The organism is Blautia wexlerae (assembly GCF_013300825.1).
GTDB classification, from domain to species: domain Bacteria; phylum Bacillota; class Clostridia; order Lachnospirales; family Lachnospiraceae; genus Blautia_A; species Blautia_A wexlerae_B.
The window spans coordinates 57,672-110,567 of sequence record NZ_JAAIMY010000008.1 but is presented as its reverse complement, the minus strand read 5'-3'; the positions used below and the strand labels follow the sequence as shown (position 1 = coordinate 110,567).

Annotated in this window: 44 protein-coding genes (1 of these 44 cut by a window edge); 10 read left to right on the top strand and 34 right to left on the bottom strand. The window is 43.2% G+C overall.

All coding sequences use genetic code 11. The annotated features are described in order from the left end of the window. Positions 1 to 94: 94 nt before the first annotated feature. A complete protein-coding gene (locus tag G4417_RS06405) occupies positions 95 to 862 on the top strand; it encodes an ABC transporter ATP-binding protein (RefSeq protein ID WP_055053699.1) in 768 nt (255 codons plus the stop codon). Further along, positions 855 to 1,646 (top strand): ABC transporter permease, encoded by a 792-nt coding sequence (locus G4417_RS06400; RefSeq protein ID WP_020993690.1) that lies wholly within the window; start codon positions 855 to 857, stop codon positions 1,644 to 1,646. The genes G4417_RS06405 and G4417_RS06400 overlap by 8 nt, the downstream gene beginning before the upstream one ends. Before the next feature lie 245 nt (positions 1,647 to 1,891). Here the strand turns inward: G4417_RS06400 and G4417_RS06395 are convergent, their stop codons facing one another. Beyond that, positions 1,892 to 3,127, bottom strand: a complete 1,236-nt coding sequence (locus G4417_RS06395; protein WP_173683008.1) for an O-acetylhomoserine aminocarboxypropyltransferase/cysteine synthase family protein — start codon at positions 3,125 to 3,127, stop codon at positions 1,892 to 1,894. A 430-nt stretch (positions 3,128 to 3,557) separates the two neighbouring features. On the opposite strand from G4417_RS06395, the gene G4417_RS06390 reads away from it, so the two are divergent. Next, a complete protein-coding gene (locus tag G4417_RS06390) occupies positions 3,558 to 5,258 on the top strand; it encodes a hypothetical protein (RefSeq protein WP_173683007.1) in 1,701 nt (566 codons plus the stop codon). A 23-nt stretch (positions 5,259 to 5,281) separates the two neighbouring features. On the opposite strand, the gene G4417_RS06385 is transcribed toward G4417_RS06390, so the two are convergent. From G4417_RS06385 to G4417_RS06370, 4 genes are all read right to left on the bottom strand, one after another. Next, on the bottom strand, positions 5,282 to 6,619 hold the full coding sequence (locus G4417_RS06385; protein WP_173683006.1) for an MATE family efflux transporter: 1,338 nt from the start codon (positions 6,617 to 6,619) through the stop codon (positions 5,282 to 5,284). A gap of 152 nt (positions 6,620 to 6,771) precedes the next feature. Then, on the bottom strand, positions 6,772 to 7,512 hold the full coding sequence (locus G4417_RS06380; protein WP_173683005.1) for a hypothetical protein: 741 nt from the start codon (positions 7,510 to 7,512) through the stop codon (positions 6,772 to 6,774). 239 nt (positions 7,513 to 7,751) lie between these two features. Continuing rightward, positions 7,752 to 8,774 (bottom strand): acyltransferase, encoded by a 1,023-nt coding sequence (locus G4417_RS06375; protein WP_173683004.1) that lies wholly within the window; start codon positions 8,772 to 8,774, stop codon positions 7,752 to 7,754. 147 nt (positions 8,775 to 8,921) lie between these two features. Then, entirely contained in the window at positions 8,922 to 9,677 is a 756-nt protein-coding gene (locus G4417_RS06370) for a DUF3825 domain-containing protein (protein WP_020993689.1), read from the bottom strand. Positions 9,678 to 10,052: 375 nt separating this feature from the next. Between G4417_RS06370 and G4417_RS06365 the strand changes: the two genes are divergently transcribed. The 4 genes from G4417_RS06365 to rfbD all read left to right on the top strand — a co-directional run bounded on the left by G4417_RS06365 (position 10,053) and on the right by rfbD (position 14,501). Further along, on the top strand, positions 10,053 to 11,234 hold the full coding sequence (locus tag G4417_RS06365) for a MerR family transcriptional regulator (RefSeq protein WP_173683003.1): 1,182 nt from the start codon (positions 10,053 to 10,055) through the stop codon (positions 11,232 to 11,234). 220 nt (positions 11,235 to 11,454) lie between these two features. After that, entirely contained in the window at positions 11,455 to 12,351 is an 897-nt protein-coding gene (gene rfbA, locus G4417_RS06360) for a glucose-1-phosphate thymidylyltransferase RfbA (RefSeq protein WP_022380581.1), read from the top strand. 176 nt (positions 12,352 to 12,527) lie between these two features. Continuing rightward, a complete protein-coding gene (rfbB, locus tag G4417_RS06355; RefSeq protein ID WP_118341810.1) occupies positions 12,528 to 13,556 on the top strand; it encodes a dTDP-glucose 4,6-dehydratase in 1,029 nt (342 codons plus the stop codon). Between the two features lie 3 nt (positions 13,557 to 13,559). Beyond that, a complete protein-coding gene (gene rfbD, locus G4417_RS06350; protein WP_173683002.1) occupies positions 13,560 to 14,501 on the top strand; it encodes a dTDP-4-dehydrorhamnose reductase in 942 nt (313 codons plus the stop codon). A 60-nt stretch (positions 14,502 to 14,561) separates the two neighbouring features. Here rfbD and G4417_RS06345 read toward each other — a convergent pair whose 3' ends face one another. Together G4417_RS06345 and G4417_RS06340 are read right to left on the bottom strand one after the other, a co-directional pair. After that, on the bottom strand, positions 14,562 to 16,529 hold the full coding sequence (locus tag G4417_RS06345; protein ID WP_025577222.1) for a TRAP transporter permease: 1,968 nt from the start codon (positions 16,527 to 16,529) through the stop codon (positions 14,562 to 14,564). 5 nt (positions 16,530 to 16,534) lie between these two features. Then, positions 16,535 to 17,536 carry a TAXI family TRAP transporter solute-binding subunit gene (locus G4417_RS06340; RefSeq protein ID WP_008707541.1) on the bottom strand — a complete coding sequence of 334 codons (1,002 nt, stop codon included), beginning with the start codon at positions 17,534 to 17,536 and terminating at the stop codon, positions 16,535 to 16,537. A gap of 151 nt (positions 17,537 to 17,687) precedes the next feature. On the opposite strand from G4417_RS06340, the gene G4417_RS06335 reads away from it, so the two are divergent. Beyond that, on the top strand, positions 17,688 to 18,314 hold the full coding sequence (locus tag G4417_RS06335) for an AAA family ATPase (protein ID WP_008707544.1): 627 nt from the start codon (positions 17,688 to 17,690) through the stop codon (positions 18,312 to 18,314). Positions 18,315 to 18,420: 106 nt separating this feature from the next. On the opposite strand, the gene G4417_RS06330 is transcribed toward G4417_RS06335, so the two are convergent. The 16 genes from G4417_RS06330 to G4417_RS06255 form a co-directional block, all read right to left on the bottom strand. Continuing rightward, positions 18,421 to 19,191: a LamB/YcsF family protein gene (locus G4417_RS06330; RefSeq protein ID WP_144136583.1), complete on the bottom strand. Its 771-nt coding sequence runs from the start codon at positions 19,189 to 19,191 to the stop codon at positions 18,421 to 18,423. 86 nt (positions 19,192 to 19,277) lie between these two features. Then, positions 19,278 to 20,627 (bottom strand): acetyl-CoA carboxylase biotin carboxylase subunit, encoded by a 1,350-nt coding sequence (gene accC / locus G4417_RS06325; RefSeq protein ID WP_026649286.1) that lies wholly within the window; start codon positions 20,625 to 20,627, stop codon positions 19,278 to 19,280. 18 nt (positions 20,628 to 20,645) lie between these two features. After that, on the bottom strand, positions 20,646 to 21,083 hold the full coding sequence (gene accB, locus G4417_RS06320) for an acetyl-CoA carboxylase biotin carboxyl carrier protein (RefSeq protein WP_062807520.1): 438 nt from the start codon (positions 21,081 to 21,083) through the stop codon (positions 20,646 to 20,648). Positions 21,084 to 21,125: 42 nt separating this feature from the next. Continuing rightward, positions 21,126 to 22,133, bottom strand: coding sequence for a biotin-dependent carboxyltransferase family protein (locus tag G4417_RS06315; protein ID WP_026649284.1), 1,008 nt, complete (start codon positions 22,131 to 22,133; stop codon positions 21,126 to 21,128). Position 22,134: 1 nt separating this feature from the next. After that, the gene (gene pxpB / locus G4417_RS06310; protein WP_020993687.1) at positions 22,135 to 22,860 is read right to left on the bottom strand and encodes a 5-oxoprolinase subunit PxpB; all 726 of its coding nucleotides are present in this window, start codon (positions 22,858 to 22,860) and stop codon (positions 22,135 to 22,137) included. Positions 22,861 to 23,013: 153 nt separating this feature from the next. Continuing rightward, positions 23,014 to 24,216, bottom strand: coding sequence for an NRAMP family divalent metal transporter (locus tag G4417_RS06305; RefSeq protein ID WP_062807519.1), 1,203 nt, complete (start codon positions 24,214 to 24,216; stop codon positions 23,014 to 23,016). 249 nt (positions 24,217 to 24,465) lie between these two features. Next, positions 24,466 to 25,860, bottom strand: coding sequence for a glycine--tRNA ligase (locus tag G4417_RS06300; protein ID WP_022380971.1), 1,395 nt, complete (start codon positions 25,858 to 25,860; stop codon positions 24,466 to 24,468). 152 nt (positions 25,861 to 26,012) lie between these two features. Continuing rightward, on the bottom strand, positions 26,013 to 26,765 hold the full coding sequence (gene recO / locus G4417_RS06295) for a DNA repair protein RecO (RefSeq protein WP_025577211.1): 753 nt from the start codon (positions 26,763 to 26,765) through the stop codon (positions 26,013 to 26,015). 28 nt (positions 26,766 to 26,793) lie between these two features. Then, the gene (era, locus tag G4417_RS06290) at positions 26,794 to 27,702 is read right to left on the bottom strand and encodes a GTPase Era (protein ID WP_008707556.1); all 909 of its coding nucleotides are present in this window, start codon (positions 27,700 to 27,702) and stop codon (positions 26,794 to 26,796) included. 16 nt (positions 27,703 to 27,718) lie between these two features. Then, positions 27,719 to 30,643 (bottom strand): insulinase family protein, encoded by a 2,925-nt coding sequence (locus G4417_RS06285; RefSeq protein ID WP_173683001.1) that lies wholly within the window; start codon positions 30,641 to 30,643, stop codon positions 27,719 to 27,721. A 33-nt stretch (positions 30,644 to 30,676) separates the two neighbouring features. Next, on the bottom strand, positions 30,677 to 31,261 hold the full coding sequence (locus tag G4417_RS06280) for a DUF6553 family protein (protein WP_055053695.1): 585 nt from the start codon (positions 31,259 to 31,261) through the stop codon (positions 30,677 to 30,679). A gap of 83 nt (positions 31,262 to 31,344) precedes the next feature. Next, positions 31,345 to 32,460, bottom strand: coding sequence for a UDP-galactopyranose mutase (gene glf / locus G4417_RS06275; protein ID WP_025577203.1), 1,116 nt, complete (start codon positions 32,458 to 32,460; stop codon positions 31,345 to 31,347). A gap of 102 nt (positions 32,461 to 32,562) precedes the next feature. Beyond that, the gene (gene putP, locus G4417_RS06270) at positions 32,563 to 34,098 is read right to left on the bottom strand and encodes a sodium/proline symporter PutP (RefSeq protein WP_173683000.1); all 1,536 of its coding nucleotides are present in this window, start codon (positions 34,096 to 34,098) and stop codon (positions 32,563 to 32,565) included. Between the two features lie 296 nt (positions 34,099 to 34,394). After that, the gene (locus tag G4417_RS06265) at positions 34,395 to 35,006 is read right to left on the bottom strand and encodes a DUF5662 family protein (protein WP_227193976.1); all 612 of its coding nucleotides are present in this window, start codon (positions 35,004 to 35,006) and stop codon (positions 34,395 to 34,397) included. Further along, complete coding sequence (locus tag G4417_RS06260) at positions 34,984 to 36,915, bottom strand: Type II secretory pathway, pullulanase PulA and related glycosidase (protein WP_173682999.1); 1,932 nt, start codon at positions 36,913 to 36,915, stop codon at positions 34,984 to 34,986. Before G4417_RS06260 ends, G4417_RS06265 begins: the two co-directional genes overlap by 23 nt. A gap of 27 nt (positions 36,916 to 36,942) precedes the next feature. Beyond that, the gene (locus tag G4417_RS06255) at positions 36,943 to 37,698 is read right to left on the bottom strand and encodes an exodeoxyribonuclease III (RefSeq protein ID WP_173682998.1); all 756 of its coding nucleotides are present in this window, start codon (positions 37,696 to 37,698) and stop codon (positions 36,943 to 36,945) included. Between the two features lie 218 nt (positions 37,699 to 37,916). Between G4417_RS06255 and G4417_RS06250 the strand changes: the two genes are divergently transcribed. Further along, a complete protein-coding gene (locus G4417_RS06250; RefSeq protein ID WP_173682997.1) occupies positions 37,917 to 38,294 on the top strand; it encodes a DUF1292 domain-containing protein in 378 nt (125 codons plus the stop codon). A 166-nt stretch (positions 38,295 to 38,460) separates the two neighbouring features. Here the strand turns inward: G4417_RS06250 and G4417_RS06245 are convergent, their stop codons facing one another. Further along, positions 38,461 to 40,926 (bottom strand): beta-mannosidase, encoded by a 2,466-nt coding sequence (locus G4417_RS06245; RefSeq protein WP_173682996.1) that lies wholly within the window; start codon positions 40,924 to 40,926, stop codon positions 38,461 to 38,463. Between the two features lie 209 nt (positions 40,927 to 41,135). Between G4417_RS06245 and G4417_RS06240 the strand changes: the two genes are divergently transcribed. Next, the gene (locus G4417_RS06240) at positions 41,136 to 41,900 is read left to right on the top strand and encodes a DUF6062 family protein (protein ID WP_173682995.1); all 765 of its coding nucleotides are present in this window, start codon (positions 41,136 to 41,138) and stop codon (positions 41,898 to 41,900) included. A 66-nt stretch (positions 41,901 to 41,966) separates the two neighbouring features. Here the strand turns inward: G4417_RS06240 and fabV are convergent, their stop codons facing one another. The 10 genes from fabV to infB form a co-directional block, all read right to left on the bottom strand. After that, on the bottom strand, positions 41,967 to 43,151 hold the full coding sequence (fabV, locus tag G4417_RS06235) for an enoyl-ACP reductase FabV (protein ID WP_173682994.1): 1,185 nt from the start codon (positions 43,149 to 43,151) through the stop codon (positions 41,967 to 41,969). A gap of 291 nt (positions 43,152 to 43,442) precedes the next feature. Next, entirely contained in the window at positions 43,443 to 43,955 is a 513-nt protein-coding gene (locus tag G4417_RS06230; protein WP_008707572.1) for a deoxyuridine 5'-triphosphate nucleotidohydrolase, read from the bottom strand. Positions 43,956 to 44,103: 148 nt separating this feature from the next. After that, entirely contained in the window at positions 44,104 to 44,592 is a 489-nt protein-coding gene (gene nrdG, locus G4417_RS06225) for an anaerobic ribonucleoside-triphosphate reductase activating protein (protein WP_173682993.1), read from the bottom strand. A gap of 6 nt (positions 44,593 to 44,598) precedes the next feature. After that, positions 44,599 to 46,692: a polyribonucleotide nucleotidyltransferase gene (locus G4417_RS06220; RefSeq protein ID WP_173682992.1), complete on the bottom strand. Its 2,094-nt coding sequence runs from the start codon at positions 46,690 to 46,692 to the stop codon at positions 44,599 to 44,601. Positions 46,693 to 47,059: 367 nt separating this feature from the next. Then, entirely contained in the window at positions 47,060 to 47,326 is a 267-nt protein-coding gene (gene rpsO, locus G4417_RS06215) for a 30S ribosomal protein S15 (protein ID WP_008707580.1), read from the bottom strand. 175 nt (positions 47,327 to 47,501) lie between these two features. Beyond that, positions 47,502 to 48,401 carry a bifunctional riboflavin kinase/FAD synthetase gene (locus G4417_RS06210; protein WP_173683009.1) on the bottom strand — a complete coding sequence of 300 codons (900 nt, stop codon included), beginning with the start codon at positions 48,399 to 48,401 and terminating at the stop codon, positions 47,502 to 47,504. A gap of 8 nt (positions 48,402 to 48,409) precedes the next feature. Continuing rightward, positions 48,410 to 49,297 carry a tRNA pseudouridine(55) synthase TruB gene (truB, locus tag G4417_RS06205; RefSeq protein WP_334296872.1) on the bottom strand — a complete coding sequence of 296 codons (888 nt, stop codon included), beginning with the start codon at positions 49,295 to 49,297 and terminating at the stop codon, positions 48,410 to 48,412. Next, positions 49,294 to 50,256, bottom strand: coding sequence for a DHH family phosphoesterase (locus tag G4417_RS06200; protein ID WP_173682990.1), 963 nt, complete (start codon positions 50,254 to 50,256; stop codon positions 49,294 to 49,296). Before G4417_RS06200 ends, truB begins: the two co-directional genes overlap by 4 nt. 14 nt (positions 50,257 to 50,270) lie before the next feature. After that, on the bottom strand, positions 50,271 to 50,666 hold the full coding sequence (gene rbfA / locus G4417_RS06195) for a 30S ribosome-binding factor RbfA (RefSeq protein WP_008707585.1): 396 nt from the start codon (positions 50,664 to 50,666) through the stop codon (positions 50,271 to 50,273). A 168-nt stretch (positions 50,667 to 50,834) separates the two neighbouring features. Continuing rightward, positions 50,835 to 52,896, bottom strand: the 3' portion of a protein-coding gene (infB, locus tag G4417_RS06190) for a translation initiation factor IF-2 (RefSeq protein ID WP_173682989.1). 686 nt of this gene lie beyond the right edge of the window; the window shows 2,062 of its 2,748 coding nt (coding positions 687-2,748); its start codon lies off the right edge, out of view — the gene reads right to left on this strand; the stop codon is at positions 50,835 to 50,837.

Sequence of the window (52,896 nt, the reverse complement as noted above, 5' to 3'; positions counted from 1 at the left end):
TTTTGGCATATTCATGCCAAAACACCTCGCGGGATAGTGGTGTGTGAACAGTAACAAATATTCGTTACTATTCACCGAATATGGAGGTATCTGTATGAAACCACTGCTGGATATTACAGATGTCAGTCTCTCCTACCACAGTTTATCAGGGGAAACCCCCGCCCTTTCTCATATATCCTTTCAACTGATGCCAGGTGAATTTCTCGCCATCGTCGGGCCGTCAGGCTGTGGAAAATCCACGCTGCTGAATCTGATCTGTGGTCTGCTCCGGCCGGAACAGGGACAGATTCTTCTGGACGGCACGCCGGTAACTTCCGGTGACTGCCGTATCGGATATATGCTACAAAAGGATCATCTGCTGGAGTGGCGGACAATTTATAAAAATGTTCTTCTCGGACTAGAAATCCGCAGGGAACTCACTGCCGAAAAACTTGCTTATGTAAATCAGCTTCTCTCAGATTACGGTTTGGACAAATTCCGCTCTGCTCATCCGTCTGAATTGTCCGGAGGAATGCGCCAAAGAGCTGCACTGATCCGTACTCTGGCATTAAAGCCGGAACTTCTTCTGCTGGATGAACCGTTCTCTGCACTTGACTCTCAAACCAGACTCAGCGTAAGTGATGATATCGGCAGAATCCTGCGTCAGGAAAAAAAGACTGCGATCCTTGTCACCCATGATATTTCAGAAGCGATCAGCATGGCAGACCGGGTTATCATTCTTTCTCCAAGGCCTGCCATTATTCGTAAGATTGTGCCAATTTGTTTTGATCTGGAGAACCGTACTCCTATGGCTTCCAGAAATGCGCCTGAATTTAAATCTTATTTCAATCTTATCTGGAAGGAGCTGAATCATGATGTCTGAAATCTCATATCATCAGCAACAGTATATCCGACATCAGAAAAGAGAAAAGAAACTTGTTCTTTTTTTGCGGATATTTATTCTTCTTTTCTTTCTGGTGTTGTGGGAAATCTCCGCCAGGACCGGGCTGATCGATTCTTTTATCTTCAGCAGTCCGGTAATGATCTGGCACAGCTTCTGCAGTATGTGCAGAGACGGCTCTATTTTTCCCCATCTCTCTGTTACAATTACGGAAACACTGGTCAGTTTTCTGTTCGTTGTTGTTCTGGGTGCAGGGATGGCAGTTCTGCTGTGGACCTGTCCCAGACTTGCGAAGATCACAGAGCCTTATCTCGTAGTACTGAACAGCCTTCCGAAATCTGCTCTGGCACCTTTGCTTATTGTATGGCTTGGTGCCAACGAACGGACGATTATTGTCTGCGGTATGTCGGTTGCTATCTTTGGTTCGATTCTGAATCTGTATACAGGTTTTGGCGAAGCTGACCCGGAAAAACTGAAGCTGATTGAGACGCTGGGCGGTGGTAAGAAAGAAAAGCTTATGAAGATTATTCTTCCGTCTTCTGTGCCGTTACTGCTCAGTGTTATGAAAGTTAATATTGGTCTGTGTCTGGTTGGTGTTATCATAGGCGAATTTATCGGTGCCAGGAAAGGGCTTGGCTACCTGATCATCTATTCCAGCCAGACTTTTAAGCTTACCTGGGTGCTGATGTCCATTATCATTCTGTGTATCATCGCTATTATCCTGTACGGACTCCTCGGACTGATTGAAAAACGCGCCCGCAGATAGTTGTTAATTTTTAACCGCTATTTTTTATAACGAAACGGTTTCGGAAATAGCTTCAAGGTCTGAAAAAATTTTGCTGCAAAAAGAAACCCGGAAAATCATCGAGTTCCACTTAACTGGACACTCCTGAACTTCCGGGGCTTCTCTTGTCTCTGACTGTCTATCAGTTATTCTGTTTTTAAACCAGCGCCTCTGTCCGGTTACTATCATGTTCCGAACGAAGCGCCTGATAATGTGTATATCATGAATTATTCTTCTCCAAGGCTCTCCACTGCCTCTGTGAAATCCCGAATCAAATCTTTTATATCTTCGATACCCACACTGATGCGGATTGTATCGTCGTACACTCCTGCCTCTGCCATTGCTTCCGGCGTACTGTGGATATAAATCGTAGACGCCGGATGGATCACCAGAGTTCTCACATCACCGATATTGGTTGCAATCTTTACATATTTCAGATGATTGATCAGCTTATACGCCCGTTCTTTGGAACCTGCACGGATAGTCAGAATTGCTCCGCCCTTTCCACTAAGCTGTTTTTCTGCCAGTTCATGATATGGACTGGACTCCAGCAGTGGATAGTTGACAGATACACCTTCCAGCTTCTCCAGTGCCTGTGCAAGCCGGAACGCATTGTTACAGACCCGCTCCATACGAAGCCCCAGTGTCTCCATTCCGATAATATTCAGATAAGCGTTCATCGGAGCCAGACAGCCACCCATATTTCGCCAGATTCCGTTCCTCAGTTTCACAAGATAAGCAAACTTTCCGTATTTCTTATATTCCTTCATTCCCGGATAACGTTCCGGACTCCAGGAAAAGTTTCCGCTGTCAATGATAATTCCACTGATGGCATCTCCACTTCCATTTATATATTTAGAAGTAGAATGCACCACTACATCCGCACCGTACTGAATCGGATTAAGCAGATAAGGAGTCGAAGTTGTGCTGTCTACGATCAGCGGTACTCCTTTTCCATGAAGAAAATCTGCTGTTTCCCGGACATCCATTACATTCAGTGCGGGATTTCCTACTATTTCGCCAAACACTGCTCTGGTCTTATCTGTAAGAAGCGGCTCAATCAGTGCCTTCTCTACCCTCGGTATAAAATGTACTTTTATCCCGAATGCTTCCAGATCATGAAGCAAATCCAGCGTACCGCCGAACAATGCACTTCCTGCGATTACCTCATCCCCTGCCTGCAGGATATTAAGTAATGATAATGTAACCGCTGACATTCCGGAGGAACAGGCTACACCTCCAATCCCGCCTTCTAATTCATTTACTCTTCGCTCAAATGCATCTACTGTTGGATTCGCAATTCTGGTATATGCAAATCCCGGTGCCCGATTCTGAAATACTTTTTCCAGCTGTTCTGAAGATTCATATGCAAAAGCATTTGCCAGGCTGACAGGCGGCACTGTTGAACCATTCGCATAATTATCTACTGCTTTTCCGTGTAATAATTTAGTCTGAAATTCCATGAGTATATTCCCCTTGTAAAATATAATAATCTCCGGACTAACGGTATGTTTTCTGTGATATATCGTTTCCCTGTTTTAGTATATTCCATAGTGTTTCGATATGAATAGTAGTATATATTTTTTACATAAATCTGTCAACAAATTTTCTTATATCAATTATTTATATGCACATATAGTTTTTATCTATATTTTATTGTTTTTCTATAGAAATAATTTAGTCTAAAACCAACATCTTTTTCCATATTGTCGAAAAAACATAGCTTTTTCTATCTTTATCTGGTAAAATTGATATATAGCAATCCTCTAAAATAATGCATTTAAGAGAATTGCTATAGATTATTATTTCAGTCAGACGACATATCTGAAAATGAATGTCCTGAAATGTAATTCCACTACATAAGATTCATAACAGAACGGAAGGAGGCCCTTTATGAAAACAAGGAAAAAATGGTTAAGAAAAACAACCGCTATCTGTACTGCAGCACTTCTTGGTATTGTTGCAATTCCATCTACAGCATTTGCAGCAGACAGTTACGCTTCCATTGAAAAAGATGCATGGGCAAAAAAGGTCACAGAAATGGCATCTTCTTACGCTACATCTATAGAAGAAAGCCAGTCTCTGATGTCAGGAATGCAGAGTGACATGATTCTGAAATTTGAAGATTCCGGACGCTCACTTCTGGGGTTTGTCGCACCATTTGATGTCTCCTGGTTGGACAATGTCACACTTTCCAATGATATTTCTTTTACAGAAGGAAAAGAAGGTATTCTGATGAAGGTCCTTCTTAATGATAATGAAATCTGTACTCTGGAATATTATCTTGATCCGGACAGCCAGGATATTTATATGCGCATCCCCGAACTCTCTGATAACTATTTCAAGACCAATCTGAAAGAAGCCGCAGACCAGCAGACTGCCAATATTGAAAATGATCTTGAAGAATTAACCCCTGATGATTCAGATGCAGATATTCCGACAGACAATTTCGCTTCCGCTTACTCTGACAGTCTCAGCCTGACTGTTTCCATGATGTCTGATCTGTCAGCAGCAGCTCCAGAAGCTTCTGTAGTAGAAACACTTCTGGATAAATACGGATCTATGCTTTTTGACAATGTAACAGAAGGCGAAAGCAGTCAGGAAACTCTGACAGCAGGTGATATCAGTCAGGACTGTACAGTATATGAAGGCCAGATTTCAGCCGAAGACGCTGTAAAAACTGCAACTGCAATCCTGGAAGAAGCAAAATCAGACAGTGATATTGAGAACATCCTCGATACCTGGACAGAGAAACTCTCAAGTAACGAGGACCTGCATGAAAGCTTTACCAAAGCTGTAGAAAACGGTCTTGATTTTCTGAAAGATGCAGATACCAGTGATTCCGATGATTCTCATCTCAACACCAGAATCTGGGTTGATGAGACCGGCAGAATTGCAGGACGTAAAATTGAGTTTCAGGAAGGTGATAAAATAACTCCTGTTCTGAACTGGCAGATGACCAGGGACGGCTCAGACTTTGGCTATCTTCTCTCCATTGAAACAGATGATTCCGGCACACTCTCCCTGTCCGGATCCGGTCAGATTGATGGCGGTAAATTAAACGGAACCTATAAAATTTCTCAGGATGATACAGCCGCAGCTGTTATCGAAGTAAAGGACTACGACACCGAATCTGCAAAAGAAGGTTACTTAAACGGTAACTATACTATCACCTTCCCTGCTGATTCTTCAGAAGATACAGATTCTTCTCTTTCCATGCTCGAGAACTTTGCACTTGTATTAGATTTAAATTCAGCAAAAGATTCTGGTTCTGTTGCACTGTCCGTTGAAAGTGCAGGAAGCACTCTCGGAAGCTTCACTGTTACTTCCGGTGCAGGCGAATCTGTTGAAATTCCGGACCTTACGGCTCTGGGAGATGTTTATGACGTAACCAATGAAGATGATATGAGTGCCTACGCAGCTACACTCGACCTCACTACACTTATGGATAATCTGTCCAATGCAGGCGTTCCGGACGAAGTCATCACTTATGTTCTCAGCGGCGGAAGCAATTCCGATGCCGAAGACGTTACTGATGAAAATGCCGCAGAAGCAGAGTCTGATGCTGATGCTGCCGAAGCAGGCGCAGCCTAACTTAGCAGCTTTATCACTATCGTCTACTGTAGCAGACGGTTCCGGTAATACTTTATCCCGATACCTACTACCACTGCTGTTATAAATTCACAGATCCAGAACGCATTCCACACGGCATCTGCCCCGGCAAAATAGCACAGCAGGTATGCTGCCGGAATGATCACTATAATATATCTTAATAACGAAATCACCAGGGACTGAGCACCTTTGCTCAGTCCTTCTAATGCACCGGAAGCTGTAACAGAGATGGCAGATGGGATAAACCCGATACTGATAATCTGTAATGCTGAAGTGCCAAGTCTTACAGTTTCCGGGTTCTCAGTAAACATTCCCATCAATGTCTCTGATGCTGTAAAGCAGATGATCGTTCCTGCCAGCATTATCATACCATTCAGAAGCACAGAAATCCCAAAAAGCTTCTTTACCCTCTTTATTTCTCCTGCGCCGTAATTATATCCTATCAACGGGCGCATTCCCTGGACAATGCCGCTGGCAGGCAGATACAAAAAAGTCTGAAGCTTATAATAGATTCCCAGAACCACTACATAGCTTCCGGAAAAAGCCGATAATATCTGATTCAGGAAAGAGATCAGAACTGACGGCAGGGCAATATTCAGAATTGCGGGAATCCCTACCATATACAGCTTCCCGTCCAGATTCCTGTTAAATTCCAGATATTTCCTGCTGATCTCCACCGGAATACTACACTTCTTATATGCAATCAGATATACAATAACTGTAAATACCTGGCCAAGACCAGTTGCCAGTGCTGCACCTCTGATCCCCATTTCCGGAAAAATCCCCACTCCGAAAATCAGCAGCGGATCCAGGATAATATTGGAAATACAACCGATCATCAGGCTGATCATTGTCAGCTTCATTCTGCCCACAGCCTGGAAAATCTTTTCGAAAGACAGGCTGATCATGATCACTGTGGAAAATGCAAATGCAATGGCTGAATACTGCACACCAGATGAGATCACTTCCTGCTCTTTTGTAAACATACCGAGAAATACAGGCATAAACGGAATACAGATTACTGTAAAAATAATTCCATGAATAATATTAAAGAGCATACCATGGGTAGCTGCTATATTCGCATTTTTAATATTTTTTGCTCCCAGCTGAAAAGAAATCTGTGCATTGATTCCCACACCGAAACCAATGGCAACTGCATTAATAAAGTTCTGTACAGGAAATACCAGAGACAGAGCTGTCATCGCCTGCTCACTGATCTTTGCCACAAAAAAGCTGTCTACAATGTTGTACAGCGAATTCACCAGCATGGACAGTACCATAGGCATTGCCATAGATGCCAGAAGCGGCAGAATCGGTTTTTTCTTCATAAAAGTATTGTTCATTCTTTTTTTTCCTTTCTTTGTTTCATTGCAACAAAAAACGCCACACAATTATCTCTACATTGCTGTATGATAATCGTGCGGCGAAAAGAGTTCATGTTTGTCACAAGACTGAAAAATCCACACCAGTTTTGGTGTGATAAACATATCATAATTTATTTCCTGCTGTCAAGACTTTTTATCCATTTTACTGCGTTCTCCTGATTCGGTGCTGAATATGGCACTGCAATGCACACAGGATCGTAGATTACACCTAATTCCTGTTCAAGCTCACTGTCAGTAATGGAAATGTGCGTAGTATCTGTCTGCATTCCAAACTTCTCAAAAGCTTCCTCACCCATCAATTCCTTCAAATCTGCAAATGGCTCATTCTTCTTCAAAGTCTGATAAAGCTTCTCCGGCATAACCATAATATCAATGGAACCTGCCTGGATCTGTGCCATATAAGCCATCTGTGCATTATAATCAAATTCTGCCATTTCAGAGTCCGTAGTAAGATTCACGCCTATCTCTACTTTACTATAGGGATCATCTTTGTACCCAAGTGTTTCTTTGATTTTCTGCTCAGGAGTTTCCGTATCATTTGCCATTGAATTTACCACTGTCATGGACAGAACTGTTTTTATTTTGGACTGTTCATAGTAATCCTTTATTCCGAATATAAGAGCAATCACTGCGATTACTCCGAAAATAGCCGGTTTATAATACATCCAGATATATTCCAGCTTTTTCTTTGGTCCCATTCCCTTTAATTTTTCTTTCTCAATCAGACGTCTTTCCTTCTTTGACAAATCCGATTCATTCTTAATCTCCGGATTCAGCACGCTTTCATCGTACTCTTCTGCCTGTTCTGCTCTGTTCTTACTCTGGTTCTTGTCCTGATTTTTATCTGCCATTCTCTCTCCTTTGTATTTTCTGCATAATGATTTTCGGTAACTGTTCAGCAATCCGCCATTCTGCGAAGCACCTGACGGTTGCATTCATAAGATTTACTGATTACTATATCACATTTTCCATTATGTGAACAGTTATAATTCCCGCAGTTTCCGAAAATAGAGTTACTACATTATTATATTACCATTCATTCTATTCTCAGTAATGCAGACAAAATTCATTCCTGATTTTCATACCCTGACTATACATGATCATTCTGCAAAATATTTTGCTTTGCATACGCAGAGGCCGCAGATATGCCGGAAACTGTCACCACTGTCAGCATATATACTAAAACCGGACGCAGCCAAAAATAAATCTGACAGTTGCTGACTCCCAGACCTTCTGCACATTTTTTCAGAAGGTCTGACATCGCTGGATGAAGAAGATAGATCAGGAAAGCATATTTTCTTCCGGTTTCCACCAGTACAGAGGGAAAATTTATTTCCCTTCCATATAAAATAAGCCACAGAAACAGACAGATCACTGCAACACAATTTCCCGTGTAAATTTCTCCTGCTCCCCGGAAAGCATATTCCATCATGCTGAGTACCACACCGAAAATCATCCCTGCTTTCAATCCCCATTGCATCCATTGCTCCTGACGTTTGCATACTATCTTATCCTGATATTCACGGATCATCTGACCTGTAAGGAAAAAGCTCATTCCTGTAAACAGAAAGTTTCTGTATTCCATAGTGTGATAAAATCTGTCAAAAAAGACACAAAACTCCGCTCTCCATAAAAGTATTGCCAGCAATACAGGTGCCATACAATATGCAGCCTTACGCATTCTCCATTTTTCAAGCAGAAGAGCAAGCAGATAACAGTAAATTAATGCAGGAAGAAACCATAAATGTGCTCTTACCGGAGAAGTACTGTTGTACACGAAAAATTCCTTCAGATGCTCTGTACTCACAAGCCCTTTTATCCATGTCCATACTCTCTCCCCATTCCAGGCTTTCATAAAACATTCCCAGATAAAATAAAACACAACTGAAACTGCAAAAAGCTTTATGATATGCAGGATTTTAGACAATATTCTTTTTGAGGCATTGCAATTTTGATAATAACAGAAATACCCGGATACCATAAAGAAAAACGGCACCGCACATCTTGCCAGTACTTTTACAAGCTGCCCGACCTGTCCCGGAAAGCTTACATGGATGCATACCACCAGGCACGCAGCAATGGCCTTTACAGCATCCAGACTTTTATTTCGCATTTGATTTCTCACCCACCTTTTTCTGTTGTTTCATCTATAGCAGCAGAACAATCCGTAAATGTCTGACCTGACATCATTTCAGTCAGACAGATAAAATCATCCGCTTCGCTGCTATAATATATCAAAGCGAACCACACATGTCAAACCTCAGGCAGATACAGAAGTCATCAGCCAGCTTCGGTCCACCCTTGCAAGGAGCCTGGCATTATGATAGGCCATTCTGAGAGTCAGGCAGGTACGCCCCAGATATTTGCTTCCGTCCGATGTTTTCATACACGCCAGTGCAAGATCGGGTTTTCCCGGATGGCGGAGACAGATCGGGAGCAGCAGTTGGATTGAGTGATTATAATACTGTGGAATTGCCGTTCTATAATCTGCCTCAAGCATTCTTTTTGTCTGTTTCAGTGCGCCGTCAAACAGCTGCATTTTCATACTGCTGTCACGTACTTCCTTTGGAAGACGGGCAGCATTTTCCTCATCCCCAAAAATATGCTCGTACTGTGGAATTACCGGAAGTTTTGTATCAAACACAAGATCTGACGGATTTTCCACATAGCATGCCTTTTCCGGCAGACAGGTGATTCCTTCTTTTAACAAATAGTATTCTGTGTAAAAGCCATCCAGAAACCAAGGCTGCCTGTCCGGAACCAGATTGGGAATAAAATACGCATAAATCGGCTGATAATAGTAATTAAAGAGTCCTGTATTAAATATGGCATAATTCTTTTTCTCCCACACCTTCTGTTCTTCATAAAGGCGTTTAAATGTATGTTCCAGATATCCTTTCAGAATTCCGTTATCATCTGTATCCGAAAAGCTCCACTTCTCCGGCACCATCCTTGCCAGATTCTGAATCTGCCGATTGTAGTCTCCGCAGTAAGTAAAATCAAATAAATTAATCATCAGGCTCCTCCTGTCCCTGCACCTCTCATATTGTCATTACTGTTCTCTCTTAATATTTATTGTATTTTGGAAAAAATATGGCAGAACTGCCAGATTATGATTTGTATGAAAATCAGTTTTGATTGTTATTATTTAACATACCATAATTTCTGTCAAAAGACAAGGATTAGTATCCTTCAAAAAATGTCAAAAATTACCATATAAGACTTACAGTTCAGCCAGTATAATATTATCCATCCGGTAATACCTGATGCTTGTAGCCTGCCAGTCAGCTGTGTTATACTCTACACATATCAGCAATACGCAAATGCGGGCTGAACAACTGTTTCTATTCGCATTTGTGGGCAAGACTATTTTTCTTAAAGAAGGTTTTCCATGAAAAAAGACGGCTATTACTCTTCCGGAGAATTTGCACGTATGGCACATGTAACACTCCGCACTATCCGCTATTATGACAAACAGAATATCCTCAAACCCTCCTATGTAACAGAATCCGGTGCACGTTTTTATACAGATGAGGATTTTGCAAGACTTTCCCAGATCCTGCTTTTGAAATATCTGGGTTTCTCCCTGGATGACATCCGGGAAATGACCATTGACGACTCAGACTATCATTTTATGGAAAATTCCCTGAACATCCAGTTAAAGCTGGTACGTGACCGTATCGAGCAGATGCAGCTGGTTGAAAAGGCAATCCAGGATACCACAGACGCGATCCGCTCCCATCATGCCATAGACTGGAATCAGATGCTTGACCTGATCCATCTGACAGGCATGGAGAAAAGCATGAAAAATCAATACCAGAACGCCTCCAACATTTCCTCACGCATTAATCTGCACAGCCTGTATTCCCAGAATAAACAGGGATGGTTTCCATGGGTTTATGAGCAGTGTCAGATTCATCCGGGGATGCGTATCCTTGAACTTGGATGCGGCGACGGCGCTCTGTGGACACAGAATATTTCCAGTCTCCCCGGTGAAGTTTCCGTTACTCTTTCTGACCTTTCCTCCGGAATGCTTCGTGATGCCAGACGTGCTATCGGACGCAAAGACAGCCGTTTTTCCTTCGAGGCATTTGACTGTGCAAGAATTCCTCATGAAGACAGAAGCTTTGATCTGGTCATTGCAAACCATGTGCTTTTTTACTGTGAAGATATCCCTGCTGTATGCGGCGAGATTCAACGTGTGCTCACTCCGGGCGGAAAACTGATCTGCAGTACCTATGGAAAAAAACACATGCAGGAAGTCAGCAGGCTGGTCCGGGATTTCGACGACCGGATCGTCCTCTCCGCAGACAGACTCTATGAGCGTTTTGGCAGAGAAAACGGAGCTGATATCCTGGCACCGTATTTTTCCCGTATTTTCTGGGAAAGCTATAAGGACTCCCTTCTTGTCCCCGATGCAGAACCGCTGATTTCCTATATCCTCTCCTGCCATGGAAATCAGAATCAATATATTCTGGACAAATACAAAGATTTTCGGGGATTTGTATCACGAAAGACAAAGGATGGGTTCTTTATTACCAAGGATGCCGGCATTTTTCTTTGTGAAAAATAACCAAAATTTAACTTTTTTGTAAAAAGTACTTGAAGGTGACCTAAGGTCACCTTTTATAATACAATCATCAGAGTCAGGATGATATCGTAACTCAGACTGACAATCCAGAAACCCGTTGAATTAGTATCGCAGTCGCCTGATATTTTGCTTATCATTTACACAGATAACTGACAGAATATCGCTCCGGCCGCATACTGCCAAATAACAAAGGAGAATACACATGAAAGGTATTATTTTAGCAGGCGGTTCCGGCACACGCCTTTATCCGCTTACAATGGTAACATCCAAACAGCTTCTGCCAATCTATGATAAACCAATGATCTACTATCCCATGTCTGTACTGATGAACGCAGGAATCCGCGATATCCTGATCATCTCTACTCCGCAGGATACTCCTCGTTTTGAAGAACTTCTTGGTGACGGACATCAGTTCGGTGTCCATCTCACCTATGCAGTACAGCCAAGTCCGGACGGACTTGCTCAGGCATTTATCATCGGCGAAGAATTTATCGGTGATGATACTGTTGCCATGGTTCTCGGCGATAATATCTTCGCAGGACATGGACTGAAGAAAAGACTGAAAGCTGCTGTAAAGAACGCAGAATCCGGCGAGGGTGCAACTGTTTTCGGATACTATGTAGATGATCCGGAGAGATTCGGTATTGTAGAATTTGACCATGAAGGCAAGGCTATCTCAATTGAAGAGAAACCGGAGCACCCGAAGAGCAACTACTGTGTCACAGGTTTATACTTCTATGACAATCGCGTCGTAGAGTATGCAAAAAATCTGAAACCAAGCGCCAGAGGCGAACTTGAGATCACAGATCTGAACCGCATCTATCTGGAAAAAGGCGAATTAAACGTAGAGCTTCTCGGACAGGGATTCACATGGCTGGATACAGGTACACACGAGAGCCTTGTGGAAGCCACCAACTTTGTAAAAACAATGGAAAGCCACCAGCACCGCAAAATCGGTTGCCTGGAAGAGATTGCATATCTCAATGGTTGGATTACAAAGGAAGATGTGCTGAAGGTTTATGAAATACTGAAGAAAAATCAGTATGGTCAGTACTTAAAAGACGTTCTGGACGGTAAATATCTGGATGTATTGCACTAACCGAAGCTTTTAGACCTGTACAACCGAATTCGCAGTCAAGTGAGTGATATATCAAATTTTCAAACAGTTATTTGATATATCACCCACCATGCAGCAAGGCATATAATTTTATCTGCCTGACTCTATAACAGAATCTTACAGATATTCATATTATATATTTTTTAAGGAGAATCACTATGAACATTATTGTAACCGGCGGTGCCGGATTTATCGGAAGCAACTTTATTTTTCACATGTTAAAAAAATACCCGGATTACCGCATCATCTGTCTGGACTGTCTGACCTACGCAGGAAACCTTTCCACTCTTGCACCTGTCATGGACAACCCAAATTTCCGTTTCGTAAAAGAAAGCATCACAGACCGCGAAGCAGTTTACAAACTTTTTGAGGAAGAACACCCTGATATGGTTGTAAACTTCGCTGCAGAGAGTCACGTTGACCGCTCCATCGAAAACCCGGAAGTTTTCCTTACCACAAATATTATCGGTACTGCTGTTCTCATGGATGCATGCCGCAAATACGGTATCAAGCGTTATCATCAGGTATCTACTGATGAAGTTTACGGAGATCTTCCATTAGACAGACCTGACTTGTTCTTCACAGAGGAAACTCCTATCCATACAAGCAGCCCTTACAGCTCTTCTAAGGCTTCTGCAGACCTTCTGGTGCTGGCTTACCACAGAACCTACGGACTGCCTGTAACCATCAGCCGCTGCTCCAACAATTACGGACCATATCATTTCCCGGAGAAACTGATTCCGTTAATGATTGCCAACGCATTAAATGACAAACCACTTCCTGTATACGGAACAGGCGAAAACGTTCGTGACTGGCTCTATGTAGAAGATCATTGCCGCGCAATCGACCTGATCATCCACAAAGGACGTGTTGGAGAAGTTTACAACGTCGGCGGACACAATGAAATGACAAACATTGATATCGTTAAGATCATCTGCAAAGAACTTGGCAAACCAGAAAGCCTGATCACCTACGTAGCAGACCGTAAAGGTCATGACATGCGTTATGCAATCGACCCGACTAAGATTCACAACGAACTTGGCTGGTTACCGGAAACAAAATTCGCAGACGGTATCAAGAAAACAATCAAATGGTATCTGGATAACAAGGAATGGTGGGAAACTATCATCTCCGGAGAATATCAGAACTATTATGAAAAAATGTACGCACACCGTGGGGAGGCATAAATTATGAGAGTTTTTGTAACAGGTGTAGGCGGTCAGCTTGGACATGATGTTATGAACGAACTTGCAAAACGCGGTTATGAAGGTGTAGGAAGTGACATTGCTCCCTCCTACAGCGGAATCGCAGACGGCACTGCTGTCACAACCATGCCTTATGTTCAGATGGATATCACTGACAAGACTTCTGTAGAAAAAGTCATCAGAGAAGCAAATGTTGATGCTGTGATCCACTGTGCTGCATGGACAGCTGTAGATGCTGCCGAAGATGAAGAAAATCAGCCGAAGGTCCGTCTGGTAAATGTAACCGGAACTCAGAATATTGCTGATGTGTGCAAAGAGCTTGACATCAAAATGCTGTATCTGTCCACTGACTATGTATTCGATGGCCAGGGAACCACCCCATGGGAGCCTGACTGCAAGGACTATAAACCATTAAATGTCTATGGACAGACAAAGCTGGACGGTGAACTTGCCGTATCCGGCACAGTTGATAAGTTCTTTATCGTCCGTATTGCATGGGTATTCGGCAAAAACGGCAAGAACTTTATCAAAACCATGATCAACCTCGGAAAAACTCATGATACTCTCTCCGTAGTCAATGACCAGATCGGTACACCTACTTATACCTATGACCTGGCAAGACTTCTGGTAGATATGATCGAAACTGAAAAATACGGTTATTATCATGCAACCAATGAGGGCGGATATATCAGCTGGTATGATTTCACAAAAGAAATCTTCCGTCAGGCCGCTGCCATGGGACACCCGGAATATCTCCCGGAAAACATGACAGTCAACTCCGTCACAACTGCAGAGTATGGCGCTTCCAAAGCAGCCAGACCATTTAACAGCCGCCTGAATAAGAGCAAACTGACAGCCAATGGTTTCACACCACTCCCCACCTGGCAGGATGCACTTGGACGGTATCTGAAAGAACTGGATTTCTAAATAAAAAAATCCGGCAGGACACCCAAATGACAGGTGTTTTGCCGGTTTTTTTATTCCTCTCTATGCAGTTTTCTTCTTCTGCGCTGTCTGCCATACGCAGCATCCCACGATCAGAAGTATTCCCACAACATCAGTCATCAGTGACGGATCGATCAGCATCAGTCCGCCTGCTGCCATTAAGACACGAACCGGTACAGACATTTTCACTGACAGGAAGCCTTCCAGTGAGGAGGACAATCCAAACACACCAATCAGTGAGGTGATAAAGATCTGAACAACCTTAAGCGGTGTGGTATCGATCAGCAGCATTGCCGGATTGAAGCAGAATACATAAGGTACGATAAATACTGCGATAGCCAGCTTGGAGGCTGTAAATGCAGTCTTCATCGGATTGGCCTTCGCTATGGCCGAACCTGCGTAGGCAGCCAGCGCTACCGGCGGTGTGATATCTGCAACAATACCAAAGTAAAATACAAAGAAATGAGCTGCCAGTGTAGGTACTCCCATACGTACCAGGATCGGAGCACAGGTTGCTGCCATGATACAGTAATTGGCAGTGGTAGGTACACCCATACCAAGTACGATACAGCACAGCATAGTCAAAAGCAGTGCAATGATCAGTTTTCCGTTTGCAACACTGATGATTCCGTTGATCAGGTCATTGGCAAGTCCTGTCATGGTGATGGAACCGGAAATGATTCCTGCAACACCGCAGGCTACTGCTACGGAGATAACACCTCTTCCTCCTGCTTCCAGCGCATCAATACATTTGGTAACACTGATTCTGTTTTCTTTGTCAAAAAGACTTACGATAACAGAAAGAACGATTGCATAGCTGGCAGCCTTCTGCATGGTCATATAGTTTCCAGACACCCAGATTACCAGCATGACCAGAGGTAATAACAGATAGATTTTACGGATCAGAAGCTTAAATACCGGAAGTTTTTCCTTCGGAATTCCGGAAAGCCCTAATTTCTTTGCTTCCAGATGTACAGAAATAAAGATTCCTGTAAAGTACAACAATGCCGGCAGAATCGCCCTGACAATAATGTTGGAGTACGGTACACCCACAAAATCTGCCATAAGGAATGCGGCAGCTCCCATGATCGGAGGCATGATCTGTCCACCTGTGGAAGAAGCAGCTTCTACTGCTCCGGCAAATTCCGGTTTGTAGCCTGTGTCCTTCATCATCGGGATTGTAACAGAACCGGTTGTTACTGTGTTACCTACAGAGGAACCGGATACCATTCCACAGAGTGCAGAACTGATAACCGCTACCTTTGCCGGTCCACCTGCATATTTTCCTGCAATGCAGTTAGCCAGCTGAATAAAGAAGTTGGAGATTCCTGTTCTCTCCAGAAACGCACCGAAAATAATAAATACCACAATATATTTAGAGCATACATTTACAGGTGTGGAGAAAATACCCTCTTTTGTGTAGAAAAGATTCCGCACTAGGAATTTCACTCTTCCCAAAAATGCCGGATTGGTAAGCCCTACAGCCAGTGCATAGATCAGGAAAAAACCTGCCACAAACAGGATCGGCAGGCCCACGCATCGTCTGGTAAGCTCGATCAGTGCAGCAATACCGATAATACCGATCACAATCTGATAAGGGGCAAATCTGGTACCCTGATTGATGATCTGATTTGCAGAAAAAGTAAAATACAGAAAAGCACCTGCGCCTGCGATCATAAAAATAATATCGCCAATCGGCATGTAGTTTTCTCTGATATCTCCTTTTTTCGCCGGATAGGTAAGAAATCCGATAAGAATGATCAGCCCCAGAAAAGAAGTCAGTCGGATTTCCTCCAGGAAGGTTGCAAATAAGGTAACATAGATACACCACAGAGAAAAGGCAACCAGCAGGCCGCGTACAGCCAGCTTATATTTGCCGGTCCACACACGAATATTGGATTCGCGGTCGTATTTCTTCATTACTGCATCTACATCTGCTGTACTCATGTTCTCAGAACCAGCCTGCCCTTCCGGGGATGTGTTTGCTTTTTTTATCTTATTTTCTTTCATCCTGACTATTCCCCTTTCGTATCCACTGTAATTCCATGCTCTGCATAATAACGCGCCGCACCCTTATGGAAAGGAATGGTCATACCGGAAGTAGCGTTTTCCAGAGAAAGCTCCGCTCCTTTTGCATTCTCAGCAGAAATCTCGTCTGCATGGTCAAAAATTGCCGCAGTCATATCATAAACTGTATCCTCATCCAGAGATTCGGACACTACGATCGTCGCCTTGACTGTGATGGTTTCTACAGGCTCATCCTGTCCCGGATAGGTTCCTGCCGGAATCTGGTAGGATGTATAATATGGACAGTCACTCAAAATTGAGTCCCTGATCGCGCCATCAATATTGATCATATAGACACCATTGGTAGTTGCAAGCTCTGTGATAGCTGTTGTAGGTGCACCTGCAACAATAAACGCAGCATCAATTTTCCCATCCTTCAAAGATTCCTTGCTGTCCTCAAAAGACAGATACTGGGGATGGATATCATCCAGGGTAATGCCGCCTGCATTTAAAACATCCAGAGCATTGAAATATACACCGGAGTTTGCCGCACCGATAGATACGCTCTTGCCCTTCAGATCTTCCACTGTCTTAATGTCAGGATCCATGGTAAACAGCTGGACAGTCTCTGCATACAGGCCGCCCAGAGTCCTGAAATCATGGGTTGCACCGTCCTGTTCAAATGCTCTTACGCCGTCCCATGCATAGGCCATTACATCTGACTGGACAAATCCAAGCTGGAAATCTCCGTCCTGTACTGACTGCAGGTTCGCTTTGGAACCACCTGTAGAAACTGCTGTAACCTTTACATTTGTATTATTGGTAATATACTGGGCCAGTACACCACCGTAGGAATAATACGTTCCCGCCGTACCGCCGGTACCGAACGTCAGACGTTCTTTACTTTGTCCGCAGCCACTCAGAAGGCTGACTGCAAGTGCAAGAGTCAAAACAAGGCCAACAATCCTGCCAGCTTTTCTCCTGCCTCTGAAAAGCTCTTTGTTTCTCATAAATCCATCTCCTTCAGGTACATAATATTTTGAATTATAACATATTTTTTCAAAAAATGATAATCTTTATTGAATAATCTTACAAAAAACGTTACAATAAAGGAAAAACATGGATAACAAAATAAATAACAACCCAATGGAGGTATCTATTATGTCCGAAAGAAAATACCCTGTCATCACAATCAGCCGGGAGTTTGGTGCCGGGGGACACAGTATTGCAAGAGTAGTTTCAGAAAGGCTTGGTATCCCATATTACGATCGGGATTTTGCAAAACAGGCTGCTGCCAGAAGCGGATATTCCCAGGAGGATATTGATCGTGAGGGTGAAAATCTGAGCCGCAGCGCCAGACTTCTGGACAACATTCTGAATAACTCTGCAGGTTATTTCAGTTCCCATGATGCTATTTACCAGGCTCAGAAAGAGCTGATCCTTCAGTTCGCAGCAGAACAGGACTGTATTATTATCGGCCGCTGTTCCAATCTTATCCTGCGAAATGCCGGTATTCCCAGTCTGGATATTTTCCTTCATGCAGATGTGAATCTCCGCACAGAACATATTCAGAAATTAGGCTTAAACGGAAAGGAAGATCCCAGGAAATATCTCACCAAAATGGACAACCTGCGTGAAACCTATTTCAAAACCTATACAAAACATGAGCTTGGCACTTATCACGATTATGACCTGTGTCTGGATACCGGAACCCTTGGATACGATAACTGTATTGAGATTATCACTTCACTTGCAAAACAGCAGGGGTTGAATCTGAAGCATCAGTAGAAGGACCGCTGCAAGCTGTAAAACAGCAACAAGGCTGTGGCAATCAGAAAATCTGTGCCACAGTCTCTTTACTTCAGTCCTTTTAATAGTTGTTTCTAAATTTCTTTTATTTTACAAACTCATCCAGAGAACTGATCTGGATTCCTTCTTTTACAAAAGCCTCTCTGATTTTTTCCACAAACGCCAGAGCCTTGGCTCCGTCTCCATGAACGCAGACAGAATCTGCCTGAATATCAATATCTTTTCCTGTAATTGCAGTAATCTTTTTCTCTTTGACCATACGGATCACCCTGACAATAGCCTCATTTTCATCAGTGATCACAGCACCTTCCTTACGTCTGTTTACCAGAGTACCATCTTCTTCATAGGCGCGGTCTGCAAAAACCTCCATAGCTGTACGCAGGCCCATATCCTGAGCAGCCTTTGCCAGCTGTCCACCGGAAAGAGCAAGTACGATCAGACTGCTGTCAAATTCTTTGATTGCCTCACAGATCGCAGTAGAAAGGGCATAGTCCTCTGCAGCCATATTATATAAGGCTCCATGAGGCTTTACATGCTGCATTTTTACACCGGTTACTCTGCAGAATGCATCCAGTGCACCCAGCTGATAAAGCACATATGCTTTTGCCTCTGCAGGGGAAACACTCAGATTTCTTCTTCCGAAGCCCATCAGATCAGGAAAACCCGGATGTGCTCCTATACGAATTCCCGCTTCCTTTGCCATTGCCAGCGTATTTCCCATAACTACCGGATCTGAAGCATGATAACCGCAGGCTACATTTGCAGAGGAAATCAGCGGAATGACCTTATCGTCATTACCGATTTTATAGTTTCCAAAACTTTCTCCCAGATCACTGTTTAAATCTACTGTATACATTTACCTTACCTCTTTTCTATTTATTTCCCAGAGCGTGTTTGAAAAATCACTCCCTCAATCCGTATACAGAATCCTTACCTACAATCTTATCCCTTAATTTTCAGTACATTCTCAATAAATCCCGTATCTGCCTTTCCGTCGCAGAATACCTGATTCTTCATAATCTGATACTGGAAATCAAGGTTTGTCTCCACACCCATGACCACCATCTCATCCAGCGCAGAGCGCATTTTCTGCAGGGCAGCCTCTCTGTCAGGTGCATGAACGATTACCTTCGCAATCATGGAATCATACTCTGACGGAATCTTGTAGCCTGTATAAAGGGCAGTATCCACCCGGACTCCGTTGCCTGCCGGAAGATGCATATGCTGTACTACTCCGGGACTTGGCATGAAATTTTTCTCAGGAATCTCTGCGTTGATACGGCATTCAATAGCATGTCCTTTAATTCGGATATCTTCCTGTTTAAAGCTTAACTCCTCTCCCATAGCCACACGAATCTGCTCAATGATCAGATCTGTGCCTGTAACCATCTCTGTTACTCCATGCTCCACCTGGATTCTGGTATTCATTTCCATGAAATAGAAGTTGCCTTTGGGGTCTACGATAAATTCAATCGTTCCTGCATTGGTATAACCTACTGTTTTCGCAGCAAGAACTGCATATTCGTTCATTTTCCTGCGGGTTTTTTCATCAATGGCAGGGGACGGGGATTCCTCGATCAGCTTCTGATGATTTCTCTGTACCGAACAGTCACGTTCTCCCAGTGCCACCACATTTCCATGACTGTCTGCCATGATCTGAATCTCCACATGGCGGGGATTTTCTACAAAACGTTCAATGTACATAGTATCATCCCCAAAAGCATTGGCTGATTCTCTCTGTGCCATATTAAACTGAAATTCAAATTCATCCTCATTGGCAGCCACACGCATTCCCTTGCCACCACCGCCTGAGGAAGCCTTGATCATAACCGGATATCCAATCTCTTCAGCCAGTTTTTTACCTGTTTCTGCATCGTATACAGGTTCCTTTGTTCCCGGTACAACCGGTACCCCGGCATCCATCATGGTTTTACGGGCATGGGATTTATTTCCCATCTTATCGATCACATCCGCATCCGGTCCGATAAAGGTAATTCCGTTTTCTTTGCATTTGCGGACAAACTCACTGTTTTCTGAAAGAAAGCCAAAACCGGGATGGATAGCATCTGCTCCCATATTTTCTGCTGCAGCAATGATCCGGTCCATGTTCAGGTAGCTGTTTCTGGCAGGACCTTCTCCGATACAGATACGCTGGTCTGCCAGCTGTACATGAAGGCTCTTAGCATCTTCTTTTGAATAAACAGCTACACTTCGGATCCCCAGATTCCTGCAGGCACGTATGATCCGAACTGCAATCTCCCCACGGTTGGCGATCAAAATTTTATTAAACAATATGAAAGCCTCCTTATCCTACAGTCTCTTAACACGGAACAGAGGCTGTCCATATTCTACTTTCTGTTCATTACTTACCAGAACTGCTTCAATCTCACAGTCATAGTCACTCTGGATCTCATTCATAAGCTTCATAGCTTCCAGAATACACACTGTCTGTCCTGCTTTTACCTGATCTCCCACCTTTACAAAAGCAGGTACATCCGGAGCAGCTGCAGAATAGAAGGTTCCTACGATAGGAGAAGTGATAAACAGACTTTCCTCCTCTTCTTCCTCTGCTTTTTCCACAATTGTATTCACAGGTGCAGATGCAGCCACAGGAACTCCCGTTGCAACTACAGGAGGATGATCCAGCTTGCTCATTGTAATCTTTACATCCTTGTCCTTATATGTGAATTCATTAAGGGATGAATCCTCAATAATCTTTACCAGTCCTTCAATCTTCTCTAAATCCATCAAACATTATCCTTTCTGTCTATTTTATATTATTTTTTACGGTTATTCTTCAAACAGCTTGCGCAGTCTCTTTGCCACCAGACGGCAATCCAGAACCTCTTTACATGGCTGATGAATGATCTTTCTCAGTCCGTCAAGTTCTTTCATTTCCTCAACATAAAGAGCCTGAGCCTCCTGTACGGTAATTGCCTTGAAATGTATCTTATCATCTGTTTTTCTCTGTACCAGCTTGGGAATATCCACAGATGCCACTGTGGCAATTTTCCCATAACCGCCCGTTGTCTGACGGTCAGCCAGCAGAATGATAGGTTTACCATGGGAAGGTACCTGTATAGCCCCAAATGCGATTCCGTCGGAAATAATATCCGAAGTCTCCTTAGGAGCAATAAACGGTCCCTCCAGCCTGCAGCCCATACGGTCAAATTCATTTGTCACTGTATACTCACTGCCCAGGAAAGTCTGGATGCCCTGTTTGCTGAACATACCATCCTGCGGTCCCATTACTACCCGCAGTGTTGCTTCTGTCTGATCAAACTCATCCATATCAAGCTTTCGGGAAAGGAAAAACGGCAGATAACGTCTCTTAATACGAAATCCGATATAATCGTCCGCTTCCAGTTTTCTTCCCTTAAATCCGCCCAGACCACTCTTTAAATTGGTGCATCGGCTTCCCATCACTACCGGAATATCCAGATAACTGGAAAAAGCAATATAACCTCTGCTTCCCGTTCTGGCGCTTCCAAATTTCAGTACATCTCCCTTATTCATATACAGGGCTGTATACATGGGAGCCGGCTCTCCATTAATGGTTGGCTGGAAATCTCCGCCTGTGATTGCAATGATAGTAGCTGATGTAAATTCAAGGGTTGGGCCTATCAGCGTTATCTCCAATACTGCCTCATTCTCCGGATTATCCAGAAGAAGATTGGCTATTTTGAATGAACGGACATCCATGACTCCTGCCACACTGAATCCCTGACTCTGATATCCATAACGCCCCAGATCCTGAACCGTTGTCATCATTCCGCCTTTTAATATACGAATTCCCATTTTATGCCTCCTCATGAACGGTGCACTGGTATTCGCCACGTTCTACTAATTCTCTGATCCGTTTGTACTCATCTTCATCGATCGGTACAAAACGGATATAATCTCCTGCCTCTACCAGAATCGGGATTTCACGGTCCGGATCATAGGTTTTTACAGGTGTCATTCCCATCAGCTGCCATCCTCCCGGAGAATCCAGAGGATAAATCCCTGTCTGGGAACCACCGATTCCCACACTTCCTGCATTGATCTTGATTCTGGGATTTGCAAGACGGGGTGTATGGATCCTTTCATCCAGCCCGCCCAGATAACAAAAGCCCGGAAGAAAACCAAGCATATAGATCAGGTAATCTCTGGAAGAATGAATCTTTATTACTTCCTCTACGGAAAGTCCGGCATGTTCTGCAATATTCTCAATATCCGGGCCATATTCTCCTCCATAGCATACAGGGATCTCATAAACTTTTCTGCATCCTTCACCTGCTGTAACTTCCATCTTTAACAGAATTTCCAGTCTTTTTTTCAGGTCATCGTAGGAAATCACACGCGGGTCATAATTAACCAGCAAAGAACAGAACGCAGGGATCATATCTACAACTCCCTCTATATGCTGTTCTTTCATAAGCTGTACAGTGGCAGTGATCTTCCGGTTGATCTCCGGACTGATCTCTTTGCCAAATTCAACCAGAACAGAAGAATCACCTTCTGTTAAAATTCTAATGTCCGGCATAATCTGCTCCTCTTTTCTTAATCTTTTCGCCATGTCTTTTTATCTGCTTCTTTCTGCATCACATGGCTGTTAATGAACCAAAAAGGTGCAACCTGGACGATCACACCTTTTTGATATACTCTCCAGTCTGAAAACCGGATACATTTTCCTCAATTATAACAATGTACCGATCTTAGATACAAATGTAGTCACACCGAGGTATGCTGTAAGAATTACCACGATCACTCCAAGAATGGTAAGTACTACCGGATGATGATAATTCTCTCCCATAATAGATTTCTTATGTGCAGCGATCAGACAGATTGCCAGGGTGATCGGAAGAATCAGACCATTCACAGCACCTGCAAGTACAAGAAGTACTGCCGGATTTCCAAGGATAAACATAATGGCTGTAGAAATAATGATAAATCCGATGATCACTTTATTTTCATTTTCCTCGATAGACTTGCTGAAAGTCTTCAGGAAGGAAACTGAAGTATAAGCTGCACCGATAATGGATGTGATTGCTGCGCACAGAAGAACCAGACCTGCAAAACGGTATCCGATTCCACCAGCCCCCTGCTTGAAAGCGTCTGCTGCAGGATTTGCAGCATCCAGTGTTACGCCCTTGACAACAACGCCCAGAACAGCCAGAAACAGGAAAATACGAACAATCGTAGCAATGATCATACCCATAACAGAACTCTTGTTGATCTCTTTCAGGTTCTTCTCGCCTGTAATTCCTGCATCAATCAGACGATGTGCGCCGGAGAAAGTGATATATCCTCCAACAGTACCTCCCAAAAGTGTAAGGATTGCAGGAATCAGATTTGTGGCACCGGCTTCCGGTACAAATGTATTCTTCAATGCACTTCCTACCGGTGGTTTTACCACAATGATCACAACAAAGATTACGATAATCATAATGGCACCCAGTACCTTGGTAATAGTATCCATGGCACTTTTGGCATTTTTCAGCACAAATACCAGGATTGCCAAAAGACCTGCCAGTATGTAACCAACTTTGGTAGGTATTCCAAGCAATGTGTTAAAACCAAGTGCTCCGCCACCTACGTTTCCGATATTAAATACCAGACCACCGAATACGATCAGTATCGATACCAGATATCCCAGTCCCGGAAGTACCTTATTGGAAACATCCTGACCACGAAGTCCGGTCACACAAAGCACACGCCAGATATTCAGCTGTGCAATGGCTGCAAGGATTACGGAAACCAGGATAACAAATCCAAAACTTTCCTGATACTGTCCGGTAAAGGTTGCTGTCTGTGTCAGGAATCCTGGTCCGATTGCAGATGTGGCCATCAGAAACGCTGCGCCAAGTAAGGCTCCGCCACTCTTTTTCTTTTCGCTCATTTTTATTGCCTCCTTTTCATGTTATTATTGCTTATTATACTAAAAAATGAATATTTACACAAGCAAAAGTTGTTTTGACAACTTTTGATATCGAATTTTTATAATCTATATTTTGTAATAAAAAACAGCAAAGGAGTGCCCGGATTCCCATCCGATACAGCTCCCTTGCTGTTTTTCAGTCAGGCGGATATAATCATCCTCTTTGTTGTTTGCTCATATAACCGAATAACTGCTTTGCAGTTTATTCAGTTAAAATGTAAATTTATCCGCAAAATATGCATCCAGTTCATCAATCTTCACACGAACCTGCTCCATAGTATCACGGTCGCGGATTGTAACTGCTCCGTCGTTTTCGGACTCAAAGTCATAAGTTACACAGAACGGAGTACCAATCTCATCCTGTCTTCTGTAACGTTTACCAATGTTTCCACGATCATCATATTCACAGTTATATTTCTTGCTTAACTGCTGATAGATCTTCTCTGCACCCTCATTAAGCTTCTTGGAAAGAGGAAGCACACCGATCTTAACAGGTGCAAGTGCCGGATGGAAATGAAGGACAGTACGAACGTCATTCTTCTCTGCATCCAGAACTTCCTCATCATATGCGCTGCACAGGAATGCAAGTACTACACGGTCAGCACCCAGTGACGGCTCGATTACATATGGGATATATTTCTGCTTCTTCTCATCATCAAAATATGTCAGATCCTGTCCGGATACATTCTGATGCTGAGTCAGGTCATAATCTGTTCTGTCAGCGATTCCCCACAGCTCGCCCCATCCAAACGGGAACAGGAACTCTACGTCTGTGGTAGCCTTGCTATAGAAGCTTAATTCTTCTGCGTCATGATCACGGTAACGAACTTCTTCATCTTTTAATCCAAGAGAATGTAACCAGTTCAGGCAGAAATTCTTCCAGTATGCAAACCACTCAAGGTCTGTATCCGGCTCACAGAAGAATTCAAGCTCCATCTGCTCGAACTCACGTGTACGGAATGTGAAGTTACCCGGTGTGATCTCGTTACGGAAAGATTTACCAATCTGACCGATACCAAACGGAATCTTCTTACGGGATGTTCTCTGAACATTCTTAAAGTTTACGAAAATACCCTGAGCTGTCTCAGGTCTTAAATATACAGTATTCTTGGCATCCTCTGTAACACCCTGGAATGTTTTGAACATCAGGTTGAACTGACGGATATCTGTAAAGTTATGTTTGCCGCATGTAGGGCATGGTACATTGTGATCTTTAATGAAGTTCATCATTTCTTCCTGAGACCATCCATCTACAGAGCTCTCCAGTTCAATTCCGTTCTCCTGGCTGAAATCCTCAATGATCTTATCTGCGCGGAAACGCTCATGACATTCCTTACAGTCCATCAGCGGGTCAGAGAAGCTTCCCAGATGTCCGGATGCAACCCATGTCTGCGGGTTCATCAGGATTGCACAGTCAACACCTACATTGTATGGGGATTCCTGAATAAATTTCTGCCACCATGCACGTTTTACGTTATTCTTTAATTCTACACCAAGATTACCGTAATCCCATGTGTTTGCAAGACCACCATAGATTTCGGAACCCGGGTAAACAAATCCTCTTGCCTTTGCCAGCGCAATGATTTTGTCCATTGTTTTTTCCATGACTATTCTCCTCGTTCTTTTTATAAAATGCGTGTAACTGTTCATATCCGTCAGGCAATTTGGTTCACAATCCATTCCGCTATTTGATTAACGTAATAAACAGCTACAATTAACGTTATTATAACTGTATCTGATTTCTTTTTCAAGGTATCTCAGCTCATTATTTCCAGAATTTCCAGACTTTTGAACCGTTTTTCAGTGTTCGCAGCAATATAGGTATGGATATGACGTTCCAATTCATGGAGTACTTCTTCTGTAACAGTAAATGTATAAAGCTTCCCAAGAGAGGCAGTTACTATGTACTGCATGGCATATAATGCAGGTGCTGAGATTCTCTTTGCATCATTTACATGTCCCAGACAGGCTTTATCCAGAATACCATGATTCTGCTGAGAAAAGAAAAGCTCTTCTCCCTCCACAGGCTGTCTTTCGCAGCACACACAATGAAACAGTGAAGGACACAATCCCTGTGCAGCCATCATACGAAGTTCAAAAATACACCTCACCAGCCTGTCATCAATATTCGGGTTCAGAAGTGCCTTCACTGTCACATACAGAAGGTTCATAGATTCTTTCTCGTCAATCCCCTCCTGTCCGAAATAATCTGCCAGTTCCAGAAAATAATATCCATAGTAGATTCCAGGCTGTTCGCCTGCCAGTTCCACAAAATGATGACTGATGGATACCTGATTCAGATTATAACTGGAACGCCCCTCATAAAGGGCAAAGGTTCCAAACACAAAAGGATTGGCAGCCGCCAGAAACTGGCTGTTTGGGCGGCGGGCTCCTTTTGCAAACGCGGAAATCTTGCCTCTTTCTCTGGTGAGAAGGACGATCCGCTTGTCATATTCTCCCACAGGCATGGCAGAGAGCACTACTCCCTGCACAGTTATCAAATCACTCATTCTCTCTGTTTCCTGACTGTCTTTTTATTTAGATTTCCTTCTTATCGTAACCAAAGTTCTTGATAAGGAAATCACTGTCTCTCCAGTCTTTCTTTACTTTTACCCAAAGCTTCAGATTCACTTTTGATTCCAGCATACGCTCAATCTCATATCTTGCATTACTTCCGATTTTCTTTAACATCGCACCCTGTTTGCCGATGATAATTCCTTTGTGAGATTCTCTTTCACAGATAATTGTCGCATCAATATCCACGATTGGATTTTTTCCCGGACGTGTTTTCATCCGGTCAATGGCAACTGCGATCCCATGCGGAATTTCCGCATCCAGTGCATGAAGTGCTTTCTCGCGGATGATCTCAGCCACGATCTGGCGCTGAGGCTGATCAGTAACTGTATCCTCGTCATAGAACATAGGACCGTAAGGCAGATATTTCAGGATACAACCGATAATATCCTGTGTATTCTGTCCACGCAGTGCGGAGCATGGGATAATCTCTGCGAAATCGCATACTTTTCGGTAGGTGTCAATAGCAGGAAGGATTTCTTCCTTTGATACAGTATCAATTTTGTTGATGATCAGGATTACCGGCACTCCGATTCCCTGAAGCTGTTCTGCAATATGACGCTCTCCTGCCCCGATAAAGGTACTTGGCTCTACCAGCCACATAATGGCATCTACCTCTTTTAAAGTTCGCTCTGCCACCTGGACCATATATTCTCCCAGCTTATTCTTTGCCTTGTGGATACCGGGAGTATCGAGAAATACGATCTGACCTTCGTCACAGGTATAAACGGTCTGGATACGGTTTCTGGTTGTCTGTGGTTTCTTGGATGTGATAGCGATCTTCTGTCCGATGAGATGATTCATCAGAGTAGATTTACCTACGTTTGGACGTCCGATAATCGCTACAAATCCGGATTTAAAATTTTCGTTCATTCTGTTCTTTCCTTTTTTAACAATTGATCAGTGGTTTCACTTCCATCAGTACATCAGAAGCCTCAGCCACCTTGCTCTCGCTTCCCACTACACAGATCTGATCTGCTGCCAGAACTGCCTCTATGATCTCGGCCAGTGCATGAATATCCTCTGCAGACGCATTCAGGATCTGATCACGTTCTTTCTGGAGCATCTCCTCTGTCACACCGCAGAAATATGCTGTCTTGGAAACAGAACCTTTCATCTGAGGTGTCCTGGGCACATCCTTTCCGCTGATGGTACCAATGATATATTTTGTCATCTCCCGCTCATCTGCCTGGAAATTACGGATATAATCCGGAATCCCCTTATATACATCCAGTGTACGTTTCAGATGAGGATCGCGGTAAGATACCAGATAGCTCTCACCATTCCTCTTAAATCCGCTCATGCATCCATATGCACCGCCCTTTACGCGCAGATTCATCCACAGATAATCATAACTTAAGATAACCTTCAGAATTTCCAGTGCACCTGTATATTCCAGGCCTTTTTTCTTAAAATTACCGGTCTGAGCCACATACTGGACCTGTCCGGAAGTCTTAAATCCCTCATTTTTCTTTGTGCAAGTCAGCTTCTCTTTCGATTTTTCCACTGGTTCTGTGCCAAGTCCTGCCTTTACAGTTCCCGCCAGTTTCTGAACTGTCTCCAGGGACTCTCTCTCACCTGTATAACTGATCATAAAGTTCTCCGGACGGAGAATTTTTTTCATCAGTTTACAAAGCTCTTCTACAGTTTCCTCTTTTCGCTGTTCAAAATCTTTTTCCAGTTTTTCGATAAACTGATAATATCCGATTCCCGCCATCTCATCCTGGAATGCAGCCATCGGAGAAGAATATGCCGCTGCTCTGAGTACAGCAGTGGAATGTCCGGCACCTGTCAGGTTTACCTGTGCCCTGGACTTCACAGATGCAACAATCTCATAGAGACGCTTGGTATCTTCCAGTTTCGAGCTGTTCAGGATCTCCCCAATCATTTTGAAAAGGAAATCCATTTTTGTATAGAGTGCCTTACCTCTTACAGAGAACATAGCCTGAAACTCTTCTGTAGAATCAGCTCTGTCAAAAACCTCTACCCCACAGTTGATACCGCCTGTATTGGCATTGATCTCATTAAACAGTTCTCCGTATGTGTAATGCTCTGTATCCACATAACCCAGTACGGATTTCAAAAGTCCCAGATAAGGAATCTGCTCAGGTGCGATACTGTCAGTCTTAAACATCAGATCTACATAACCGATGCCATTTGTGCATACATCATGGTAAAGGAACAGACTGTTGTCTACAGTTAATTCTTCATTTACGATCTTTGCAGCTTCCTTCTTAATATCGCTTCTCTTTAACATCGGAATGCACTCCAGTGCTTTTGGATCTTCGCCGGCTTCCTGATATGCTTCCAGTGCTTTCGTCTTCTCAACCATTGCATCCAGCTGTTCTTCAGAAAGACTGCTTCTGTATGCTTCCAGCTTCTCCTCCAGTTCTTTTTCACGCTGGGCTGCCAGACCTTTCTTCGGTATAAGAGTCATGATGCATCCATGGGGATTTTCAAGAAGATATTTACGGATCAGTTCTTCAAAATATCCTTCGTTTACTGCCTTTTTCAGGTTTTCAAAAACTGTAAGCTGCTGTACCTGTGCAAAGGGATTTCCTTTTTCATACAGCCAGTCTCCCAGAATATCCAGACTGTACATCAGTCCTTTTGGATAAGAGGAAAAATCAGCTTCACGATAACGGAATTCAAAGTAATTGATTCCAGCCTCTACAGCTTTCTTATCAATTCCATTCTTAACAATATCTCCCAGTACCTGTCTGATCACAGATACGAATTCTTCTTTTTTGTCCGGATTGGAACCTTTTGCAATTACTGTAAAATATGGCTGGAGAATACCATCATCATAAGATCCATAGACATCCTTGCCTGCTTTTACATCCAGAAGTGCCTGCTTTAACGGTGCTCCCGGTGCGCTTAACAGTGCGTAATCCAATACCTCAAATGCCATCGCCATCTGACTGTCCGCAGCATTTCCAACAACCATGTTATAAGAAAGATAGGTATTGTCCTCTTCTCCCTCATTCTCAGCAACCGGATACTCAAGAGTCACATCCCGGCATGCTCCGAATGCTTTCTGTTCCTGAATAACAGAATCCACATCCAGATAATCAAAATGCGACAGATAATGCTCATCCAGGAATGCCAGTTTCTCTTCCATATCCATATTTCCATACAGATAAATATAGCTGTTGGATGGATGGTAATAAGTTCTGTGGAAATTCAGGAAATTCTCATAGGTAAGATCCGGAATATTTTTCGGATCACCGCCTGATTCACATCCATAAGTGGTATCAGGGAAAAGGTGATTCATAATCTCCCGTTCCAGAACTTCATCCGGTGAGGAGAAAGCACCTTTCATCTCATTATATACAACACCGTTATATTTCAGCGGTCCTTCCTTCTGTTCCAGATGATAGTTCCAGCCTTCCTGACGGAAAATCTCTTCTCTTTTATAGATATTCGGATAAAATACCGCATCCAGATAAACATGCATCAGATTCTGAAAATCCTTATCATTGCAGCTGGCTACAGGATAGCAGGTTTTATCCGGATAAGTCATGGCATTCAGGAACGTATTCAGAGAACCCTTTACCAGTTCTACGAAAGGATCCTTTAATGGAAATTCCCTTGAACCGCAGAGTACACTGTGCTCCAGGATATGTGCCACACCTGTGCTGTCCTTAGGCGGTGTGCGGAATGCAATATTAAATACTTTATTCTCATCATCATTCTCGATCAGCATAACTCTTGCACCTGTTTTCTTATGGCGCAGAAGCCAGCCTGTAGAATGGATATCTGTCAGATTTTCTTCTGTCACAACTTCATAAGCCGTCAAATTTTCTTTGTTCATGTATGCCTCCAGTAATTTTTTTTTGGCTTTTCTTTATAATCCGCCTTCTCCCGGGAAATGTGCCTCATAAACTTCTCTTGCTGCCCTTGTTATCATTTCCAGTTCTTCCTGCATGTTGATTTCCTCCGGAAATGCAATGGCAGTGGTATAAATATCGTTCTGAATCTTACTCTTTGCACTTTTCTCACTGATATGGACAATCCCGCACAAGATCGTGTTATAGGCCTTATCCTTCTCGCAGAGTTCCATATAGGTTTTGACCATATGGCAGCATTCTCTGTAAAGCAGTTCTCTGTGAAGCTCACTTTTCTCCTGCATTTCTCTGAATTTCAGCCTGGTAAGATTTTTCCCGATTTCTTTTCTGGCCCTCTTTAAACCAAACAGCTTTCCCGCTGTATCCTTGTTATATTCCATTGCCATCCAAAGTGCCAGATATCCATCAGCACGTGTACCGGAGCCTGCCTCTGAAGGTTCTCCGTAACGCAGTTCCCACAGTTCCTTACGGACAGCATTTGCCTCCTCATCTTCACCTGCCGCAATAGACTGGTCAAGAAACATCTTTCTTTTCATCGGATCATGCTCTCTGTAATAAAGAGCAATTGTTGGTGTGTCTGTCATATATTTGTCCTTTCCGGTTACTTTATCTGCAACTGTCTGCTGCCTTTACAGTTACCTTTCTCTTACAATCCAAAACTCTACTTTCATGGCTCTTCATAGGTAAGCTCTGTTTCTGCCAGAGACAGTGCCTCTTCAATAACCTGATCCATATCCATGTAGCGATACATGCCGAGTCTTCCGCCAAAGATCACATTCTTCTCTTCTAATGCGCGGCGTTCATATTTGTCAAACAGTTCACTGTTCTTCGGATCATTGACCGGATAGTAAGGCTCTTTGCCTTTTTCCCATGCTGCCGGATATTCTCTGGTGATCACAGTCTTTGGCTGTGTACCAAATTCAAAATGTTTATGCTCAATGATTCTTGTATACGGCACTTCATAATCTGTATAATTGACAACCGCATTGCCCTGATAATTTCCCATATCCAGCACTTCTGTCTCAAATCTCAGTGATCTGTATTCCAGTTCTCCGTAACAATAGTCATAAAATTCATCAATCATACCTGTAAAGAGTACTTTGTCTGCCTGTGCGGTCAGTTCCTCTCTGTTTGCAAAGAAATCTGTATTCAGACATACCTGTACGCCCTCCAGGAGTTTCTTCACAATACGTGTATATCCGCCTTTGGGGATTCCCTGGTAAGGATCTTTGAAATAGTTATTATCATAAGTATAACGCAAAGGCAGTCTTTTTATGATAAATGCCGGCAGATCTTTACACTCCCTGCCCCACTGCTTCCTTGTATATCCTTCTACCAGTTTCTCATATACGTCCTGTCCAACCAGTGCAAGCGCCTGTTCCTCCAGGTTCTTTGGATGGGTAATGTGCATTCTTGCGATCTGTTCCTGTATCTTCGCCTTTGCTTCTGCAGGAGTACGTACTCCCCAGAGCTGATGAAAGGTATTCATATTAAACGGCAGATTATATAATTCATCCTTATAGACTGCGATCGGTGAATTCACAAAATGATTAAATTCTGCAAACTGATTGATATAATCCCACACCTGTTTTCTGGAAGTATGGAAGATATGTGCACCGTATCTGTGTACTTGGATTCCCTCTACTTCTTCTGTGTAAATATTACCGCCGATATGACCTCTCTTATCGATCACAAGGCATGTTTTCCCCCGTCTTGTGGCCTCATGTGCAAACACTGCACCAAAAAGGCCGGCTCCTACTATCAGATAATCATATTTCTTCATGTGCGACACCTTCTTCTTGTAATATTGAAAAAGCAGTAACGCTTTTTTGCGCTACTGCCATTATAACAAATTCATCCGAAAATGGATAGTCTTTCTATTCTATTATTTTCCTGCCACTTTATCAAACACATCTGTGATTTCTTTAGATGGTGCTTTCGTAGCCAGACTGAAGATAATGATCATCGCAAGGCTGACAGCAAAACCTACAGCCAGAGAATAAAGTCCTGTATAAGAACCAAGAGTCTGTCCTGCCGCAAGCGGTATATAATCCCAGACGATAACTGTCAGACCACCGGAAACAATGCCTGCAACTGCACCTGCAAGATTTGTTCTTCTCCAGAACAGTGACATTACCACAGTCGGACCAAACGCTGCACCAAGACCGGCCCATGCATTGGATACCAGTCCCATAATACTGCTATTCGGATTCCACGCGATCACAAATGCGAGAACAGATACCACGATAACCGTAAATCTTGCAACTGCAAGAATTTCCTTTGAGTCTGCATCCTTCTTAATGAACTGATGATATAAATCCTCAGATGCTGCGGACGCTGTTACCAGAAGCTGTGAATCAGCTGTGGACATAATTGCCGCAAGAATACCGCAAAGGAAGATTCCTCCGATAAACGGAAGTCCCAGATGAGTGGAAAACAGTTTATTGATCATCTCGATAAATACACTCTCTGAGGAAGATGCACCATTTTCACCAAGTACAGTCGGAAGCAGATATGCACGACCTATAATACCGATAAAGCACGCTGCTGTCAGAGAAAGGATATCCCACACGATTGCGATCATACTGGATTTTTTTAATTCTTTCTCACTCTTTACAGCCATGAAGCGGGTAAGGATATGAGGCATACCGCAGTATCCAAGTCCCCATGCAAGCTGGGAAAAGATTTCAACAAATGTATATGGGCGCTCTCCGTTCTCAAAAGGATTCAGAAAAGCTGCTGCTCCACCCGGTGCTCCGCTCTGTGTCAGAAGATCACTCAGGCTTCCGCTCAGTGTCAGATATGCAACCAGCGGAACGATCAGAAGACCGATCAGCATCAGTGTTCCCTGTACAAAGTCAGTTACGCATACAGCCATAAATCCCCCCATAAATGTATAACAGAGGATAACTGCTGCACCAATTGCCAGAGCTATATGATAATCAATTCCAAATACTGTGTTAAAAAGTTTACCGCCTGCTGCCAGTGCAGAAGCTGTATAAACCAGGAAAAAGATTACGATCACGATGGATGAAAGCAATAACAGGATTCTCTTCTTATCCTGAAATCTGTTCTCAAGAAATGCCGGGATTGTAAGGGAATTGTTTGCTGCGATCGTATATTTACGAAGTCTGTGTGAAATACACACCCAGTTTAATACAGTTCCGATGAACAGACCTACAGCAATCCAGATCTGTCCTGTTCCCAGTGAATAAATTGCTCCCGGAAGTCCCATTAAGAGCCATCCGCTCATATCTGATGCCTGTGCTGAAAGAGCCGCTACCCATGCATTCAGTCCACGTCCGCCCAGAAAATAATCTTCCGAGCTGCTTGTTTTTTTCATATAAACCACACCAATGACTATCATAAGTAACAGATAGGCAACAAATGCGGACAATATGACCATTATTGTACCACTCAAATTTACTCCTCCTTTTTTCTTCTTTTTTTCATACACTCTGGATTTGCCAAAGTATGTTCTGTTTTCTTCACATATTTATCCAAAAACAGAATACAGTCATTTTATATACTGCAAAAAGTAACCGGGTACCACTTCTGTACCCGGCTACTTTACCACATTACCTTAGCATCACGCAAGTGTATTTCTTGTTTTTCGACATTTTTCCGCCATTTTATGGAATTATTACAGTTACCGTCCGGCAAAGACCTTCACAGTAACTGTTTTATATTTTTACACCCAAACAGGTACTCTGTCAATCAGAAATTTATCTGTTCCTGTCTGCCAGCCTGTTTACATTCTCTTTTTGCTGTATGTTTTCTGCCTGTCAGGGCTTTATCTTTTTTCAGATAAACATTCTTAATATAGGAAATCAGCACCTCTTCCCCATGATCATTAAGTATCCGCAGCAGTCCCTCCAGATCTCTCTTTGTCTTCGGATGGATAAACCACAGTTTTTCCTTACCTTTCAGATAATAGTCCAGAGGCTGATGCTGATCATACTTATCCCCCAGATAATTTCTGGAAGCACTGATCCTGTCCATCACCATTTCCGCAATATATTTACGGGGCATGGGCACACCATTGATGATATGCTCATCTCCCGGTGCATAATCTACCCAGTACTCAAAATGATGTTTGTTGCGCCCTTTATGATGAAGCCAGGATTTTGATATTCCTGTATCTTCTCTTTCTGCATTGTTGGGACTTCTGTCTCCCTGATAGTATTTACATCCAACCAGAAATTCCACAGGTGCATATTTGGACAGGTCATGAAGCAGTCCCTGTTTATACATACCAGCCCGGAAACAGTAATGCATAACCAACAGCTTATGTCTGGTTATTGTTTTAAAGTGCAGCCACGGATGCATCTTTCTTCTCCTCCTCTACAGCCATCAGCACCACGATCGTACGCGGTGTGACCTTCAGCTTTTTACTATAAGTTTCCTGTTCCTGCTCCAGAAAACCATTCTCTTTCACAGCACTGGTATCAATCACTTTCTTCCATTTTCTGTATCCTGCCAGATTAGGAAGCGCAAAAATACGATCTTCCCAGTGAAAGTTATATGCAACGTATATGGAAGCATCCTCGCTGCCGTCTGCCCGGTGCGCATAGGCGCCACAATACATAATTCCAAGCAGTCTGGATGTGTTCTCAGAATTCATATACCATGCGCGTTCTCCATGAAGGGAAACATCTGGCAGTCCCCTGGTCTGATAATCCACTCCGTACATTTCTCCCGGAACATGAAGAATCGGATGTTCTTTCCGGAAAGCAATGGCATTCTTTACAAACTGAAACAGGGATTCATTTTTCTTCAGTGCTTTCCAGTCAATCCATCCAACCTGATTATCCTGACAATAGGCATTATTATTTCCGTTCTGTGAATTTCCAAACTCATCCCCGCCATAGATCATAGGAACACCCTGACTGAGCAGCACCATAAGAAAAGCATTTCTGATCTGACGTTCTCTCATCTGTCTGATCTGCAGCCTTCTGCTTGGCCCTTCCACGCCACAGTTCCAGGAATAATTATAACTGCTGCCATCGTGATTATTCTCCTGATTTGCTTCATTATGTCTGTAATTATAGGTCACCATATCATTCATGGTAAAGCCATCCTGACAGGCCATATAATTGATAACTGCATAGGCATTGGGATTTCTTCTGATATGGTAAGCTGTCGCTGAAACCATATCTTCGTCACTTTTCAGGAAACGGCGCATATCCTGCAAAAATCCCGGATTATACTGTGCAATACATTTGTCTTCCGGTTTCTTCTTTTTCCGGATCTGGCTCTCATCAAAATCGTGAAACATCAGCCGGGTATCACTTAAAACCCCGTCATGCATCAGCAATTTGGCAGAAACTCCCTCACCCAATACATGAAATCCGTCTACATGATAGTAAAGTTTCCAGAACTGCAATGCCCTGAGTGCTGTCACAGGATTACATTCTCGTGGAAAATACATTTCCATGATACAGGCAATTCCGGCCTGATGCAGTTTTTTAATGAATGTTTTAAACTCTTTCTCCGGATCATCTGTTGCACAGTAAGATCTCTTGGGTGCAAAATAATAGCCATACATATATCCCCAGAAATTAACACGTCCCTGTGTATGCTTCTCAGATACCATTTTCTCAGATTCAGAATTCTTACAGGTACCGCTTTCCATAAATTCATATGCAGGCATCAGTTCAATTGTATTGATACCAAGCTCTTTCCAGTACGGGATCATTTCCTCCAGTGCCTGAAAAGTTCCCTTTGTACCGGTTATCGTCCGATTCGCTTTTGTATATCCGCGCACATGCAGTTTATAAAGGATCATTTCGTGATATGGAATAGCCGGATTTTTGTCGTTCTCCCAGTCAAAAACTTCTTTTTTAAGAAATCCTCCCCTGACTTTGTGCGGATTCGTACCCACCTCTGCACCAAAGCGTTCCCGTCCCAGAATCCTGTACGCACAGGGATCAGTATACACCTTTCCATTTATCAGAAAATTGTACTCGTACTCTTTCAGATCAAAATCCGGAATATACATTGCATATACATTTCCGGTTCTGTTTTCTTCTGTAAAAGGAATCTCCACATAAGGTTTTGCTGATCTCTTTTTGTAGAGAATCAGAGATGCTCTGCTGTCTTCCGGTACCTCAACTGCAAAATTACAGCCATCTGCCAACGGATTTGCACCAGGCACAAGAGCCAGCCCCTTTTCTGTTTTCATCTTTCTGCTCTCAGCCATCTCTTTCTCTCCTTCATATTTTTTCTTGTTGCTCATTACACTTTTCAGAAACACTATACAACGCTATAATGTAATCTGAAGTTCTACCGGACAATGATCGGAACCCATAATTTCAGAATGGATTTCTGCGCCTTCAAGCTTATCCTTCAACTGTGGAGACGTGATAAAATAGTCAATTCTCCACCCTGCATTCTTCTCTCTTGCTTTAAATCTGTAAGACCACCAGGAATATCTGCCCTCTACATCCGGATAAAAATAACGGAATGTATCGATAAATCCACTCTCCAGCACCTTACCAAAGCATGCTCTCTCTTCATCTGTAAATCCGGCATTTTTCCGGTTGGTCTTAGGATTCTTCAGGTCGATCTCCTGATGTGCCACATTGAAATCCCCGCAGCAGATCACAGGCTTACTTTCCTGCAATTTCAACAAGTATGCCAGAAAATCCTCTTCCCAGTGCATACGGTATTCCAGTCTGCGCAGTTCACTCTGGGAATTTGGTGTATATACAGTCACCAGATAAAATTTTTCATATTCCAGGGTGATCACACGCCCTTCTTTGTCATGTTCCTCAATTCCAATTCCATACGCCACAGACAGTGGCTCTTTCTTTGTAAAAACAGCAGTTCCGGAATATCCCCGTCTGTTGGCATAATTCCAATACTGATAATATCCCGGAAGTTCCAGCTTCACCTGCCCCTGCTGGCATTTCGTTTCCTGCAGGCAGAAAATATCCGCATTAAGTGCTGCAAAGCTCTCTTCAAACCCTTTGCCAATGCATGCACGTATACCATTTACATTCCATGAGATTAATTTCATAATCAACTGATCCCCTTTGTTTTCTTATTAGCCCTGTTCAGCATTTGCTAACGATTCTCCCCTGAACGCTTCTGGTCTATTATAGCACGTTTCATGACTGTAAAAAACCTCTTTTTCTCCGGTTTCTGCTCATTGCATTTTTTTCCGGTTTCTGCTACAATGAACTGACATCAGATAAACATAGTCCCTGATAAATAAGAAAGAATGAGGAATATAAAATGAGTGACGAATTTACAGCTGGCGGATGTAACCCGAGTGACTGCGCTTCCTGCGGTGGTGGATGCAATTCAGCCGGCGGATGCGATCCTGTTGAAAACCACAAGACAATCACCCTTACCATGGAAGACGATACAGAGGTAGAATGTGCAATTCTCACCGTTTTCCCGGTAGATGCAAAGGAATATATCGCACTTCTCCCACTTGATGAGAACGGTCAGAATGAAAGCGGCGAGGTTTATCTCTACACATTTGCCCGTACTGAGAGCGGTGAGCCGATGCTTTCCAACATCGAAAGCGATGAAGAATACGCAAAAGCCGCAGTTGCTTTTGACACAGTTCTCCAGAACGCAAAAGATTCTATGGAGAAGATTGATTGATCTGTTAAAGAATTTCATATGTAAGACTAAAATAAGAACCATCATCATTTCATAAAATGTGTGATGGTTCTTATTTTTTATCTTATAGCGCTCCCCGTAAATTATGTATATAAGAGGATTACTATAAAGCGTCGCAAACTGCCATAAATACTACTATGAATAAAGGTTATATATCATAAACACTGCGCACTTTCAGTCCATCCGGCTTTCCATCAAGTATCTTCACTCTGTATTCTCCTGCATTCATGTCAAAATAATTATCTTCAAGAATCAGATCATCATTCTCATTCCGGATTTCCACACTCTTTGCATATGCTTCTGCCTTAACAACTATCTCATCTCCGTCTACGCGCACAGTCAGTCCGGGATTCAGATAGCGGAAGTATTTCGGATAGGAAAAGATCACAGTTCCCTGAGAAATAATCTGATCATTTTCCCATGCCTCATAACTTACATATTCATTAAAACAGTCAATCTGGGGAAGTTCGACCTTATCCATCCATACAGCAGACAATGCCGGTACTTCCAGCCACTGTTCTTCCTCCCTCAGAATTGTGGCATCTGTCTTTCGCACTGCCCATTTCACCAGAACCCTGTGAGCATCCAGCGTTTCATTGGTCACATTCAGACGGATGGATTTTTCAAATTCAAAATGCTGACGGTTCATATCCGCTTCCACTGTCATCCAGCTCTGCTCCTCACAGGAAAGCATCACAGGTGCAAAGAATCTCTTCGCATAATAATGAAGCGCTTTCCAACGTCCGTAATAATCAATGGATGACCAGGAAATAACAGGCCAGCAGTCATTTAACTGCCAGTAAATTGCACCCATACAGCGTCCCCGGTTTCTGCGGTAATGTTCGACTCCATAACGGATTCCATCTGCCTGAAGAAGCTGGGATGCATAAACAAAATCGCTGAAGTTCTCAGGATAACGGTATGCTGCCTGCATGTATTTGGCAATTTTTCCATTTCCTCCGTAATTTCTCTGATGTTTCTCCATCACATAAGAAAATGGATTCAATTCTCTCGGATCATCTGTTACTGTTTCAAGCGTTTTTACAGACGGGAATGACTGAAAACCAAACTCAGATGCATATCTGAAGAAATATTTACGATATTCTGAAAATGGCTTATTACCATGCCATACTTCCCAGTAATGCACATCTCCGCGGTTCGGATCATTGGGTTCATCAAAGGAACCACCTGATGACGGGCTTGCAGGCCAGTAGAAGGTATCCGGATCGTATTCGCTGAGTACTTCCGGAATAATGCGCTCATACATAAACAGATAATCTCTCACTTCTGTCGGCTTTGTCACCCAGGTGCCCTGCTTTACAAACATTTCCATCTCATTGTTTCCGCACCACAGGGCAAGGGATGCATGATGACGGAGACGTTTGATATTATCAATAAACTCCTGACGGATATTTGCCTCAAACTCCGGTGTCAATTCATAGACAGAGCATGCAAACATAAAGTCTTGCCATACCATCAGCCCCAGTTCATCACAAAGATCAAAGAACCAGTCCTCAGGATAATAGCCGCCACCCCAGACACGTACTGTATTAAAGTTCGCTCTCTTGCACTGAAGAAGTAATTCTCTGGTACGTTCTCTGGATGTTCTCTGCAGAAGATTGTCCTCAGGGATATAGTCAGCGCCCATGGCAAATACCTGATAACCGTTTACTTCATGAGCAAAGCTCTCGCCCCACTGATCTTTCTCTACATGCATGGTCAGCGTACGAAGACCGATCTTTCTGCACCAGGTGTCCACGATCTTATCTCCTGTCTTCAGGTCTACCTGCACCTGATATAACGGCTGTTCTCCCAGTCCATTTGGCCACCAGAGCTGCGGATTTTCAATCTCAATTTCATCCGGACAGTCATCCCATATAGTTTTTGTTCCATCCGGTGCAGTTACAGTCACCTGATATTCCAGTGCCTGTGCACCTTCATACCCATCTGCTTCACTCTCTTCCTCATCGACAGTCTCCACATCTACTTCCGGAACCAGCAGTACTTTGCCATCCTCATGTACCTGACGGATATACACGCTGTCCAGTCTGGCAGTTTCAATTCCCAGAAGTGTTACAGGACGGAAGATACCTCCATCCGGCAGACATGCGCCCCAGTCCCAGCCGCACATATAGTGAGCTTTGCGCAGATGCATAAATCCTTCAACTGTGTCTTCATTTCCCCTGTTTTTATATTTCTTAAATGCCTCTGCCATGAATTTCAACGGAGAGCGGATGATAACACGTAAGGTATTTTTGCCGTTTTCAAGCAGCTCTCCTACCGGAAATTCCCAGATTCTGTGCATGTTATCAACTTTTCCAAGACAACATCCATTCAGATAGATATCCGCAATCGTATCAATCCCGTCAAATCTCAGGATCACTTCCTGACAATCTTTAAACTGCGTTTCTTCATAATTAAATACCGTTTTGTATTCATAGTCCTCCTCCATCAGTGCTTTCGCCTGATATTCATTATCCCCAAAGAACGGATCCGGCATCTTTCCGTTCTTAAGAAGTGCCGCATAAATATCCCCCGGAACCTGTGCCGGAATCCAGTCCAGTTGTCTGATATTGCACAACTGCCAGTTTTCATGAAGCTGTAATTTTATCATTTGTCTTATCCCCCTTTGATTATTTTTTACATATGTTTGCATTCAGCTATATATATAATAGCATACTGCCCTTTTCTGAATCAACTCTGCAAAAAAAAATCATTACTGTTCACTCCGTTTACAGTAACAGGAAATCTTCTGCTTGACATTCCCGGGAATTCTATGCACAATAAAGGGAACAGAAACTATGATGTATGGAGTATATAGAAATGAAAGAAAAGTTATATACCATTCCACTTAATGATGCGGTAAATGCCAGTGACGAGTGTCCTTTCTGTTTTATTGAACGGGAACTGGAGCAGAACTCGCTGGATTTTGTGCTGGGAAACAGTTCTTCTTATATGGAAAGTGACATCCGGGATCAGACGGATAAGGCGGGATTTTGCAGGGTACATATGAAGAAAATGTTTGATTATGGGAATACTCTTGGGAATGCATTAATCCTTCAGACTCATTATCATAAACTTCGGGAAGAGATGAAAAAGCAGTTTGATTCTTTTTCGCCCGGAAAATCCTCGATTCTCGCGCGTTTCCGCCGTTCAGATTCCAGCACAGATAAGAATCCGATTGCTGCATGGACTGCTTCTAAGGATTGCAGTTGTTTTATCTGTCAGAATATTGATGATACCTTCAAGCGGTATGTGGAAACTTTTTTCTGGCTGTATCGGCAGGATAATGAATTTAAGAGTAAAATTCTGCGCAGTAAAGGCTTCTGTCTGCATCACTTCGGAATTCTGTGCGACGGTGCGGATAAGTATCTGAATGATAAAGAAAAGGCTGCGTTTTATCCTGCTATGTTTAAGCTGATGGATGAAAACTTTCAGCGTATGGAAGACGATCTGGTATGGCTATCGGATAAGTTTGATTACAGGAATAAGGATGCTGACTGGAAAAACTCCAAAGATGCTCTCCAGCGTGGGATGCAGAAGCTTCGTAGCGGATACCCGGCAGATCCGGTGCATAAGGCAAAATAAAAAATTCTCTCTTAACATTTATGAACTGATATACTTCATGATCATTTGTTAAGAGAGAATTTTTTATTACATTACAACTCCATCAATTTCTACATCAGCATCCACATCCTGAGTATAGTCGATATCTTCATATCGGAATCCAAACATATGATAGAAATCTTCCCAATAGCCATCAATATCGCAATATTCCTTTACAGTGTCTGTAGTAACTGCTTTCCAGCATTTTTTTACTTCTTCCTGAATCTCCGGTGTCAGTTCGTAATCATCCATACGAATGAAACCATTCTCATCTGTCCGGAAACCTGTTGGTGTGTAGAGTTTCTGTGTAAAGAGTCTGGCAATCTGCTGAATGCAGTTTTCATGATTTCCGACTTTCTTCATTACTTTATAGAGGATTGCGAAATACAGCGGCACAACCGGAATTGCTGCACTTGCCTGAGTTACGAGTCCTTTATTTACTGATATTACCGCACGGACATCCGGGTGTGCCTGGTTGATCTCAGACATTGTTTTCTGCAAATGCTGTTTGGCAGTTCCGATGGTTCCGTGATAGTAAATTGGATAAGTAAGTTCCGGTCCGATATAGGAATATGCTACAGTTACTGCATTCTCAGTCAGTACATCTGCTGCTTTCAGCGCATCAATCCAATCCGCCCAGTCTTCGCCACCCATAACTTTGACTGTGCTTAAAACCTCTTCTTCAGTAGCCGGTTCTACTGTTTTCTCTGCAATCTCATTGTTTCGCAGATCAAGACTCTTTTCTGTGAAAGCCTCACCTGTAGTCTTCAGGCAGGAGGACCAGGTTTTTCCTTCAGCATCTGTACGTCTTGGCGCTGCCAGACTGTAAACTACCAGATCCACCTTTCCCAGATCTTTTTTGATCAGCTCAATAGCTTTATCTTTGATTTCTTTTGAAAAAGCATCTCCGTTGACAGTCTTGGCATAGGCACCTTTTTTTGCTGCCAGGCGATGAAATTCCGCAGTGTTGTACCATCCCGGTGTCGCTGTTCTTCTGCCATTTGCCTGACGTTCAAACATAATCCCAAGGGTGTCCGCACCGCAGTTTTCCAGTGCGCAGATTCGTGATGCGAGACCGTAGCCTGTAGAACATCCGATGATCAGTGCTTTTTTTGTTCCGTTTACCGTTCCCTGTTTACAGGCGTAATCTGCCTGATTGCGCACACTCTCTGCACATCCCTGTGGATGTGCGGTTGTGCAGATATATTCTCTTACTTTTGGCTCGATGATCATAACTTTTCTCCCTGAATTTATTTCTTTGCCTGATATTTTTTAGTCAAGCGGATAAAATCATCCGCTTGGTTACTTACTCATAATTGAATAACTGCTCCGCAGTATATACGCTTGAATTGTATGTATTGCAAATATTTTGAATCTCAAAATATTATAGCAAAGAAAAAGCAGAACGTAAAGTAAAAATCTCAGATTCTTCCCTATGTTCTACTTTTTTTACATTCTGGCTCTGATTTCATCTATAAACTTTGTGAAATATGCTCCGCCAAAACATTACATTTCTTTTTCCAACTATTTCGCAGTAGTACTTCCAAATCCACCATTGCGGATTTCTGTAGCATCATCATCTACCGTGATTCCATACTCTACAAAGATTCCCTGCATGAAGCCTGTATCTGCCGGAATTGTCAAAGTTTTGTTTTCATTGGAATCATTTGTAATTTTGGAAAAAATATGCCCTTCATTATCCGAGTAGAAATAATCACTGTCAATAATACCAACGGTGTTGTTGAGCTGAAGACGGTATTTGAACCCAAGTCCGCTTCTCGGGTAGCATTTCAATACCCATTCCGGCTGCATTTCCACCCGGATTCCTGTCGGAATCTTTACTGTTTCGCCTGGTTTCAGAGTAAATTCTGCCGGTGCAAAGAAGTCATAGCCGGCACTTCCTGCTGTCGCTCTCTTCGGCAGACGGATAGCTTCATATACTTTCTCTGCTTCTTCCTGAGACTGTGCGAAGGTATCAATCCAGTCTGCTGTGAAGCGTTCTTTGCTTACTTTATGAAATTTCGCGATTCGTTTCATCTGTTTTTCCTCCTGTCTGGTCATGCAAAGCTAACACTCCTGCTTCGCAGTACACTCATAGCTGAATATTTTGTGATCATCACTGACTGATTCAGTAAAAAAGCAGTTCAGGTACACCTGTCGCATACTTGAACTGCCTGTATATTTCTTATTTATGCAATACGACTTTTCCTTCATGAAGAGTTTTGGGAACATCGATCACTCTCTGATTGCTGGAACCTTTCCATTTAAGGGAAAGTTCTTTCTTGTCCACCTCAAATTCACCGTCTACGCAGACATCCAGATAACGCACGATCTCTTCTTTGCAGATTTCCTCCCAGCGAAAACCCGTATAAAGCCAGATGGTCTTGCCCGGATATCTTTTTCTGATCTCCTTCGCAAAGGCTGTTACCTCAGTGATATTTGCCGGGTGCAGCGGATCTCCGCCGGAAAATGTGATTCCGCTCACATAATCCTTGTCCAGCTCCTCATAAATCTCTGCGCGTTCCGCCCCGGTAAAAGGCAGTCCGCCGTTTGGATCCCAGGTGACAGGATTCTGGCACTCCGGGCAGCAGTGATTGCATCCCGCCACCCAGAGCACTACGCGAAGTCCGTCGCCATTAAGCATATCGTCCTTGGTAATATTGTGATATCTCATAATTTTTTACGCTTCTTCCGGTACGTCCTTCATGCTGAAGCTGATTCTTCCCATCTTGTCTTTGCCAAGGCAGATAACCTTAACTTTATCACCAAGTGTAAGAACATCCTCAACACGGTTGATTCTTTCTTTACAGATCTTGGAAATGTGTACCATTCCCTCTTTACCCGGTGCAAATTCAACGAATGCACCAAATTCTTTAATGCTGACAACTTTACCTGTGAAGATCTGTCCTGCCTCGAAGTCAGTTGCAATGATCTTAACCATGTTAGCTGCCTCATCCATACTCTTCTGATCAACACCGCAGATAGATACTGCACCTTCATCTGTGATGTCGATTTTAACGCCTGTACGCTCGATGATCGTGTTGATTGTCTTTCCTCTCTGTCCTACAACATCACCGATTTTCTGAGGATCGATCTGAATCTGGATGATCTTCGGAGCATATTCGCCTACAGCTGTACGTGGAGCTGCGATGCATTTCTCCATAACTTCTGTCAGGATATATTCTCTTGCTTCTTTTGTACGTCTGATTGCTTCTTCTACGATCGGTCTTGTCAGTCCATGGATCTTGATATCCATCTGGATTGCTGTGATACCGTCATGAGTTCCGGCTACCTTGAAATCCATATCTCCGAAGAAGTCTTCAAGTCCCTGGATATCTGTCAGAACGATGTAATCATCATCTGTATCACCTGTTACCAGACCACAGGAAATACCTGCTACCGGTTTCTTGATCGGTACACCGGCTGCCATCAGAGACATGGTGGATGCACAGATACTTGCCTGAGAAGTAGAACCGTTGGATTCAAATGTCTCAGATACAGTACGAATCGCATATGGGAATTCCTCTTCACTTGGAAGTACAGGAACTAATGCTCTCTCAGCAAGTGCACCATGTCCGATCTCACGACGTCCCGGTCCTCTGGATGGTTTTGTCTCACCTACAGAGTAAGACGGGAAATTGTAGTGATGCATATATCTCTTTGAAGTTTCAAATTCGTCAAGTCCGTCAAGCTTCTGCGCTTCTGCAAGAGGAGCCAGCGTTGTGATGGTACAGATCTGTGTCTGTCCACGTGTGAACATAGCAGAACCATGTACTCTCGGGATAATATCTGTCTCTGCTGCCAGAGGACGAATCTGTGTGATCGCACGACCATCTGGACGTTTGTGGTCTTTTAAGATCATCTTGCGGACAGTCTTCTTCTGGTACTGATATACAGCCTCGCCCAGAACTGCAAGCCACTCCTCCTTGTCGGCAAAAGCTTCTTTCAGTTTCTCTGTTACCTGGCGGATATTTTCTTCTCTTGTCTGTTTATCGTCAGAGAATACGGCAACTTCCATTTCTGCCGGAGGTACGATCTCTTTGATTGCTGTGAAGAGTTCTTCCGGAACTGCACATGATTCGTAGCTGTGTTTCGGTTTTCCACATTCTTCTACGATCTTATCGATAAATTTGATGATCTCCTGGTTTACTTCATGAGCTTTATAGATAGCTTCGATCATCTTGTCTTCCGGAACTTCTTTTGCACCGGCTTCGATCATGATTACTTTCTCTCTTGTGGAAGCTACTGTAAGCTGAAGGTCAGATACATCTTTCTGTGCCATGGTAGGATTGATGATATATTCACCATTGATCAGACCCACCTGTGTGGTAGCACACGGACCATCAAACGGAATATCGGAAATGCAGGTTGCAATAGAAGAACCAAGCATAGCCGGAATCTCCGGGTTACACTGCGGATCAACGGACATAACCATGTTTACTAATGTTACGTCATTTCTGTAATCCTTCGGGAACAGAGGACGCATTGGTCTGTCGATTACACGGGAAGTAAGGATTGCATGCTCGCTTGCTTTTCCCTCTCTCTTGTTGAATCCTCCGGGGATTTTACCTACTGCATACATCTTCTCTTCGTATTCAACGCTTAACGGGAAGAAATCAATTCCTTCTCTTGGCTCTTTGGATGCTGTTGCTGTAGATAAAACTGTAGTATCGCCATAATGCATTAATGCAGCACCGTTTGCCTGTTTTGCAACACGGTTGATATCTACTGTTAAGGTTCTTCCGGCTAATTCCATGGAATAACTTTTGTACATACGTTCATTCTCCTTTTTTCATATTCTGGTTATTATTTTTCCAAATCTTTCTGTAAATTTTTTCCTTCTTCCAATCAGGACACATATTCCTGTATCCGGTGGTGATTTCCAAATTTACATGGTATTACATTGTCACTTTAAAACAGGAGTCCGAAACAACTGAAAAAACTACTTTGTCAGCGAAAATTTATAAACTGGTTCGCTGCTTATCTATTATGAAAATAATCTTTTCAGTAGTCTCGGAAATAACTCCTGCTGCGTTTCATAGTTTCTGAATATGCATCGCATACACATTAAAACAACAATTCCACTTGCATAAAAAGGGAGGCGGATGGAAATCCGCCCCCTTCCGCATACTAAAAGGCTATTATTTTCTTAAGCCTAATTTTTCAATCAGTGCACGGTATCTTTCGATGTCTGTTTTCTTCAGGTAAGCTAACAGTCCACGTCTCTGACCTACCATTTTCAGAAGACCACGTCTGGAGTGATGATCTTTATGGTTGCTCTGTAAATGCTCTGTAAGTTCCTGAATTCTTGCTGTAAGAACTGCAACCTGTACTTCCGGTGATCCTGTATCTCCTTCAGTTCTTGCATATTCTTTCATGATTGCTGCTTTCTTTTCTTTTGAAATCATTGTGATTTCCTCCTGTATTCTATAATTATTATTGACTGACCGCCACATATTAAGAGATGGTCGGAGTGTCCTGTCCCTGAACATGGGCTGAATTCACCTTGGTTAGTATAGCACATTGTCTCTGGCGTGTAAACCTCTTTTTTTACAAACTTCCAACAAAATTAAATTGAGGAAACTATTTTTTCTGCCTGAAGTATTCCCTGCCTTTATCCGCATCCCTCTCTAACTGTGCCTTCAATGCCTCCAGTGAAGAAAACTTCTGCTCCGGTCTGAGGAATTTTTTGAAGTCTACCTTGCAGTATTCTCCATACAGATCTTCATTACAGTCAAAAAGGTATGTCTCCACACCGATAAACTTCTCACCGCCCACTGTAGGCTTATGCCCCACATTGGTGATTCCCTGGTAGCTTTTGTCTTTGAAATGGGAAACTGTAATATAAACACCGTTTGGCGGCATCAATTTTTCCACAGGAGGAATCAGGTTCGTAGTCGGGAGCAGATATTTATGTCCCATTCCACGTCCGTGTTCAACGATTCCCTCTACTGAGAAGTCCGTTCCCATAAGGTAATGAAATTTCTCCATATTCCCTCTGTTCAGCTCTTCTCTGACAAAGGTACTGCTGATCTTACGGCGTCCGTCCATTTCTTTTGGCAGGATTTCCGTATGAAATCCATATTTCTTTCCGAACTCTTTAAGCATGGCAGGAGTTCCTTTTCGCTCATAGCCAAAGCGGAAATCCTCTCCAACTGCCACATAGGAAACCTGCAGGTCTCCTATCAGTATTTCTTTTATAAAATTCTCTGCTTTCATGTGCCGTATTTTCTCTGTAAGCGGACATTCCAACAGTATATCCACTCCCATTTCTTCCAATATACGGCATCTCTCTTCCTTTGTGAGGATTGTTCTTGAGGCAGTTCCAAGCGCAAGTACAACCGCCTGTGCACCTTCCTGTTTCTGCTCAATAATTTTCTCAACCAGTTTCTGATGTCCGCGGTGTATGCCGTCAAACTTCCCAAGTGTTACCGCACTGTGTGAAATTCTGGGAAAATCATTCTCAATCCTTAAATATTCCATCATGTCTCCTAAAACATTTTTACAGGAAAATACCTGTTTCTTTTCTCATCCCACTGGTAAACTCCGGCAAAACTGCCTTCACTGCTGCACATACGTATCCATCCGTTTTTCTCCTGTGCATCGACCAGTGCCTGTACAAGAGGATTTCCATTAGCCAGAAGTCTGTCCCCTTCTTTTGTACAGCATACCCTTGGATACTCTGCAAGGATCTCCTCAATACCAAGGATTTTGCCCTCTATAGTTCCTTCCTGCACTGCCTCTTCTGTCTGCGCCAGAGTAATGGCATCATCCAGTGTAAATCTGCCCACCTTTGTCCGCAAAAGACTTTCCATGGCAGCTCCACAGCCCAGCTTTTCCCCTATATCATGGCACAGAGTACGGATATAGGTTCCCTTGCTGCAGGTCACACGAAAACGCACCAGCGGAAAACTGATATCCAGAATTTCTATCTCATAAAAATGTACAGGTCTTGGTTTACGCTCCACAGTCTTGCCCTCTCTGGCAAGTTCATAGAGTTTCTTTCCATTGACCTTCAGCGCTGAATACATTGGCGGCACCTGCATATAGTCTCCCACAAAAGAACTGACCACTGTGCAAAGCTCTTCTTCTGTAACGGAAAGCTCTGTAGTCTGTGAGAGAACAGTTCCGCTCATATCCTGAGTATCCGTAACAACGCCCAGACGCATCACTGCCTCATAGGTTTTCTCTTTATCTGTGATCATATCCACCAGACGGGTTGCTTTTCCCAGAGCCACCGGGAGCACTCCTTCTGCATCCGGATCAAGAGTTCCGGTATGTCCGATTTTCTTCATATGAAGAATTCCCCGAAGCTTTGCCACCACATCATGGGAAGTGAATCCTTTTTCCTTACGGATTACAATTACTCCATCCATCAGACTTCCTGCTCCTGAAACTGTTTGCAGATCTGTTCTGTCACATTGTTGATCACATCATACACAGAACCCTGAAGATCACATCCTGCTGCTCTCATATGACCGCCGCCGCCAAAATATACTGCAATCTTGCTTACATCCACATTTCCGTTGGAACGCAGGGAAACTTTGAAAGACTGAGTTTCCACTTCATAGATAAACATGGCAACTTCCACTCCCGCTGTAAGACGAAGCTGACTGACGATACCATCCAAATCCTTGCCATCCACACCATAGAACTCCATGTCCCTTTTTTTAAGATATCCGATAATACATTTTCCATCCAGAAGCAGGATACTCTCTGCAAGAACACGCCCCATTACCTGATTCTGCACATAAGTTTTCTGATAAAAGGATTCGTCAATGATCTTACTGAAATTGAATCCTGTCTTCATCAGTTCCCCTGCAATACGCATAGTCTCCGGTGAAGTTGAAGAGTACTGAAATACCCCTGTATCATGAACCATTCCCGTATAGATCGGCACTGCAATGGTACGGACCACTTTCTCAGAATCAAAAAGCCCATAGAGAACTTCACAGGCAGAGCTTACCTCTCCCCTGATATGATTCACCTGTGCAAATCCAGAATTACTGATATGATGGTCAATACATGCTGTTCTTTTTGCCGTGTCAAAGTATGGACCTGCAATGGCAAGTCTGTCTCTTGCACTTACATCACAGGTAACAAAAAGGTCATACTCTTTGTCACCGTCCAGCTCTGTTTTAATCTCATCCATACAGTCAATATGTCCGAAAACAGGTTTGGGATTATCCAGGTACACATCTGCCTGAATTTCCGGATAATAGGTTTTTACATATAAATATAACGCCATACAGGAACCAACGCAGTCACCATCCGGACGGATATGTCCGCCGATTCCCATTGTTTTCACACCTTCCAGTATTTCCGCAATATTTTCCATGTTCTCATCCTCTTTTAATTCTCATCCTGCTCCTCATCCTGTCTGTGGGAGTTGCTGTCTTTCTTGGTAACATCATCAATAAGCTTTGACATATTTACACCATACTCAATAGATTCGTCCAGGATAAAACGAATCTCCGGTGTATTTCTCAGGTTTAAATTACGCGCCAGCTGGCGTCTGATGTAGCCTTCTGCACTGTTCAGACCTTTGATTGTCGCTTCCTTTGCTTCTTTTTCACCCAGCACACTGATATATGCTCTGCAGGTTTTCAGATCAGGAGCCACTTCTACAGCCATGACAGAAGTCATCGGATGAATACGCGGGTCCTTGATCTCATTGCGGATAATGGTGCTGAGTTCCTTCTGGACTTCCCCATTGATCCGGGTATTCTTAATACTGTTTTTTCTCATTTTAAGTTTTACTCCTATATATCCAGCAATTCTGTTAAATACTGTGAGCAATCCGGATCATCAACTATCCCGGTCACATTATTTTCTGAATTACCACAATCAAGTCAAGGTGCGCACCACACTGTACCTGACACTATGAACCGCGCACCTTACCTTTATAAACCATTACTATCTCGGTACTTCTACCATGATATAAGCTTCTACTTTATCTTCTTCTTTCACATCGTTAAATCCGTCAAATACAAGACCACATTCGTATCCTGCCTTAACTTCCTTAACATCGTCTTTGAATCTCTTCAAGGATCCAAGCTCACCTTCAAATACCTGCTCGCCTTCTCTGGAAATACGAACCTTGCAGTTTCTCTGGAAAATACCATCCAGAATGTAGCTTCCTGCAATCGTACCAACGCCGGATGCTTTGAACAGCTGACGCACTTCCGCATGACCGATAACTTTTTCCTCAAATACAGGATCAAGCATACCCTTCATGGCAGCTTCTACATCCTCAATTGCCTGATAAATAACTCTGTACAGACGAAGATCCACACCTTCCTGCTCAGCAAGCTGTTTTGCGGTTGCATCCGGACGGACATTAAAGCCGATGATGATCGCATTTGATGTAGCTGCTAGACTTACGTCAGACTCATTGATCGCACCGACACCGCCATGGATCACTTTTACAACCACTTCTTCGTTGGAAAGTTTGGTCAGACTCTGTTTTACAGCTTCCACAGATCCCTGTACATCTGCTTTGACAATAAGCGGAAGTTCCTTCAGATCACTTGCCTGAATCTGATCAAAGAGATTATCCAGAGATAATTTGCCCTTAGTCTCCTCAAGAAGACGGTTCTTGTTCTCAGATACAAATGCACCTGCAAAGTTCTTGGCTTCCTTATCACTGTCAAATGCAAGAAGAATTTCACCTGCATTCGGCACATCACCAAGTCCCAGGATTTCTACAGGAGTAGAAGGACCTGCTTCTTTGATTCTACGTCCCTTATCATCCATCATGGCACGAACCTTACCATTGCATGCTCCTGCTGCAATAAAGTCTCCTACATGAAGAGTACCTTTCTGGACAAGAATCGTGGCGACCGGACCTTTACCTTTATCAAGCTGAGCCTCGATCACAAGACCTCTTGCAGAACGGTTCGGGTTTGCCTTTAATTCACATACCTCGGCTGTAAGAAGGATCATCTCAAGAAGAGTATCAATTCCCTCTCCTGTATGTGCGGATACAGGAACAAAAATCGTGCTTCCGCCCCAGTCTTCCGGGATCAGTTCATATTCAGAAAGTTCCTGTTTTACACGCTCAACATTAGCACTTGGCTTATCAATTTTGTTGATTGCAACTATGATTTCAACGCCTGCTGCCTTCGCATGGCTGATAGCCTCTACTGTCTGAGGCATCACACCATCATCAGCTGCTACGACCAGAACTGCGATATCTGTGGAGTTTGCACCACGCATACGCATAGCTGTGAAAGCTTCATGTCCAGGCGTATCCAGGAATGTGATCTTCTGTCCGTTAACCTCTACTACAGAAGCACCGATGTGCTGTGTGATACCGCCTGCCTCTCCACGTGTTACATTTGTCTTACGGATTGCATCCAGAAGGGATGTTTTACCATGGTCAACGTGGCCCATAACACAGACTACAGGTGGTCTTGAAACCATATCTTTTTCGTCTTCTTCATCCTCTTTGAGGAGTTCTTCGATAACGTCTACCTTCTCTTCCGGTTCTGCAATGATATCGTATTCCAGAGCAATCTCCTGAGCTTTCTCAAAATCGATCTCATGGTTTACAGTAACCATCATACCCTGCATAAAGAGCTTCTTCACAATTACTGACGGCTGCATTTTCATAGCTTCTGCCAGTTCGCGGATCGTCATCTTCTCCGGAAGTGTGATTTCTTTAACCTCAGGTTTCTTCTCTTCCTGTTTTGGCTGCTGAGCCGGTTTCTGCAAAGCTTTCGGGATTCTGGAATTCTTATTGAATCCGCCCTGATTTGGTCTGCGTCCGCCACTCTGTGTCTTATCAAAATCTTTTTTCTTGTTTTTGTTCTCTCTGTCTCTTTCTCTCTTGCTGTCTTTGGAAGTCTTTGTCAGTTCCGGTGCAAATGCCATATCGTCATTCTTTCTTGTATTCTGACGCTGTCCCTGACGTCCCTGACCGCCACCGAAGCGTCCGTCACGTCCTTCACTTCTGTTTCCGTCCGGACGGCCCTGA

What these genes read in the sequence shown, in the direction of transcription:
- G4417_RS06395 (WP_173683008.1), bottom strand. Translation starts at nt 3,127, where the DNA reads ATGGAATTTCAGACTAAATTATTACACGGAAAAGCAGTAGATAATTAT.
- rpsO (WP_008707580.1), bottom strand. Translation starts at nt 47,326, where the DNA reads ATGATTTCAAAAGAAAAGAAAGCAGCAATCATGAAAGAATATGCAAGA.
- pxpB (WP_020993687.1), bottom strand. Translation starts at nt 22,860, where the DNA reads ATGCCGGACATTAGAATTTTAACAGAAGGTGATTCTTCTGTTCTGGTT.
- G4417_RS06285 (WP_173683001.1), bottom strand. Translation starts at nt 30,643, where the DNA reads ATGAACAAAGAAAATTTGACGGCTTATGAAGTTGTGACAGAAGAAAAT.
- G4417_RS06400 (WP_020993690.1), top strand. Translation starts at nt 855, where the DNA reads ATGTCTGAAATCTCATATCATCAGCAACAGTATATCCGACATCAGAAA.
- era (WP_008707556.1), bottom strand. Translation starts at nt 27,702, where the DNA reads ATGAACGAAAATTTTAAATCCGGATTTGTAGCGATTATCGGACGTCCA.
- G4417_RS06345 (WP_025577222.1), bottom strand. Translation starts at nt 16,529, where the DNA reads ATGAAAGAAAATAAGATAAAAAAAGCAAACACATCCCCGGAAGGGCAG.
- recO (WP_025577211.1), bottom strand. Translation starts at nt 26,765, where the DNA reads ATGAGTGATTTGATAACTGTGCAGGGAGTAGTGCTCTCTGCCATGCCT.
- G4417_RS06300 (WP_022380971.1), bottom strand. Translation starts at nt 25,860, where the DNA reads ATGGAAAAAACAATGGACAAAATCATTGCGCTGGCAAAGGCAAGAGGA.
- G4417_RS06305 (WP_062807519.1), bottom strand. Translation starts at nt 24,216, where the DNA reads ATGAGCGAAAAGAAAAAGAGTGGCGGAGCCTTACTTGGCGCAGCGTTT.
- G4417_RS06375 (WP_173683004.1), bottom strand. Translation starts at nt 8,774, where the DNA reads ATGCGAAATAAAAGTCTGGATGCTGTAAAGGCCATTGCTGCGTGCCTG.
- G4417_RS06390 (WP_173683007.1), top strand. Translation starts at nt 3,558, where the DNA reads ATGAAAACAAGGAAAAAATGGTTAAGAAAAACAACCGCTATCTGTACT.
- G4417_RS06230 (WP_008707572.1), bottom strand. Translation starts at nt 43,955, where the DNA reads ATGAAACGAATCGCGAAATTTCATAAAGTAAGCAAAGAACGCTTCACA.
- G4417_RS06255 (WP_173682998.1), bottom strand. Translation starts at nt 37,698, where the DNA reads ATGAAATTAATCTCATGGAATGTAAATGGTATACGTGCATGCATTGGC.
- G4417_RS06385 (WP_173683006.1), bottom strand. Translation starts at nt 6,619, where the DNA reads ATGAACAATACTTTTATGAAGAAAAAACCGATTCTGCCGCTTCTGGCA.
- G4417_RS06365 (WP_173683003.1), top strand. Translation starts at nt 10,053, where the DNA reads ATGAAAAAAGACGGCTATTACTCTTCCGGAGAATTTGCACGTATGGCA.
- G4417_RS06370 (WP_020993689.1), bottom strand. Translation starts at nt 9,677, where the DNA reads ATGATTAATTTATTTGATTTTACTTACTGCGGAGACTACAATCGGCAG.
- G4417_RS06330 (WP_144136583.1), bottom strand. Translation starts at nt 19,191, where the DNA reads ATGTATACAGTAGATTTAAACAGTGATCTGGGAGAAAGTTTTGGAAAC.
- G4417_RS06250 (WP_173682997.1), top strand. Translation starts at nt 37,917, where the DNA reads ATGAGTGACGAATTTACAGCTGGCGGATGTAACCCGAGTGACTGCGCT.
- rfbD (WP_173683002.1), top strand. Translation starts at nt 13,560, where the DNA reads ATGAGAGTTTTTGTAACAGGTGTAGGCGGTCAGCTTGGACATGATGTT.
- rfbA (WP_022380581.1), top strand. Translation starts at nt 11,455, where the DNA reads ATGAAAGGTATTATTTTAGCAGGCGGTTCCGGCACACGCCTTTATCCG.
- G4417_RS06265 (WP_227193976.1), bottom strand. Translation starts at nt 35,006, where the DNA reads ATGCATCCGTGGCTGCACTTTAAAACAATAACCAGACATAAGCTGTTG.
- G4417_RS06245 (WP_173682996.1), bottom strand. Translation starts at nt 40,926, where the DNA reads ATGATAAAATTACAGCTTCATGAAAACTGGCAGTTGTGCAATATCAGA.
- glf (WP_025577203.1), bottom strand. Translation starts at nt 32,460, where the DNA reads ATGAAGAAATATGATTATCTGATAGTAGGAGCCGGCCTTTTTGGTGCA.
- G4417_RS06260 (WP_173682999.1), bottom strand. Translation starts at nt 36,915, where the DNA reads ATGAGCAACAAGAAAAAATATGAAGGAGAGAAAGAGATGGCTGAGAGC.
- G4417_RS06315 (WP_026649284.1), bottom strand. Translation starts at nt 22,133, where the DNA reads ATGGGAATTCGTATATTAAAAGGCGGAATGATGACAACGGTTCAGGAT.
- G4417_RS06240 (WP_173682995.1), top strand. Translation starts at nt 41,136, where the DNA reads ATGAAAGAAAAGTTATATACCATTCCACTTAATGATGCGGTAAATGCC.
- G4417_RS06335 (WP_008707544.1), top strand. Translation starts at nt 17,688, where the DNA reads ATGTCCGAAAGAAAATACCCTGTCATCACAATCAGCCGGGAGTTTGGT.
- G4417_RS06280 (WP_055053695.1), bottom strand. Translation starts at nt 31,261, where the DNA reads ATGACAGACACACCAACAATTGCTCTTTATTACAGAGAGCATGATCCG.
- nrdG (WP_173682993.1), bottom strand. Translation starts at nt 44,592, where the DNA reads ATGAGATATCACAATATTACCAAGGACGATATGCTTAATGGCGACGGA.
- accB (WP_062807520.1), bottom strand. Translation starts at nt 21,083, where the DNA reads ATGGATTTAGAGAAGATTGAAGGACTGGTAAAGATTATTGAGGATTCA.
- fabV (WP_173682994.1), bottom strand. Translation starts at nt 43,151, where the DNA reads ATGATCATCGAGCCAAAAGTAAGAGAATATATCTGCACAACCGCACAT.
- G4417_RS06405 (WP_055053699.1), top strand. Translation starts at nt 95, where the DNA reads ATGAAACCACTGCTGGATATTACAGATGTCAGTCTCTCCTACCACAGT.
- G4417_RS06220 (WP_173682992.1), bottom strand. Translation starts at nt 46,692, where the DNA reads ATGTACAAAAGTTATTCCATGGAATTAGCCGGAAGAACCTTAACAGTA.
- rfbB (WP_118341810.1), top strand. Translation starts at nt 12,528, where the DNA reads ATGAACATTATTGTAACCGGCGGTGCCGGATTTATCGGAAGCAACTTT.
- G4417_RS06210 (WP_173683009.1), bottom strand. Translation starts at nt 48,401, where the DNA reads ATGGAATATTTAAGGATTGAGAATGATTTTCCCAGAATTTCACACAGT.
- G4417_RS06380 (WP_173683005.1), bottom strand. Translation starts at nt 7,512, where the DNA reads ATGGCAGATAAAAATCAGGACAAGAACCAGAGTAAGAACAGAGCAGAA.
- G4417_RS06200 (WP_173682990.1), bottom strand. Translation starts at nt 50,256, where the DNA reads ATGGAAAATATTGCGGAAATACTGGAAGGTGTGAAAACAATGGGAATC.
- G4417_RS06340 (WP_008707541.1), bottom strand. Translation starts at nt 17,536, where the DNA reads ATGAGAAACAAAGAGCTTTTCAGAGGCAGGAGAAAAGCTGGCAGGATT.
- rbfA (WP_008707585.1), bottom strand. Translation starts at nt 50,666, where the DNA reads ATGAGAAAAAACAGTATTAAGAATACCCGGATCAATGGGGAAGTCCAG.